Here is a 54478-nt window from a genome sequence, read left to right on the forward strand (position 1 = left end):
TACTTCCCCAAGGGAACCGACCTGTCCGTGCACACCCGCGAACACCTCGACACCGTCGCCGCCGAACTCAACGGCCGACCACGCAAAACGCTCGACTGGGATACCCCAGCCGAGCGTCTGGCTAAGCCAATCGCCGCCTAACACGACAACGAGTGTTGCGACGACCCCTCGAATCCGCCACCTGTTGGTCGGGGCCGTTTTCTCCCAGCAGAAGCAGAAGCCGCGATTCGTGACGCAGGTCCTCGATCGGTGCTCAGAAGCGCCGGATGGCGTAGATGTCGAATTGTTCCAGCGGGGTGTAGCCGACCGGCACACCCCAGTCGTAGGCGTTGAGCACCTGGCCCAAACCGGCGTAGATGCCGACATGGGAGCCGTCACTGTTCAGCACGACGATGTCCCCGGGGGAAAGGGAGGCCCGCGGGACCGGCGTGCCCGCCTTCGCCTGCTGCCAGGTGGTCCGCGGAATGCTCACGCCGACCTGTCGGTACGCCCACTGCACCAAGCCCGAGCAGTCCCAGCTGGAGGGGCCGGTCCCGCCCCATTCGTAGGGCTTGCCGATCTGGGTAGTCGCCGCGGCCAGTGCGCCGAGGCCGAACACACTGGGCACCGGCAGGGCGGCCGAGCCGCTGGCGCTGCCGGAGTCGCCACTGCCCGAGGCCGAACCGGACGACGCGCTGCCCGGCCCGCTGCCGGAAGCGCTGCCCGTATCGGCCCAGGCAGGTCCGACGGGCGAGAGGATTGCGATGATCGATAGCGAGAATCCGAGTGCGATGCGGTGCAACGATTTTCTCGGCACGTACTCGCCCCTTCCATGGGCGCGGTTGACTGGCCACCGATCGGCAGCCTGGCTAATACATGGCATCAGCAGCGGTCACCGATGCGGGACCGCGGCCACCCGCGCCGGACGTGTTTCCGGCGCGGCCGAATTCCAAGTAAGACAACCCAGAAAGAGAGACTGCCGCCCCCAGCGATCATCTGGGCAACTGCAGCGACATCGCAGATTGTGCCCGGGTTTTCGGCGAATTGTCGGGAATCAGCTAATTTCCAGCATGTGATCTATATCACTTGAATGCACGCCGCCGAAGTGCCCGCCACGTGCTTGCACTGTGCGGTCTGATGCCGCACCGTCGACCCGGCTCCTGGGCGGTGCGACTGGACGGCGAACGTTGCGCCATTCCCGGCGCAGCCTGCGCGGATCACCGAAGCCGGTGTCCGGCTGGAACAGTCGCCACGAGGACCGCGCGAAACGAGAGCCGGGGCGCGACCTTTCGGTCCCGCCCCGGCTCTCGGGTATCCGCCGCTCAGGCCTTGGTGATCCGCGCGCGCACGCCACCCACCAGCTCGGCGGCCGCCGGACCCGCGTCGCCGAAACTCAGCGTGGTGGCGAGGATCTCGCCCGCGATCAGGTCACGGTGGGCCTGGGCCCAGGCGGCCCGGTCCGCGGGGACGTCCAGGACCACGGTGATGCGGTCGGAAACGTCCAGCCCGGAGGACTTCCTGGTCTCCTGGAGGTCACGGATGAGGTCGCGCGCCCAGCCCTCGGCTTCCAGTTCCTCGGTGACCACCGAGTTCAGCACCACCAGGCCCGCGTTCGCGGGCAGCGCGGCGGTCGACTCGGGCTCGGCGGCGACCAGGCGCTGGGTGTATTCCTCGGGCAGCAGGGCGATTCCGGCCGCTCGGACGGTGCCGTCCGCGTCCTCGGACCACTCCCCGGCCTTCACCGCCTTGATCACCGTCTGCACGTCCTTGCCGAGGCGCGGACCCGCGGCGCGGGCGTTGACCACCAGCTCGAACCGGCCGTGCGCGTCCACGTCGGTGGTCAGGTCCACCTTCTTGACGTTGACCTCGTCGGCGACGATGTCGGCGAACGGCGCCAGCCGCTCGGCGTCGGCCGCGGCGATGGTGACCTCCGCCAGCGGCAGCCGCACCCGCAGGTTCTGCGCCTTCCGCAGGCTCAGCACCGTCGAGCACACCACGCGCACCTCGTCCATGGCGGCGACCAACTCCGGGTCGTCCGGCAGCTCCCCCTCCTTCGGCCAGTCGGCCAGGTGCACCGACTCGCCGCCGGTCAGCCCGCGCCAGATCACCTCGGTGATCAGCGGCAGCAACGGCGCCGCCAGCCGGGTGACCACCTCGAGCACCGTGTGCAGGGTGTCCACCGCGTCGCGGTCCTCACTCCAGAACCGCGACCGCGACCGCCGCACATACCAGTTGGTCAGCGCGTCGGCGAACGAGCGCAGTTCCTCGCAGGCGCCCGCGATGTCGTAGACCTCCAGCGCCTCGGTGATGACGTCCCTGGTCCGCGCGAGCTTCGCCAGGATGTAGCGGTCGAGCACGTGCGGCGAGTCGGTCCGCCACACACCCGGCTTCGAGGCGTACAGCTGCAGGAAGGTCCACGCGTTCCACAGCGGCCGCAGCGCGTGACTCACACCCTCGCGGATGCCGCGCTCGGTGACGATGAGATTGCCGCCGCGCAGGATCGGCGAACTCATCAGGAACCAGCGCATCGCGTCCGAGCCGTCCCGGTCGAACACTTCGTTGACGTCCGGGTAGTTGCCCTTCGACTTGCTCATCTTCAGGCCGTCGTCGCCGAGCACGATGCCGTGCGCGGCCACGGTCTTGAACGCCGGGGCATCGAACAGCGCCGTCGCCAGCACGTGCAGCGTGTAGAACCAGCCGCGGGTCTGCCCGTTGTACTCGACGATGAAATCGCCCGGGAAATGGCTGTCGAACCACTCCTTGTTCTCGAACGGGTAGTGCACCTGGGCATACGGCATCGAGCCGGACTCGAACCAGCAGTCCAGCACTTCGGGCACCCGGCGCATGGTCGACCCGCCGGTCGGGTCGTCGGGATTCGGCCGGGTCAGCTCATCGATCATCGGGCGGTGCAGATCGGCAGGGCGCACGCCGAAGTCGCGCTCGAGCTCGTCCAGCGAGCCGTACACGTCCACGCGCGGATAGGCCGGATCGTCGGACACCCACACCGGGATCGGGCTGCCCCAATAGCGGTTGCGGCTGATGTTCCAGTCGCGCGCGCCCTCGAGCCACTTGCCGAACTGGCCGTCGCGGATGTGCTCGGGCACCCAGGTGATCTGCTTGTTCAGCTCGACCATCCGCTCGCGGAACTTCGTGACCGCGACGAACCAGGACGGCACGGCCATGTAGATCAGCGGCTGCCCGGAGCGCCAGCTGTGCGGGTACGAGTGCTCGATGGTCTCGTGCCGCAACAACTTTCCCGCGGCCTTGAGGTCCTTGATGATCACCGGGTTGGCGTCGAACACCATCAGACCCTCGTACGGCGGGACCATCGAGGTGAACTTGCCGCCCGCATCCAGCGGCTGCACCAGCTCGATGCCGTGGGCCGTGGCGACCTCCATGTCCTCCTCACCGAAGGCGGGCGCGAGATGCACGATGCCGGTGCCGGAGTCGGTGGTCACATAATCGGCGGTGAGCACGCGGTGGGCGTTGGGGTGGCCCAGGAAGAAGTCGAACGGCGGGGCGTAGGAGACCTCGGCCAGCGCGGCGCCGTCGAACTCGCCGAGCACCTGCGCGTCCTCGCCGAACTCCCGCGCATAGTGCGAGACCCGTTCGGCCGCGAGCACATAGCGCTTGCCGTCGGCCGCGCGCAGGTGCACATAGCGGACGTCGGGGTGAACGGCGATCGCCAGGTTGGACGGCAGTGTCCACGGTGTCGTGGTCCAGATCAGCGCGTTGGCGCCGTCGAGTTCGTGCAGCGGGTGTTCCGCGGGCACGCGCAGCGCCATATCGACGGTGACCGCCGGATCCTGACGCATCTTGTACGCGTCGTCGAGGCGGGTTTCCTGATTCGACAGCGGCGTCTGCTCGTACCAGCTGTAGGGCAGCACCCGGAAACCCTGATAGATCAGCCCTTTGTCGTACAGCGACTTGAACGCCCACATCACCGACTCCATGAAGTCGGTATCCAGCGTCTTGTAGTCGTTGTCGAAGTCGACCCAGCGGGCCTGGCGGGTCACGTAGTCGCGCCATTCCCCGGTGTATCGCAGCACCGATGTTTTGCAGGCCGCGTTGAATTCCGCGAGGCCCATCGCATCGATCTGTGATTTGTCCGTTATACCCAGCTGCTTTTCGGCTTCGATTTCCGCGGGCAACCCGTGGCAGTCCCATCCGAATCGCCGATCGACCCGCTTGCCGCGCATGGTCTGGAAACGCGGAACGAGATCCTTGACGTATCCGGTGAGCAAATGTCCGTAATGCGGCAGACCGTTGGCAAAGGGCGGCCCGTCATAGAAGACGAATTCCGCTGCGCCGGAACGGTTTTCGATGCTGGCGCGGAAGGTGTCGGCGGCCGCCCACGCGTCGAGCACGCGGCGCTCCATCTCGGGGAACGACGCCCCGTTGCCGACGCTCAGGTCGACGCGCGGGTATGCGCTGTTGCTGGAAGTGTGGTCCGCCATGGCGGATGCGTCTCCTCGTGCCGTGTTCGTTGGCACGGGGACGATGACGGCGCCCGGTGCGCCGAAACCGCGGTACCACCCCGCTTGTCCGGCGTGACGAACACCGGACCTCTCATTCACGAGCTGTGACGGGCTCACCCGTTCGGTTCTACTGAGCGGCCGCCCCGCAGGCCGTGCCGCCGTTCTTCCGAAGGCTCCCCGGTGATAGCCGGATCGACGCCGTATTCATGTTTGATTCTAGCCGCAGCGGTCAACTCAGTTTGTAAGGCAGGTCGGCGCCGGGCCGGTGCGGCCGCCTTCATCGTTTGGCATGACGACCAGGAGGCGGCGGGGAATCACCATCCGGACTCCGTATGGACAAGGCACTCACCAGCAAGAGCATCGCACCGACGACACACACCACGATGCAGCCCCACGCCCAGATCACCGAGCCGGTGGTGAGCGCGGCCACGAGCAGGGCGAAGCCGATCGCGGCAAGGACGAGTGTCAAGACGAGCATGGTGACCCCCAAGGCATGCCGGGCGGCTCGACAGTTCCTCTAACGGTATGCGAACTGCTGTGCTGGGGCGCCGCGCGCTACTTGCCGCCCTTGGCGAAAGAGGCCGGCGCGAGGTTGTTGGCCGTGTTGGCGTCCGCGAAGGCTTCGCCACCGTCGACCGGCACCGCCGAGCCACGGTTCTCCAACTCCTCGAGCTGCGACTCCAGGTACGACTTCAACCGCACGCGGTACTCGCGCTCGAAGGTCTTGAGCTGCTCGATCCGGCTCTCCAGGACGCTGCGCTGCTGAGTGATGGTCGCCATGATCTCGGTGTGCTTGCGCTCGGCGTCGGCCTGCAGCGCGTCGGCCTTCTCCTTGGCCTGGCGCAGCTGGTTGTCCGAGCGGGTCTGCGCGTCCGACAGCATCGCGTCCGACTTCTGGCGGGCGTCGGCGATCATGGCCTCCGACCGCGTCCTGGCGTCTCCGACCAGTCGCTCGGAATTCGCCCGGGCATTCGACAGCAAGCTCTCCGCCTCGGCCTTGGCGTCGCTGGTCAGCCGATCCGCCATCTCCTGGGCGAGGCTGAGCACCTTGGCGGCCTGCAGGTTCGCGTCCGCGCCGGGAGCGTCCTTGGCCACCGGAGCGGCGGGCATCGGAGCGGGCGGCGCGGCGGGAACCGGCGGCTTGATCGGTTCCGGCTGGGGCGGCGGGACCTGCTGAATCGGCGCTTTCACGGTGTTCGCCATCGCCGGACCGCGGTTCTTCTTGGCATCGGCCAGTTCCGCGTCGAGTTCGGCGACCCGCTGGCGCAGATCGGCGTTCTCCTCGATCAGACGCGAGAGCTCCTGCTCCACGAGATCCAGGAACGCGTCGACTTCATCCTCGTTGTAGCCGCGCTTCCCGATCGGCGGTTTGCTGAACGCGACGTTGTGCACATCGGCTGGGGTCAGCGGCATGGAAGGATCCCTTCACGCGTCTTTTGGAGATCTAGCAGATCTAGCAAGCTGTCTACACGGCCCATTCTGTCACACCGGAGCTACCGGTTGCCCGAGCCTGCCCACGATCGACATCAGGATGAAGACGATGAAAAGCAGGACCATTATCGACAGATCCAGGCGAATTCCGCCCAGTGACACGGGGGGTATCAACCGCCGCAGCAGTTTCACCGGAGGGTCGGTGATCGTGAAGATCACCTCCAGGACGACGACCACGACACCGGTAGGACGCCAGTCTCGGGCAAAGCTACGGATGAACTCGACGATCACCCGGCTGATCAGCAACAGCCAGAAGATGAACAGTACGAAGTACAGCACCGCGAACAAGGCCACGACTTCACTCTGCCGTAAAAATCGCGTCGCGCAAAATGCCCGCGCCGCACAACCTGCATCCGGTCTGCTCCACCCCCCAGATCACGACCTTATTTCTGGTTGTAGAAGCCGGTTTCCGCGATGCGCCTGCGTTCTTCCGCTGATACGTCGACGTCCGCCGGTGAGAGCAGGAACACTTTCGTCGCCACCTTGTCGAACGACCCGCGCAGCGCGAAGGCCAGGCCCGCGGCGAAGTCGACCAGCCGCTTGGCGTCGGCGTTGCTCAGATCCACCAGGTCCATGATCACCGGATTGCCCTCGCGGAAACGTTCGCCGATGATGCGAGCCTCGCTGTAGTCGCGCGGGCGCAGCGTCGTGATCTTGGACAAGGGGCCTCCGTCCTCGAAGATCCCGGGCCGCCGCACCGGGGCGGGCTCGGGACGCACGCGCTCCTCCAGCCTGCGCTCTTCCGCGTCGGGGTCGACGGCGAGCGCGCCACGGGTGGCGCCACGCAGCGTCGGCGCGCTCCCACCTGCCCGGAACCGACCCGACGGGGCGGAGTCGATCCGGGTGGGACGGCGGGGCGCGTCGTAGCGGTCGTCGCCGTAGGGCTCGTCGGCGTAGTCGTCGCGCCGCGACACCGAGTAACCCGCCTTGTACGGCGACTTGTAGGCAGGCTCGGGGTAGTCGACGTCGTCGAAACGGCCTGCGCCGTACCGGTCTTCGCCGTAGCGATCGACGTAGCCGTCGCGGTCGGAGTAGTCACGGGGCCGGGGCCGGCGAGCACCTCGCTCGTCCACGCCTCGGGGGGCGCGATCGTCGACGTAGTCGTCTTCGTAATCCTCGAGCGGAACCATGCCGAAGTACGCCTTGAACTTGTGCAGCGTGCTCATTGGTCGACCTTCCTTCGGCCCCGGTGGCGGCCGGGTGTTGAAGTCTTGCTCAGCCCTCTTCAGTTCCCAGCATATGTGTCGAATGTGACTGATGAGGTTTCTTTGCTAGCCCGAGGTTATCGGTCGTATACCCATCAAGGCGGTACCGACACGCACAACCGTCGAACCGTGTTCGATCGCGGATTCGAGATCACCCGACATTCCCGCCGAAAGCTCCGTAGCGTCCGGATGATCGGCGAGCAACAGAGTGTGCAACATCGCAAGTCGCGCAAATGCGGCATCAGACTCCGCCCCCAAGGGCGGAATGGCCATCAGACCCGACAAACGTAATCCCGGAGCTTCCGCAATCCGTCCGGCGAGGGCGGGGAGATCGCCCGCCGCAACGCCCCCTCGGGTGGGGTCGTCATCCAGGCTCACCTGCAGCAACACGCGGACCGGTTCGGTACGATCCCCCGCCTCCAACGCGGCTGTCGCACCCGCGTCAAGAGCGGTTGCCAGCCGTTCGCTGTCTACCGAGTGAACGGTGTGCGCCCAGCGGGCGACAGCGCGTGCTTTGTTCCGCTGCAACCGCCCGATCATGTGCCAGCGGATGCCGGAGAGGTCTTCGTCACGCAGGGCCGCCACCTTGGCGGCGGCCTCCTGCTCCCGCGACTCGCCGAACTCGCGCCTGCCGAGCCGATGCAGAATCGCCACATCCGAGGCGGGGAAGAACTTCGTCACCGGCAGCAGCCGCACCGACTCCGGCGACCGGCCCGCCGCGTGACATGCCGCATCGATGCGGGCGAGCAGACCCGCCAGGTTGTCCGACAGCTCGGCGGTCCGCGCCGCGAGCGCCTCGTCCACCGCGGTCTCCGCCTCGGCGCTCATGCCCGCACCCCGCCGGCGCCCGGCATCGCGCGGACGGCGCTTCGCGCGCTCATGCGGAAGCCTCCATCCAGATCACGCTGCCGATCCGGCCGGTCGGCGCGCCGCGACGATGGCTGAACAGGGTCTGATCCTCGATGGTGCAGCGCGGGTCGACCGCGATCGCGGCGACGCCGGCCTCGGTGAGCTGCCGGGAGATGCCCGCTCGCAGGTCCAGGCCAGGGGTGCCGCGGACGGTGGTGGTCGCGCTGCCGGGCAGATGCGCCTCCACGTCGTCGCGCATCGCGGCCGGAACCTCGTACCGGCGACCGGACGCGGCGGGCCCGAGCAAGGCCCCGACCCGCTCCAGGCGTGCGCCGACCGACACCATCGCCTCCAGCACACGCGGCACGATGCCGATGCGTGCGCCGACCCGCCCGGCGTGCACGGCGGCGATCACGCCCGCCGTGTCGTCGGATAGGAGGATGGGCACGCAGTCGGCGCTGAGCGCGACCAGCGCGAGCCCGGGCACGGTGGTGACGAGGGCGTCGGTGACGGGGACCGGCTCGGCGCGCGGGCCGTCGACGATCTCCACGTTGCGGCCGTGGATCTGTTCCATCCAGACCATGCGCTCGGGCGTCAGGCCGATTCCCTCGGCCAGCCGATCGCGGTTGCGCCGCACCGCCGCCGGATCGTCGCCGACGTGGTCGCCGAGATTGAACGAGTCGTAGGGCGGCGCCGAGAAGCCTCCGGACCTGGTCGTGGTGACCCGTCGGACAGTGATGGTCGGCGCGATAGTCATGGCCCCGAGCCTAGTGGCGCTCGGTGAAGGCCGTCGAAATCCCCAGGTAGAGGCCGGATTTTCACCCGGCCGATCGCGCTCGGCCGCTTCGCGCGCCTGCGCTCCCCCGAAATAGCTTGTCGGTCGTCACACTTCGGGACACCGCTCCCCGTGTCCCGCCCGCGCATCCCGGCGCGGGCCGGGATCGCTGTTCCAGCTCGGTCCCGGCCCGCGCCGGAACCGTACTCCTGCGCTCAGCCCCTCCGCATGAACGAGGGCACGTCCACGTCGTCGTCATCGTCGCCGGCGTCCGGCGGCGTGATGTGGGACCGTGAGTTGGTCGTGACCGTCGGCTCGGCCAGCGTGCGTGCTCGTTCGGTGTCGCGGTAGCTCGGAATCGCGCCGCGGCCGGCCGTACCCGCGGTGGACGTGCTCGGCGTGCTGTCGCTGCTACGCGCGGCGATCTCACTGGCGCGGCTCTGCCCGATCTCGCCCGAGCGCGCGGTGCCGATGGTGCTGCGGCCCGAGTTCTCGAAAGTGCGCCGGGCAGGCCCGCCGCCGTCGAAGCCAGCCGCGATCACGGTGACCCGCACCTCGTCCCCGAGCGAGTCATCGATCACGGTGCCGAAGATGATGTTGGCCTCGATGTGCGCGGCTTCCTGCACGAGCGACGCCGCCTCGTTGATCTCGAACAAGCCCAGGTCGGACCCGCCCGCGATCGACAGCAGCACGCCGTGCGCACCGTCCATGGACGCTTCCAGCAGCGGCGAATTGATGGCGGACTCGGCCGCTTTCACCGAGCGGCCCTCGCCGCGCGCCGAACCGATACCCATCAGCGCGCTGCCCGCCCCGGACATCACGCTCTTGACGTCGGCGAAGTCGACGTTGATCAGGCCGGGGGTGGTGATCAGGTCGGTGATGCCCTGCACACCGTTGAGCAGCACCTCGTCGGCGGAACGGAACGCGTCCATCAGGCTCACCGCGGCGTCGCCGAGCTGCAGCAGCCGGTCGTTCGGGATGACGATCAGCGTGTCGCAGGACTCGCGCAGCAGGTTGATGCCGACCTCGGCCTGGTTCCCGCGCCGCTTGCCCTCGAAGGAGAACGGACGGGTGACCACGCCGATGGTGAGCGCGCCGAGCTTGCGCGCGATCTGCGCTACGACGGGGGCGCCACCGGTACCGGTGCCACCGCCCTCACCCGCGGTGACGAAGACCATGTCGGCGCCCTTGAGCACCTCTTCGATCTCGTCCTTGTGGTCCTCGGCGGCCTTGCGCCCGACTTCGGGGTCGGCGCCGGCTCCCAGACCGCGGGTCAGTTCACGGCCGACGTCGAGCTTGACGTCGGCGTCGCTCATCAGCAGCGCCTGGGCGTCGGTGTTGACCGCGATGAACTCGACACCTTTGAGTCCCTGCTCGATCATCCGGTTGACGGCATTCACACCGCCGCCGCCGATACCGACGACCTTGATCACCGCAAGGTAGTTGTGCGGGGGCGTCATGGGCTCTCGCCTTCCTTCGATCTAAAGCCTGTCGTTTTCGGATTCTCGGCACGCCGCTCGGGCCCGTTCCGCGGGTGGGGTCGCTGCGAAGAAGCGAACCGCGGTTCGGCAAACCCTAAAGCTCAACCATAGGGTTAGCGTTATGTCAAGTATCCGACTGGTGCGGAACGCTATTCGCAGCCGACGCGATACGCGCGCAGGCGCGCCGAAACGAGAGCCAGAATCTTGCGTGATCCCGCTCGTCTCGCCGCTCCACACGTCGTATGGTGAACGGTTGCCCCCCGGCCCTCTTCTCGGCGCCGGAACCACTTCCGGGCCGCCGAAAATTCCCTGGACGCAATGGGTGTGGATCACTTTACCGTGACCAGATTGGGACTCGAAACATCGAACACCGTTCCGGGGCGTGTCAACAACGGCAACACGACCGCCGCCTTTCGTTCGGCGTCGTTGGTCCCGCCCCAGAGTACCGTGCGACCGTCCTTGAGATTCAGCGAAATATCCGAAATGGACCGTGCGGCAACCTCCTCCACGAGAACCGCCAGCGCAGCAGGCACGATGGCGAGTATGGAGACCGCCGCCGCGGTCAGCGGATCGGCGCCGCCGGGATGATCGGTGATCAACTTCGGCACGCCGATAGGCGCGGTCTCCACCGCGAATTCCACGCCCTCGGCATCCAGCAGATGCGCGCCTTGCGGGCTGTCGTAGAACAACACCGGAACGCGCTCGACGACCGTCACCCGAACCGTGGACGGAAATACGCGCTGCACCCGTGCGGTGCGCACCTTCGGAATGCCCGCCACCCGCCGGGCGATCGCGCTGGTGTCGATTCGCAGCATCGAGCGCCCGGACGGGATTTCGAGCACATCTCGCACCTGTTGTTCGGGTACTGCCACCGCCCCCTCGATCCGCACGATGCGCACCGAGAGCACCGGGGTGAACCAGGCGAGGGCACAGACCACCGTAAGAACGCACACGCCCAGCAATCCCCACAAGCGAATTCGGCGCCATTCGAGCGCGCCGAACCGATCACTGGCGCGGCGCCCGGCCGCGCGCGCCGACCCGACCCCGCGCACGCCGGGTCACCGTCCGTGCTGGGGACGCGCCCGTAATCCGTCGAGAATCTGGCTGCCCAGCATCGTCACGTCGCCCGCGCCCATGGTGATCACCACGTCGCCCGGCAACGCCAACCCGGCGACCTGGCGCCCGACCCGGGACATATCCGGTTGATAGTGCACCGGTTTCGTCACCGACTGCGCGACCAGCGCGCCGTTCACGCCGGGCAGCGGCTTCTCCCGCGCGCCGTAGACGTCGAGCACGACGACCTCGTCGGCCAGGCTGAGCGCGGCGCCGAAGTCCGCGGCGAAGGTCGCGGTCCGGCTGTAGAGGTGCGGCTGGAAGACCACGATGACCCGTCCCTGCCTGGAGCGGGCGCCGTCGCGGGCCTCCTGCTGAACCAGTTCGGCGGCGGCGCCGAGCACGGCGCGCACCTCCGTCGGGTGGTGGGCGTAATCGTCGAAGACGCGCACGCCGTTCTCCCGTCCGGCGAACTGGAACCGGCGGTGCACACCCCCGAACCCCTCCAGGCCCTGAATGATCTCACCCATGTCGGCGCCGGTGGCGTGGGCGGCCAGCAGCGCTCCGAGCGCGTTCAGCGCCATGTGCCTGCCCGGTACCGACAGGCGCAGCGTGCGCGGCGCGGCCTCGTCGGCGAGCTGGAATTGCACGATCCCGCCGACGTCGCGCGGCTCCCAGCTGTGCAACCGCGCGCCCACCGGGACCGGCGCGTCCGCGAGGTCTCCGGAGCCGTAGCCGAGAACGCGGACCTCGCGCCGCGCCAAACGCTCGCCGACCCGCTCGGCCAGCGCGCGCGAGCCCGGATCGTCCAGGCACACCACCAGCAGGCCCCCCGCGGCGACCCGGTCGGCGAAGTCGTCGAATACCTGCACGTAGGCCTCATCGGATCCGAAGAAATCCAGGTGGTCGGACTCGATATTGGTGACAACGGCGACGTCCGGGTCGTACTGCAGCAGTGAGCCGTCGCTCTCGTCGGCCTCCGCCACGAAGATGTCGCCGGTGCCGTGGTGGGCGTTGGTGCCCGCCTCGTTCAGTTCGCCGCCGACCGCGAACGACGGGTCGAACCCGCAGTGCTGCAACGACACGATGAGCATCGAGGTGGTGGAAGTCTTGCCGTGCGTACCGGAGACCAGCAGCGTCCGATGCCCCCGCATCAGCGACGCCAGCACCGTGGGCCGCAGCAGCACCGGGATGTCGCGACGGTTGGCCTCGACGAGTTCCGGATTGGTCTTCGGGATGGCCGCGTACGTGGTGACCACCGCGGTCGGGCCGCCGGGGAGCAGGTCCAAGGCGGTGGCGTCGTGCCCGATCCGCACCTGCGCGCCCCGAGCCCGCAGGGCGAGCACGCCCCGGCTCTCCTTCGCGTCCGACCCCGACACCGCGCCGCCGCGGGCGAGCAGGATCCGGGCGATGCCGGACATACCGGCCCCGCCGATCCCGACCATGTGCACGCGTTCGAGTTCCGGGGGCAGCCCGCTGCGTTCGGTGTCCGGTCCCGCCTGGTCTGCCGTGGTGTCGCTCATCGGCGCGCCACCGCCGCCGCGATCCGCGCCACCTCGTCGGCGGCGTCACGGTGCCCGGCGCCTGCGGCGGCCCGGCCCATCTCGGTCAGCCGTGCGGAGTCCATGAGCAGCCCAATCACCTCATCGATCACGTATTTCGGCGTCAACTCGGAATCGGGGACAATTCTGCCACCGCCCTGGCGCACCACGGGCCGGGCGTTGAGTTCCTGCTCCCCGTTGCCGTGTGGCAGCGGCACGTAGAAGGCGGGCAGCCCGACCGCGGACACCTCCGCGACGGTCATCGCGCCCGATCGGCAGACCACTGCGTCGGCGGCCGCGTAGGCGAGGTCCATCCGGGACAGGTACGGCACCGCGAGGTAACGAGCGCCGTCCCGGCCGCCCGCGGCGGAGTCGCCCAGGTCGAGGATGTTCTTGGGTCCGTGCGCGTGCAGCACCGAGATCCCGGCGGCGGCGAGCTGGGGTGCGGCTCCCGACACCGCCTCGTTCAGGGTGCGCGCTCCCTGCGACCCGCCGAAGACCAGCAACACCGGCCCTTCGGGTGGGAGGCCGAAGTGCGCCCGCGCCTCGGTGCGCAGTGCGGCGCGGTCCAGTCCGGTGATCGATGCGCGCACCGGAATGCCCACCACCTGCGCGTTCGGCAGGCCCGAGTCCGGGACCGCCGCCAGCACCCGCGCCGCGCGGCGGGCGCCGACCTTGTTCGCGATGCCCGCCTTGGCGTTCGCCTCGTGTACCACCACCGGGACCGGGCGCCTGCGGCGCAGCACGCCCGCCCCCGCGGCGAGATACGCCGGAAGCGCCACGTACCCGCCGAAACCGATGATCACGTCGGCCTCGACCGCATCGATGACGGCGCGGGTGGCGGCCACCGAGGCCCGGACCCGTCCGGGCAGCCGCAGCAGATCCATGGTGGGTTTGCGCGGCAACGGGACCGGAGGGATGAGCTCGAGCGGATAGCCGCGTTCGGGAACCAAGCGGGTCTCCAGCCCGCGCTCGGTGCCCAGCGCCGTCACCCGGATCGAATCGTCGAGCCGCCGCAACGCGTCCGCCACCGCCAGTGCCGGTTCGATGTGGCCCGCCGTGCCGCCGCCCGCGACGATTACCGAGATCACCTAGATCTTCCCCGTTCTCTTGCATGGTTGACCGGATAGCTGGGTTCCCAAGCCCTGGTGGCGCGCGCCGAGCTGGTGCCGCGGCTCTCCGGCGAACGCCGCCGCGGCGGTTCGGCGCCGTAGCGCCCGCGCCTGCCCGGCGGCAGTGCCGACGGTCCACGCTCGCCAGCCCGCGGCGCCCGGCCGCGGCGGCCCGAGCCGGCCCGAGCCGGTGCGTACACCTCTGGTTTGGGCAACCGCAACAGCCTACTGAAACGACCGTCCTGTCCGGCGTGCAGCGCCGCGACCGCCTCCGGCTCGTGTCTGGCCGCGCTGGCGATGATGCCGAACATGAACAGCGTGATGGCCAGTGACGATCCGCCCGCGGAGACCAGCGGCAGCTGCAACCCGGTGACCGGGAGCAGGCCGACCACATAGCCGATGTTGATCAGTGCCTGCGCGGTGATCCAGGTCGTCGCGGTCGCGGTGAGCAACCGCAGGAACGGATCCACCGACCGGGCCGCGATCCGCAGGCCGGTGTAGACGAACAGCGCGAACAGGCCGAGCACCAGCGCGCAGCCGAGATAGCCGAGTTCCTCGCCGATGATCGCGAAGATGAAGTCGTTGTGCGAATTCGGCAGATAGCTCCACTTGGCGCGGCTCTGTCCCAGGCCGCGTCCCCAGATACCGCCGTCGGCCAGCGAGTACAGCGCCTGCCGGGCCTGGTAGTTGATGCCCTGCGGGTCATCGCCGGGGTTGAAGAACGCGCGCATCCGGTCGGAGCGATAACCGGCGGACAGCGCTAGCACGCCCGCGGCGATCACGCCGGACAGTGCGATCGTCACGAACAGGCGCACCGGCAGGCCGCCGAACCACAGCAACGCGCCGAGCACGACACCCAGCGCGATGGTGGTGGACAGGTTCGGTTGCAGCACCACGAGCAAGCACACCAGCAGACCGGCGGGGACCAGCGGAACCAGGATGTCCTTGAGGCTGGCGCGCTCGGCGCGGCGGGAGGCCAGCAGGTGCGCGCCCCACACCACCAGCGTCACCTTCACGACCTCCGACGGCTGCACCGAGACCGGCCCGAGCACCAGCCAGCGGCGCGCGCCCTGCACCTGCGAACCGATGCCGGGTATCAGCACCAGCAGCAGCGCCAGCACCGACAGCGCGAACAGCGGGAAAGACCACTGCCGCAGCCTGCGCAGGGGAATGCGCAGCGCCAGATAGAACAGCACGGTGCCGACGGCGGCGAACATGGCCTGCTGGATGAACAGCGAGTATGCCGATCCGCCGTCGGCGTAGGCCTCCACGCTGGAGGCCGACAGGACCATCACCAACCCCAGCACGGTGAGCAGGGTGGCGATGGTGACCACCAGATGGAACGACGCGAGCGGCCGCGCCAGCCAGGCCCAGAACCGAGGGACCGCCTCGCGCTTGCGCCGCGCCGATTCCGTCATAGCCGCCGTCCGATGTCACCGTCTTCCAGGGCGTGCACCGCCGCGGCGAAGCTGCGGCCCCGGTGCGTGTAATCGGTGAACATGTCCAATGACGCGGCGGCCGGCGCCAGCAGCACGGTGTCGCCGCGGCGGGCGAAGCCCGCGGCGGCGCGCACGGCCCGCGCCATGACGGCGTCGGCCGCGGCGGTCGGAGACGCTGCGTCACCCATCCCTGCATCGTCTCCCGCGACCAGCTCGACGACCGGGACATCGGGCGCGTGTCGCGCCAGCGCGGCCGCGAACACCGGCGCGTCGGCGCCGATCAGCACCGCCGCGACCAGACGGTCGGCGACCTCTTCGATCATGTCCTCGACGTGAGCGCCCTTGAGCTGGCCACCGGCCACCCAGACCACCTGTGGATGCGCCAGGATCGATGACCGCGCGGCATGCGGATTGGTGGCCTTGGAGTCGTCGACGAAGTCGACTCCGGCCAGTTCGCGCACGAACGCGGCGCGGTGCGGGCCGACCTTGTGCTCGACCAAGCCTTCCCGAACGAACTGCGGCGCGACATCGATCGCCCTGGTCAGGGCCGACGCGGCCAGCGCGTCCGCGACGCCGGCGGGGCCGGGCGGGCTGATGTCGCCGACCTCGGCCAGGATCGCGGCCTTGGTGAACGCGCGGTCGAGCAGTTTGCCGTCGACCACGCCGAGTTCGCCGTCGGCGGGCACCCCGACCCGGAAACCCACGGTCCGCCGGGCCTTGGACTTGCGCGCCAGCGAGGCTGCGACCGGATCGTCCAGGCCGACCACGCCGACCCGGCCGACCAGCGCCCTGGCCTTGGCCGCGGCGTAGGCGTCCAGGCCGCCGTGCCAATCCAGGTGATCCTCGGCGACGTTGAGGACGACACCGGCCTCCGGGCGCACCGACGGCGCCCAGTGCAGCTGGAACGACGACAGCTCGACCGCGAGTACCTGCGGGCCGGGGTTACGCCGCAGCGCGTCCAGGATGGGTAGGCCGATGTTGCCGCAGGCGACGCTGGCGATACCGGCGGCGCGCAGGATCGCGTGGGTCATCTGGGTCGTGGTGGTCTTGCCGTTGGTGCCGGTGACGACCAGCCATTTGCGGACCGGTCCGTAGATCCTGGCCTGATCCACCCACCAGGCGAACTCGACATCGCCCCACACCGGCGTGCCCTCGGCCACCGCGGACGCCAGCACCGGCGAGTCCGGCCGCCAGCCCGGGCTGGTGATCACCAGCGCGAACCGGCTCCAGTCGGTGTTCTCCAGCTCCGCGCCGGTGGCCACGTCCAGTCCGAGGCCTGCGGCCTCGGCCAGGGCCGCGGCGCCGCCGTCGGTGACCACCGGACGCGCGCCGATGTCGCGCAGCGGTTCGACCAGCGAGCGTCCCGACACGCCCCAGCCCGCGACCAGGACGTCGCGACCGCGGAGGAATTCCAGCATGGGCCCGGGTGAGCGCAGTGCCCGCGGAGAATGTTCGACCATCTCGTTCACCCGACCGCGGAGAGGTATTCGCTGTAGAACAGCCCGAGTCCGACCGCCGAGGCCATCGCGGCCAGCAGCCAGAACCTGATGATCACCGTCGTCTCGGCCCATTTGCTGAGCTCGAAGTGATGGTGGAACGGCGCCATCTTGAACAACCGGTTGCGCGTCGTGCGGAAGACCGCGACCTGCAACACCACCGACGCCGTCTCGGCGACGAACAGCGCGCCGATGACGATCATCAGCAGCTCGGTCCGGGTGGTGATGGACAGGCCCGCCAGCAGGCCGCCCAGCGCCAGCGAGCCGGTGTCGCCCATGAAGATCTTGGCCGGGGCCGCGTTCCACCACAGGAACCCGACGCACGCCGCCGCGCCCGCGGCGCAGACCAGGGCGAGATCCAGCGGATCGCGCACGTTGTAGCAGCCGGCCTCCGGCTTGGTCTCGCAGGCGTGGTAGTACTGCCAGAACGTGATGATCACGTAGCCGCCCAGCACCAGACTCATCGATCCGGCGGCCAGACCGTCGAGTCCGTCGGTGAGGTTCACCGCGTTGGACCAGGCGACGACCACGAAGCAGACGAACACCAGGAACACGACCACACCCATGGTCACCGTGCTGATGTCGCGCACGTAGGACAGGTGCCTGCTGGCGGGCGTGAGCCCGCTCGCGCCACGGAACTGCAAGGCGAGAATGCCGAAGATCACGGCCGCCGACAGCTGGCCGAGATACTTGCCCGCCGCGGTCAGGCCCAGATTGCGTTGCTTGCGGATCTTGATGAAGTCGTCGACGAAACCCACCGCGCCCAGGGCCGTGGCCAGGCCGAGCACGAGCAACGCCGACGCCGACGGCCCGTCGGCGTGGTAGCCGATGCCGATCAGGTGGGAGCCCAGGTAACCGGCCCACATGCCGACCAGGATCGCGACGCCGCCCATCGTCGGGGTGCCGCGCTTGGCCTGGTGGCTGGCGGGACCGTCGACCCGAATCTCCTGCCCGAAACCCTGCTTGGCGAACAACCGGATCAGCAAGGGGGTGAGCAGGATCGAGACTGTCAGCGCGATCGCCGCGGCGAAGAGAATCTGTCTCATCCTGCTGCCTCCGTGTCCTGTCCCGGCCCGCTGTTCGCCGCGCCGCCGCGTACGGCCACGACTCGCGGGTCGGTCAGATGCTCGGCGACCTCCCATAGGCCGACCGACTTCGATGCCTTGACCAGCACCACGTCGCCAGGGACGACTTCCTTCTCCAGCAGTGCGATCGCCGCCTCGATGTCCGGTACGAGGACCGATTCCTCGCCCCACGACCCTTCCATCACCGCCCCTTGATGCAGCGCGCGGGCCGGTCTTCCCGTACCGACGACCACGACCCGGCTGACGTCCAACCGCACCGCGAGCCGCCCGATGGCGTCGTGTTCGATGACCGATTCCTCGCCGAGTTCGGCCATCTCGCCGAGCACCGCCCAGCTGCGCCGCGGCGCCTCGGCCGCGCGGGCCATGCTGACCAGCGCTTTGAGCGCGGCGCGGACGGAGTCCGGATTGGCGTTGTAGGAGTCGTTGACGACGGTGATCCCGTCCGCGGTGGTCCGCACGTCCATCCGTCGCGCGGACGCGGCGCGCGCACCGGACAGCGCCGCGGTCACGGTCTCGAGGTCGGCGCCGCATTCCAGCGCGACCGCGATCGCCGACAGCGCGTTGCCGACCTGGTGCTCGCCGTGCACGGCCAGTCGCACCGGGGCGCTGCCCGCGGGCGTGTGCACGGTGAACGCGGCCCTGGCCTGGTCGTCGAGCCGGACGTCGGTGGCCCGCACGTCGGCGTTCGCGGCCTGCCCGACCATCACCACCCGCGCCGACGTGCGCGCGGCCATCGCCGCGACCTGGGGATCGTCGGCGTTGAGCACGGCCAGCCCGGTCGGTGGCAGCGCCTCGACCAGCTCGCCCTTGGTTTTCGCGATGGCCTCGCGGCTGCCGAACTCGCCGAGATGCGCGGTGCCGACGTTGAGCACCACACCGATGCTCGGGGGCGCCACCTCGGCCAGCGCGGCGATGTGTCCCGGCCCGCGCGCCGACAGCTCCAGCACCAGGAAGCGGGTCACCGCGTCGGCGCGCAGCGCGGTCCACGGATGACCGAGTTCGTTGTTGAACGAACCCGGCGGGGCCACCACCGCGCCCAGCGGCGCGAGGACGGCGGCCAGCAGGTCCTTGGTGGAGGTCTTGCCGGACGAGCCGGTGACGCCGACGACGGTGAGTCCGCCGTCCGCGGCGAGACGCGACACGCTGGCGCGGGCCAGCGCGGCGAGCGCGGTCAGCACAGCGGCCCCGGAGCCGTCCGTGTCATGGCTCAGGGCAACCGAACTCGACGGCACGGCGCCGCGGCTGGGCGTGACCACGACGGCGGGCACGCCCACCGGCCGCGCCGCGAGCACCGCCGCCGCGCCCGCGGCGATCGCCGCGCCCGCGTAGTCGTGGCCGTCGGAGCGCTCGCCCGGCAGCGCCAGGAACAGATCGTCGGAACCGATTCGGCGCGAGTCGAATTCGACCGCACCGGTCACTCGCACCTCCGGGTCTACGACGTCGTGCAGCGTGCCGCCGACGACCTCCGCGATCTCCCGCAGTGTCATCTCGATCATGAAACCGTCAAGTCCTCCGCGTGGTTACCTTGCGGACTGCGTCTTTCCAATGCGGCCGCGAGTACGTCGCGGTCGTCGAAGGGGTGCTTCACGCCCTGGATCTCCTGCCCTGCCTCATGTCCTTTGCCCGCGATCAGCACCACGTCACCGGGGCGCGCCCACTCCACCGCGGCCGCGATCGCTTCCGCGCGGTCACCGATCTCACGCACCTCGCCGCGTTCGTGCTCCGGCACCTGCGACGCACCGGAGAGCACCGCGGCGCGGATGGCCGCCGGGTCCTCGGTGCGCGGGTTGTCGTCGGTGACGATCAGCAGATCGGCGCCTCGCGCGCCCGCGGCGCCCATCAGCGGCCGCTTCGCCGCGTCCCGGTCACCGCCCGCGCCGACCACCACCGCGAGCCGTCCCGCGGTGTCCGCCGCGAGATGTCCACGCAGCGTGGCGATCACCGACTCCAGCGCCGCGGGCTTGTGCGCGTAGTCGATGATCGCCAGGAAGTCCTGTCCGCGCTCCACGCGCTGCATCCGGCCGGGCACGTCCACGGTCGCCAACGCGGGCGCGGCGACCGAGGGTTCGACGCCCGCCGCCGCGCATACCGCGACCGCGAGCAGTCCGTTGGCGATGTTGTAGTGGCCGGGAAGCCGCAGGCGCACAGGGATTTCCCCGTGCGGCCCGGCCGCGGTGAAGTCTTGTTCGCCGCCGTGCGCCGAGACCGCGCCGGTGACGCTCCATGCGGCGGCCCGGGTGGTCGACACGGTGACGGGGTCCGGGAGACCAGCGGCGAGCCGCCGTCCCCAGTCGTCGTCCACACAGACCACCGCGGTGCGCGCCGCGATCGGCGAATCCGGTTCGAACAGCCTGCGTTTGGCGGCGAAGTAGTCCTCGAAGTCGGCGTGGAAGTCGAGGTGATCCTGGGAGAGGTTGGTGAACGCGCCCACCGCGAAACGAACCCCGTCCACCCGGCCCAGCGCCAGCGCGTGGCTGGAGACCTCCATCACCACCGCGTCCACGCCCTGTTCGACCATCAGCGCGAACATCGCGTGCAACTGCGGCGCCTCGGGCGTGGTCAGGGCGCTCGGCACGCGCCTGCCGCCGATCCTGGTCTCGATGGTGCCGATCAGCGCGGTGGACAGCCCCGCGGCGGCCAGTCCCGCCTCCACCAGATAGGAGGTCGTGGTCTTGCCGGAGGTTCCGGTGATCCCGACGATGCGCAGCCGCTCGGAGGGGTTGCCGTAGATCGTCGCCGACAGCTCCCCGAGCACGGCCCTCGGGTTCTCCCGCACCAGCACCGGCACCTCGAGCGGACCGGCCAGCTCCGCACCCGCCGCGTCGGTCAATACCGCGACCGCGCCTCTGGCGACCGCGTCCCGCGCGAAACGCGCGCCGTGCGAGCGTGCGCCCGGCAGCGCGGCGAACAGATCGCCGGGGAGCACGGCGTGCGAGCGCTGCTCGATGCCGGTGACCGACACGCCGCGCGCAGCCGGTTCAGGGCTCGTCACGGCCCCGATGACGGCGGCCAGCGACGCCAGCGGCGTCGAGGGCGAATGCTCTGGCCGTAATGCGCGCGGTTGACCGGACTGCACAGAAACCAGGCTCCTTTCGGGGGCAGCGATCGACGTGTCAGGTTACCGGCGACCGGTCACGGCGGGACCATGCGCCCCATCGCAAAGCCGGGGAGGTCGCCCACCGCACCCTACGGGTTCGTCCGCCCGGTCCGGAGCGCGCCACGCGGCACCCGGGCACGACCGTGCGAGGCCGGTGCGCGCACGGCCTTCCTCCGCTCGCCGCAGGCCCTCGAATACCGCATTTACCTGCTGTTTCCTCCGGACAGATCCGCTGTCTTCGCTGCCGATCCGCCCCAGTCGTACCGAGCGAGCCGACCGGATCACCCGGCCTGCAGGACGAAGTGCCGGGACGGCTGCGGAGACGGCGGTACGCGGTCGCGCTGCAGCGCCCAGGACGCGATGTTGTGGAACAGCGGAGCCACCGAACCGCCTCCGGAGCCGTCGGAACTGCGAACGGGCGCGTCGAGCATGAGTCCGATCACGTACCGCGGGTTCTCCGCGGGAACCATGCCGGCGAACGTGATCCAGAACGACGACGTGGAGTAGCACCGGCAATTGCGGTCCACCTTCTGCGCGGTGCCGGTCTTGCCCGCCACCTGGTATCCCGTGATGGCCGCGGGCCAGCCGGTGCCGTTCTGGTTGGCGTTCATCGGGTCACGCTGCACCACCGCCTGGAACATCGTCCGCAGCGTGGCGGCGGTCTGCGGGCTCACCACCCGCACGCCGTCCGGCTGGGTCTCCTCGGTGCGGGTGCCGTCCGGCGCGATCTTCGCCCGGACGATGCGTGGCGGAATGCGCACGCCGTCGTTGGCGATGGCCTGGTACATGCCGGCCATTTGCAGCGTGGTCATCGAAAGCCCCTGGCCGATCGGGAGATTGGCGAAGGTGCCGCCGGACCACTGCTCGCGGTCGGGCATCAGGCCCGCGCTCTCTCCCGGCAGACCGATGCCCGTGCGCTGCCCGAGCCCGAACCGGTGCGCCATATCGGCGAAACGGTCTTCGCCCACGCGCTGCGCGAGCATGAGCGTGCCGACATTGGAGGACCTGCCGAAAATGCCCGTGGTCGTATAGGGCTCGACACCGTGCGACCACGCGTCGTGCACGGTGACGCCGGCCATCTGGATCGCGCCGGGCACCTGATGCACCTCGTCCGGATCGGTCAGGCCGTACTCGACGGCCGCGGCGGCCGTGACGATCTTGTTCACCGAGCCGGGCTCGAACACGTCGGTGACCGACGGGTTGCTCAGCTGGGCGTCGGCCCACTTCTGCGGTCCCAGTTCGGGGTTGAACGTGTTGTCGTTGGCCATCGCAAGGACCTGTCCGGTCTTGGCGTCGAGGACGACGGCCGATGCGGCGCCCGCACCCGACAGGTCTTTGGCCTGCTGTACCTGTTGTTGCACGTAGTACTGCAGATCGGAGTCCAGGGTGAGCTCGACGGCGGAGCCGTTGACCGCGGGCTGCTCGTCCCGCCAGCTTCCGGGTATCACCGCGCCGTCGGAGCCGCGATCGTAGGTGTGCGAGCCGTCGGTACCGGCCAGCACGGAGTCCAGCGACGACTCGAGCCCGACCTGCCCGTGGCCGTCCCACCCGACGGCGCCGACGACGTTCGCCGCCAGCGAGCCGCCGGGGTACACCCGCGGGCTCTGGTGATCGGAGCCGACCTGCGGAAACTTCTCGGTGATCTCGCTGGCGATCCTCGGATCCACGTTGCGGGCCAAGTAGACGAACGTCTCGTCACTGCGCAGCTTCGCCAGCAGGTCCGCTTCCGACGGCGCGTCCTTACCCACCTTTTGATGGATGGTGCGCGCGATGTCGCGCAGCCGCTCGTCCGGGTCGGGCGCCTTGTCGTTCTCGGCCTTGGCGTCCGCTAGATCCTGGCGGACCCGGACCGGTTGGAAGGTCAGCGCTTTCGCGGAGACGGTGAAAGCCAGCGACTTGCCGTAACGGTCGGTGATGGGCCCGCGGGTGGCCGGGTCGGGTTGATGGGTGGTGCGCTGGCTGGCCGCCTGCGCGGACAGTCCGGGCGCCGCGACGCTCTGCACCCACAGCAGTTGCAGCGCGACCACGGCGAGCGCCACGAGCATCACCACCCGGCCCACGCCGAGGCGCAACCGGAGCGGACCGTCCGGGACAGCTGCCGCGGCTGGGCGCGGCCTGCCCGTGGGCCGCGCCGCACCAGGGCCGCGGCGCCTGCGCGGCGCGGGCCTGGGATGCGTCACTGCGGCGTCCCGTCGGGGCCCGCCTGCGGTTGCGCCGCTTCCACCTGCGGCGAGGCCGCCTCAGGTGGCTGTGGCACGTCGGCAGGCGGCGCGGACGGTCCCGGCTGCGGCGGGTCGACCGGCGCAGGCGGAGTCGGAACCGGGCTTCCCGGAGCGGGCGTCACGTTGACCTGGGTGTTGTTCTGCGCGCCGGTGTTCGGCTGCCCCGGCGCCGCAGCGCCGGGTGTGGTGGTGACCGGAACCACTCGCTCACCCCAGGGCGACCGCGCCGAAGGTCCGGCGTTCAGCGGCGGCACGGGGGTGCCTTGCGCCGGGGTGGGCTTGCCGATCACCGTGACCGAGCCGTCGGGGCCGACCAGCAGGCGGGCCGGGTCCTTGGCCGGGATCATGCCGAGTTCGCGTGCTCGCGCGGCCAGCTCCGGTGCCGAATCGGCGGCCTCCACCTCACGTTGCAGCGCGGCGCGCTCGTCGGCCAGCCGCCGGTTCGTCGCCCGCGCGTCGCCGAGCTGGTAGCTGTCCTCGGCGGCGCGGGTGGTCAACAGCAAGGTCAGCGCGAGGCCGCAACCGAGCAGGGCGAGGATGGCGGTGACGAACGGGATGCGCGCGGCCATCGCCGAGCGCCGCACGGTGGGCAGAAACACGGTGTCCGAACCGCCCTCCGCACGCGTGCGCCGCCGCGCGTAGGCGCGCTGCGCCGCGCCCGATTTCACCCGCTCGGCCTCTTGGACCCGCCGGGCGACCCGGCTCGGCGCTGCGACGGTCCGCGTCCGCACACTCATCGATTCCCCTCCTCGTTCCTCCCGGGACGCCGGATCGGCACAGCGCGACACTGTCTCATCCGGCCTCCGATATCGCTGCGGGAAATCCGCACCCAGCCGACGCGATGAGGCGTGGCGAACTGCCGGCTCACCCTGCCTCCTGGATCCGCTCGGCGGCGCGCATGCGTACCGGGGCCGCTCGCGGGTTGTCTTCGATCTCCTGCTCGGTCGCCTTCTCCGCGCCGCGGGTCAGCATCCGGAACTCCGGTCCCATGCCGGGCAGCTCCATCGGCAGGTCCACCGGCGTCCTGGACGCGGTGCGCGCGGCGAGCTGCTGCTTGACCACCTTGTCCTCCAGCGACTGGTAGGACATGACGACGATGCGGCCGCCCACACGCAGCGCGGCGAGCGCGGCGGGCAGCGCGGCGCGCAAGGACTCGAGTTCCCCGTTGACCTCCACCCGCAGCGCCTGGAACGTGCGCTTGGCCGGATGCCCGCCGGTGCGGCGCGTGGCCGCGGGAATCGCGGCATAGAGCAACTCCACCAGCTCGGCACTGGTGCGGAACGGTTTGACCTGGCGACGGCGGATCACCTCGGCGGCGATCCGGCTCGCGAAGCGTTCCTCGCCGTAGGTCTTCAGCACCCGGGCCAGGTCACCGTGGCTGTAGGTGTTGAGCACGTCGGCGGCGGTGAGGCCGCCGGTCGGGTCCATCCGCATGTCCAGCGGCGCGTCGACGGAATAGGCGAAGCCACGATCGGCCTCGTCCAGCTGCATCGAGGAGACGCCCAGATCCATCAGGATGGCCGAGACCGACCCGGTGGAAGACAGGCCCGCCTCGGTCAGCGCGTCGGCGATGCCGTCATAGCGAGTGTGCACCAGGGTGATTCGATCCGCGAACGGCTCGAGCCGCTCACGGGCCAGTTTCAACGCGGTGGTGTCCCGGTCGAGCCCGACCAGATGAATGCCCGGATAGGTGCTCAGGAAATGTTCGGCGTGGCCGCCGAGACCGAGGGTGGCGTCGACGTAGACGGCGCCCGGCTCGGCCAAGGCGGGGCCGAGCAGCGCGTCGGCTCGCTCGAGCAGAACCGGAACATGGCGGGGGCCGCGCTGTTCACGGTTCACCTCGACCTCCCGGAGTCCTACCTCGCGTCGTCGCGCACCGCGCACGGGTCGCCTTGATACACAATGCTTTCGATACGGATACGAATGCCCCGTGGTCTCTGACCGAACCTCGGCACCTGGCGTCGGGGAAGTACGTCAGGGTCCGCGTCCGGGCAGAGACCGCGTGGCACTCGTGCGCCCGCGGCTAGAAGATTCCGCCCAGCGACTCGTCTCTGGCTTGCGAGAAGTCCTCCTCGTGCTCGGCGAGGTAGGATTCCCACGCCTGCTTATCCCAAATCTCCAGGAAGTCGACCGAACCGATCACGACGCAATCCCTTTTCAGGTTGGCGTAGCGACGATGGTCGGCGGACAACACGATCCGGCCCTGCGCGTCCGGACGTTGTTCGTCCGTTCCGGCCGCGAGGGCCCGGACGAACGCACGGGCCTGCGGATTGCTTCGAGACGCCGCCGCGGCACGCCGGGCGAGCGCGGTGAACTCTTCTTTCGGGTACACGGCAAGGCTGTGGTCCTGCCCCTTCGTGACCATCAACCCTCCCGCCAGATCGTCTCGAAACTTCGCAGGCAACGTAAGTCGCCCCTTGTCGTCCAAGCGAGGTGTGTAGGTACCGAGAAACAACTCGGATACCTCCCTGGTCGATCACCTCGATGGTCGGCTCTTCAGTACTGCGCGCTCCACATTACCCCACTTTCCCCCACTTTCAATCGAAACAAGCGGTGATCTGGCTCCCGACCCAGACGATTCCGCAGGTCATCCCAGCTATCACCGGCGTGGTGAACTTTCGCGAGTTCTGCCGACACGCGCCACCCCCTCGGACAAACGCCCGAAAACACCCAGCAAACCCCCTGGCGGACCGTGCGCGGGGGCCTGGTGGGGGAAGTTCGTGGGGAGGTGTGGGGAAGTGGGGAGCCTGGTTCGAAGATCATCGTCGCGTCGGCGCCCGCACGCGCGAACCGGCGACGCCGCACCGTTACGGTGCGGCGTCGCCGGTTGTGCTTGAAGTTGTCAGGCTACGGGCGAGTTACTCTTGCTCGAATCGCCTGCGGAAGCGGTCCTCCATACGCTCGGAGAATCCGCCGGACTTGCGCTGACGCCCTCGTCCGCCCGAGGCGCCGGAGGGGGTCTCGCCGCCTGGCCGATCGGTCTTGGCGATGTTCTTGGAGGTGCCCAGCAGCAAGAGCACGCCGGCGCCGAACATCACGATGAACCCGATCAGGCTGATGATCGGGAAGCCGCCGGGCTTCACGGGCGCTGCGATGCCTGCGACGAGGAGAAAAAGGCCGAGGACGAACAACGCCGCGGCCTGGAGTCTGCGACGACTCGAGGTCGAACGAAGCCGTCCGCCGCGGACGGACGAGGCGAACTTGGGATCCTCAGCATAGAGAGCGCTCTCGATCTGTTCGAGCATGCGCTGCTCGTGCTCGGAGAGTGGCACGGTACCTCCCCCGGCACTAGGACGTGGCTGTCGCCTCCGGGTAGGCGACAGATAGCCGACCTTGGCGGCTATCTGTCACCAATGATACGAGTTCGATCAGGGCCAGACCACCTAATGGGCGCAGTCCGACTCAGTCTGTCTTCAGCCGCGCGGGGACGAAGCGAATTACGCCGACTAAGCGGTCATTCCCCCGCTCAATCCCGGAGCAGGTCGCAACCTGGCCGACGCCGCGAGGAGATCTTCCACGTCATGGAGGAATGCCGCCACCCGCGAGGAGAACTCGTCGGCCTCGTGTTCGTCGACATTGCGGTCCAGCCCGGCCTCGAGCGCGGCGCGGATCTCCGAGCGGGCGCTGAAGTAGTCCGCCCACATCACGAACTCGGGCGCGGCGCGTTGCATCAGTACCCACGCGTTGCGCGAGCGCGCCCGGGGGGCGGCATCGGCGCCGGTGAGCGCGATCACCGCGCCCGCGCCGCGCAGGGCCGCCAGGTAGGCGGTGCGGAACCGCTCCCGTGGATCGCGCTCCCCCGCCGCCTGCATGAGCAACCCGTCTGCGCGCTCCAGCAACTTGCCGGCCCGGCCGGGCCGGCCCGGATGTTCCACTCGACCAGACATCGACATCGCCGTCCCTCCACCATCGCGTACCTTGGCCCGTATCCCGTGCTGGAGGCGGGGTCCCCCACCACTTTCCGGCACCACCCGGACCGAACAGGTATTCGAACGTTTGAATTGAGCTTCAATATAGAGACGCCCACCGACAAACTTCCGCGTCCGCGCGACCGACGAGAGCCATGACCGCCGTCAAGCCCAATCACATCCCCGCACCCGCCGTCATCGATCTGTCGGTGGCGGCCCTGCGCTCCCGGCTGCACGACGCGCTGGCGGTCTACGTGGCCGCCATGGACTATCCGCGTGGCACGGAGAACCATCGCGCTCCGATGTGGACCGAACACACCACCCGGCCCGGCTGGCAAGCGGTCGCCGCGGTGCTGCCCGACGACTCCGGCCGGATCGATCTGCGCCGCGCTCCGATCGTGGCGATCGCCTACGGCTATCGCGGCGGCGCGCACCAGTGGTGGCACCAGCAGGTGCACAGCGGGATGCGGCGCTCGGGCTGGCCGGAACACTCCGCGCGTGAACTGCTCTCGGACTACTTCGAACTCACCGAACTGCATGTGCATCCCACCGCGCAGGGCCGCGGCATCGGCGCCACGCTGCTGGAACGCCTGCTGCGCGACCGCACCGAGCGCGCGGTGCTGCTGTCGACGCCCGAGGTCACCGGTGAGGACAACCGCGCCTGGCGGCTGTACCGCAGGCAGGGATTCACCGACGTGATCCGGAATTTCGTGTTCGCGGGCGACAACCGCCCCTTCGCGATCCTCGGCAGGCGGCTGCCGCTGTGAGGGTCACGTGACGGTAGTCGTCGTCGGCTCGGGCCACAACGCCTTGGTCGCCGCGTGCTATCTCGCCCGCGCCGGACACGAGGTCGAGGTACTCGAACGCGACGACGTCCTCGGCGGCGCGGTGTCGACGGTGGAACGGTTCCCCGGCCATCAGGTCGATCGCGGCTCGTCGGCGCATATCATGATCCGCCACACCGGCATCATCGAGGAACTCGAACTCGATCGCTTCGGGCTGCGGTACATCGACTGCGACCCGTGGGGTTTCACGCCCGCCCACGCCGGGCGCCCCGCCCTCGTGTTCCACCGTGACCTGGAATCGACCTGCGCGTCGATCGCCGAGGCTTGCGGCCGCGGGGACGCGGCGGCCTATCGCCGGTTCGTCCAGGTGTGGGGACCGCGCAGCGCCCGCGTGATGCGCGCCTTCGGCGGCGGACCCACGCCGGGGAGGCTGGTCCGGTCGTTCTGGGGACTGGACGCCCGAGACGGCGGCAGCGCCCTCTCGCGGGAGTTCCTCCAGTCCGGAGACGCGCTGCTGGACACCTTCTTCGAGGACGAACGGTTGAAGGCGTCGCTGGCCTGGTTCGGCGCGCAGTCCGGACCGCCGATGTCGGAGCCGGGCACGGCGCCGATGGTGGGCTTCGCCGCGCTCATGCACACGCTCCCGCCGGGGCGCGCGGTCGGCGGCAGCGGCGCGCTGACCACCGCACTGGTGGCTCGGCTGCGATCCGACGGCGGGGTAGTGACTGCGGGTGACGCGGTGACCGCCCTGCGCCGCGACGGCGATCGCTGGCGGGTGCGCACCGCGTCGGGCCGAGAGCGGCGCGCCGACATCGTGATCGCGGGCAGCCATGTGCTGACCACGCTGGAGCTGCTGCACGACGGCGGTTTCGACGGCGCGGTGCTCGACGACTGGCACAGGCGCATCCGCGTCGGCCCCGGGATCGGAATGGTCGTGCGGGCCGCCACCTCGGCGCTGCCCCACTACCCCGGCAGCCCGGCCGAGCACTCCGCCCGCGGCCTGCAATTGCTGGTGTCCGATCGCGCGCAGCTGCGTCGCGCGCACGGCGCGGCGCTGGCGGGGGACCTGCCGCCGCGACCGGTCGTGCTGGCGATGAGCTTCAGCGCCCTCGACCCGACCATCGCCCCGGCCGGTGAGCATCAGTTGTCACTGTGGGCGCAGTGGCACCCGTACCGGCTGGCCTCCGGCGCCGACTGGGCCGATCTCGCACAGCGGGAAGCCGACCGCATCATCGCCGAAGTCGATTCCTACGCCCCCGGTTTCGCCGAGACGGTGTCGCGCACCCACGTGCAGACGCCGGTGGACCTGGAGCGCGAACTCGGGCTCGTCGGCGGGAACGTCATGCACGTGGAGATGTCGCTGGACCAGATGATGCTGTGGCGGCCGCTCCCGGAACTGGCCGGGCAGCGGGTGCCCGGCGCGCCGGGGCTGTATCTGACGGGCGCGTCCACCCATCCCGGTGGCGGCGTCTCCGGGGCAAGTGGCCGCACGGCCGCCACCCTCGCCCTGCGCGAGATGAACCGGCGCCGGATTTCGCGGTGGCTGCGACGATGACCGACGCTGGCGACCTATCCCTGACGACGCAACGGAATGTCTCCGTGCGGGAGCACCCCCGGGATCCGGGGTACCGCTCGGCGGGCTCTCTCGTGCCCCTCGTCTTCGTCGCGCTGACCATCGTCGCGCAGATCGGTTATCCGTTGACCACCGGCGGCGCACGCGACCGGATCACTGTCGCGATCGTGCTGCTGTGCGCCGGAGCCGCCGTGGCACACGCGACGGTGACCAGGGGATTCCGCTATGCCGTCGGCTTCCTGGTCATCGTGTCCGGCATCGGGCTCGCGGCCGAGGTGATCGGCACCGCGACGGGAATGCCGTTCGGCTGCTACTCGTACGCGACCGACCGGCTCGGTCCCGCCCTGTTCGACGTTCCGTTGATCATCCCGCTGGCGTGGACCGGCGGAATGTACCCGGTATGGGCGGTGGCCGGGATGTTGTCCCGGCACACGGGCGCGCGAATCATGTGGACAGCGGCCGGCGCGGTGGGCTGGGATCTGTTCCTCGATCCGCAGATGGTGGCCGACGGGCAGTGGACCTGGTGTGACACCAGCTCCGGACTGCCCGGACTGGACTGGATTCCGGTGACCAACTACCTGGGATGGTTCGCCGTCGCGCTCGTGATGGGCGCGTTGCTCGCGATCTGGGAGCGCGCGGCGCCGGATCCCCCACGGGCAGGCGGGCAGGCGGTCGCGCTCACCGTCCCGGTGGCCTTGTTCCTGTGGACCTGGCTCGGGTCGGCGCTGGCCCACGCGGTGTTCCTCGACCTGCTGCCGTCCGCCGGTTACGGCTTCGCGGGCCTGGCTGTGCTGGGCGTTCCCCTGCTGGTGGCCGCGGCCCGCGCGCGCCGCCGCCCCGGCGCGCCACGCCCGGTGCGGTAGGCCGACGCGCGCGGAGACCGGCGCGTTTCATTCCGGGCGGATGGACTGGCACGATGTCACCCGTGCAGCCGAGTCCCGTCACCACGAAGCCCGATGCTCCGCAGCCGCCGCAGCGGCGGGGTTCACGCCGCGGCGTGCGCGTTGCGGCGGCCGTTCTGCTCGCGGCGATGCTGGCGCCGATGCTCGCGGGCTGCCTGCGGGTTCAGGTATCGATGGGTGTCTCGTCCAACGACCGGGTGTCCGGACGGATCGTCGCCGCCGTGGTGCCCGCCGACCCCGGTGACAAGGGCCCGCAACTGAAGGCGCCCGAGACGCTGGCCGCGAAGGTGCGGGTGGAGCCCTACGCCCAGGACGGGTACTCCGGCAGCCAGGTCTTCTTCGAGGATCTGTCCTTCGGTGAGGTGCAACAGCTCGGCCAGCTGTCCGAGCAGACCCAGGGCATGTTCCAGTTGCAGTTCCAGCGCACCGGCGACCTGGTCGGCCTGACGGGGCGGGTGGATCTGAAATCCGTCCCGCCGCACGGCTCCGACGTGCAGTTCACTATCGCTTTCCCGGCTCGCGTCGCCAAGACCAACGGCAGCCGCGAGGGCGACAACGTGGTCTCCTGGAAGCTCCCGCCCGGCGATGTCTCCACACTGCGCGCCGAGGTCAGCTACGCCGACCCGAACACCCGCTCGTTCGCGGGCTGGGCAGGCATCGTCGGCGGCATCACGCTCGCGGTGGCCGCCATCATCGCCGCGATGGCGTACATGGACCGCAACCCCGCCCCGCCCGGCGCTCCGGAAGTCGGCTTCTCCCTGAGCCGCTGGTGGCGCACGGTGACGCAGAATCGCTGAGCGGCAGGTCGGTGCGGCGGGATAGCGTGGCGCGCATGGTGAGTGCCGACCTGCCGAAGACGTTGCGCGCGAACTCGATCCTGCCCGCCGGCGCTACCGCCGTAGCGGCGCTCGGCGCGGGCATCGCGCTATACAACCGGATCACCGTGCAGCGGCTGGCGAATACCCCTGCGACGGTGATCGAACCGGTCACCGTCTGCGTCCCGGCGCGCAACGAGGCCGGGCGGCTACCCGATCTGATCGGCGACCTGCGCGCCCAGGTCGGCCTACCGCGCATGGCGGTGCGCATCCTCGACGACGCGTCCACCGACGACACCGGCGCCGCGGCCCGCGCGGCGATCGGCGACGACCCTCGTTTCACCCTGCTGCGCACCGAGTCCGACCCGCCGCCCGGCTGGACCGGGAAGGCCGCCGCCTGCGCGCGGCTGGCCGAGGAGGTGTCCACGCCGGTGCTGATCTTCCTGGACGCCGACGTGCGGCTGGCCCCCGCGGCGCTCGCGGCGGCGGTCGGCGCGCTGCGCAGACGAGGAGCGGCGCTGGTCTCGCCTTGGCCGCTGCAAGAAGCGGATTCGATGGCGGAGGCCCTCGTGCAGCCCCTGCTGTGCTGGTCGTGGGCCTCGACGCTGCCGATCGCCGCGGCCGACCGGAGCCTGCGGCCGTCCACGGCGGTGGCCTGCGGCCAGTTCCTGGTGTTCGACAACGCCGTGTACCGCGCTGCGGGTGGCCACGCGGCAGTGGCCGGGAGCATCACCGAAGACCTCGACATCGCCCGTACGCTGCGACGGGGCGGGCACTCGACCGTTCTGGCGGCCGCGGGACCGCTGGCTCGAACCAGGATGTATCACGGCGCCGCCGAACTGGACGCCGGCTACACCCGGTGGCTCTGGTCGGCCTACGACGGCACGATCACGGGCGGAGCGGCGGTGGGACTGCTTGCCGCCCTTGCCTATTGGGTGCCGCCCGCGGCGGCCGTGCTGGGCCGGGGCTCGGCCCGGCGGACAGGTGTGATCGGCTGGCTCGCCGCCGTCACCGGGCGGCTGCTGGCCCGCTCGACCGAAACCGGCGGTCCGCTGCGAGGCTCCGATGTGCTGGCCGCCGCGGCGCATCCGGCATCAGTGGCGGCGTATCTGCTGTTGTGGGCGCGTTCGCATCGGGCCCGCCGCCGCGGCACGGCGCGCTGGAAAGGTCGCTCGCTCGCTTGAGCCGACCGTGCCGCGGCGGCCGCGACCTCACGGCACCGCGGTGATTCCGACCGTCGGCAGGAAGAAACAGGACTTGGCGCCGTTCTGAACCGTGCCGAACACCGCGGCCAGCACGGTGCCCTTGCCGGTGTCCACCGGAATCGCACGCACCCCGCCCATCGGGAGGGCCGCGACGAGGAAGTCCCGGATGGCCTGCTCGGCGCCCGGCCGCAGGTCCGCTGGGACGGCCGCAGGAATCATCGCGCGGGCGATCTCCGACAGCGGCCCCATGGCGGCCGTGCCGCTGCGGCCGGTACTCAGGTTCAGCCAGGCGACCTGCATGCCCGCGGTGTTCGGGCCGTCCGGTCCGAGGCCGTAGGGCACGAAGGTGAACATGGCCTGCCCGGATTTGACCGCACTGAGGTCCAGGCCGGGGATCTGCACGGTGTTCTTCGGCCACGGCCCCGGAATGGCGCCCGCGACAGCGGGCGCCAGACCGGCCGTGGTGTTGTCGAGGCAGAACGCGGACGCGGTCGGGTAGGCGAACGGCTGGATGCCGAGCGCACGCAGCGCGTCGACCGCGGCGTGATAGGCGCCGAGCAGGTCACCGGGGGCGGCGATCGGCACGACTTGGTCGGAGAACGCGGGAATGGTCGCAACCGGGGCCGCGAGCGCGGCGCCGGGCCCGGCGAGCACGAGGGCGATCGAACTGGTCGCGACAGCGGACAACTGGGTCAGACGGCGCAATATGGTCACGAAACCTCCTCATCGGCGGAACGATCGAGGGGCACAGTACTCCGGCAAACGCGCCCAGCAGCCGGGATTGCGCACAGCAATTTTGCGGTGAGTCTCGTTTGCCCGGAACGGGAGACTTGCGGGGCCGACCTGTGTCCCGGCCCCTCGGCGAGAACCGTATGCTGCATCGAGCCGCCGACTTTCGGCTGGACGCCCTCGGTGATCACGCGACCGGCGCGCACCCGCGCTCGACAGAGCAGCGCATGCCTGGTTACTACAAAGACCCGATGAGACCGCGTGGGACAAGATCTACGCTCACGGTGATTAGTTTCCTTGTTCCAGCCTTCGCTTGCTGGGCATCATGATTCGGCTCGACCCTGACACCCGCTGACGGGAGGGTTGACGCCAACCATCCAGAGCGACTGAGAGACCTGGCTCGTCGACGTCGCAGCAACCCCCCGGTCACCGGGTGCGGGTGCTTCCGCCGGGACCGATGGAGGAACCGAAGTGCTCGAACCGCGCCGCCGCATTCCCAGCCGACCGTTGCCGACCGGCGTCGCGGACACCGAGTCGTACCAGGGCGAGCTACTCGCCCGCACCGAAGTATCTGGAGTTGCCTCGTGATCCCAACCCGTCACCGAATCGCCGCGCTGGCCTGTGCGCTCGCCGCGGCCGCCACCGTGGCCGCCTGCGGCAGTGATTCGGCCGCGCCAGGCGCCGACGCGGGACCACCGCAGCCGGGCGGCACCTTGCGCTACGGCCTGTCCCAGGCGCCGACCTGCTCGGATCCGGCGCAGGCCGGTACCAACCAGACGCTGTACGTCGCCCGGCAGATCGTGGATTCGCTGACCGACCAGGAACCGGCGACCGGCGAGCTGAAACCGTGGCTGGCACAACGCTGGGAAGTGAGCCCCGACGCGAAGGTGTTCACCTTCCACCTGGCCGACGGCGTCACCTTCAGCGACGGCACGCCGCTCACCGCGGACTCGGTGCGCAACACCTTCGACTCGATCGTGCGGCTCGGCTCGGGCAAGGCGCCGCTGGGCAGCAGCTATCTCACCAACTACGTCGGCACGACCGCGGTAGACCGGCGCACCGTCCGGGTGGAGTTCAGCAAGCCCAACGCGCAATTCCTCCAGGCGTCCTCGACCACCCAGCTCGGCATCCTGGCCGACGCGACCACGAGCAAGCCCGCCGAGCAGCGCTGCCTCGGCGACAACGTCGGCAGCGGGCCGTTCACCTACGCCGCCTACCGCCAGGACGCGGCGGTGACGCTGGCCAAGCGCACCGGCTACCACTGGGGCTCGGCGGTGTTCGCCCATCGCGGCGAGGCCTACCTGGACAAGATCGAGTTCACCGTCGTGCCCGAATCCGGGGTGCGCACCGGCAGTCTCGCCTCCGGGCAGCTGGACGCGATCAGCGACGCGCTGCCGCAGGACGCCCCGCAGATCGAAGCGGCGGGCGGACGCGTGCTCAGCACCGCCAACCCGGGAATTCCGTTCGGATTGCAACCCAACGTCACCCGCGGTCCGCTGCGCGATCCGGCGGTGCGGCACGCGCTCTTGCCCGCGATCGATCGCAAGCAACTGGTGGACACCGTGCTCGGCCCGCAGTTCGAACCCGCCACCAGCGCGCTGGCCGGCACCACCCCTGGCTACACCGACCTCTCGGCGCACCTGGCCTACGACCCGGCGAAGGCGCGCACTATCCTCGACCAGGCCGGGTGGGCGCCCGGCGCGGACGGCATCCGGACGAAGAACGATGAGCGGTTGAGCTTCTCGGTGCTCTTCAGCCAGGTGTTCGCGGGCAACCAGGCGATCCTCGAACTGGTCCAGCAGCAGCTGCGGCAGGTCGGCGTCGAGCTGAAACTGGACCTGGTGTCGGTGGCGGAGACCACCGCGCGGCAGAACAGCAAGGATTTCGACACCGCCTACTTCAACACCACCCGCGCCGACGGCGACATCCTGCGCACCTCCTTCGGACTCGACGGGCGCAATCTCAATGTCCGCGGCCCGATCTCGTCGCTGGACGACGCGTTGAACGGCCAGCTCGACACGGTGGACCCCACGGCACGAAACGGGTTCATCCGCACCGCGCAACAGCAGGTCCTCGAGGCGGGGTTGTTCATCCCGACCGTCGAGCTGTCCCAGGCCATCGGAGCGGGCCCGAACACGCGGGATCTGAAGTTCGAAGCGTCGGCGCGCTTGCAGTTCTTCGACACCTGGCTGAGCGGACGATAGTCATGGCGCGCTACTCGGCGCTGCGGGTGCTGCAGGCGATCTGGGTGCTGTGGGCGGCGTTCACGCTGTCGTTCGTGGTGCTGTACCTGCTCCCGGCCGATCCGGTCTCGATCGCGGCCGACGGCGGCGGAGCGGGCACACCGGTGGACAAGGCCGCCATCGCCGAATTGCAGGCCCGTTACGGGCTGGATCGGCCGCTGTGGGAACAGTACTGGACCGCACTCGGGCACGCCGTTCGCGGTGATCTCGGGCATTCCATCGCGACCGGGCAACCGGTCACCGGCGCGATCGGCGACGCGCTGCCCGCCACGCTCGAATTGACCGGCGCCGCCCTGCTCTTCGCGGTCGTCGGTGGCGTCTCGCTGGCGTTCGCGGCGACCCATACCCGTCGACCGTGGCTGCGCAGCGCCCTGGCGGCGTTGCCGTCGCTGGGCGTCTCGGTGCCGACGTTCTGGACCGGACTGCTTCTGCTGCAGGTGTTCTCGTTCCAGTTGCGCCTGGCGCCCGCGTTCGGCGGGCACGGTTTCGCGGGCACGGTGCTGCCCGCGCTCACCCTGGCCCTGCCGATCGGGGCGGTCATCGCGCAAGTGCTCACCGCCGGGCTCGAAACCACCTGGCGCCAGCCGTTCGTCGACGTGGCGCTGGCCAAGGGCGGGTCGCGCTGGTGGGTGCAGCGCACGCACGTACTGCGCCCGGCCAGTGTGCCCGCGTTCACCATCGCGGGCGTCCTGGTCGGCAACATGCTCGCCGGATCGGTGGTGGTGGAGACGGTCTTCGCCCGCCAGGGCGTCGGCCGGCTGACCCAGACCGCGGTGCTGGCGCAGGACATCCCGGTGGTCCAGGGCATCGTGCTGCTCACCTCGGCGGTTTTCGTCAGCGTGAATCTCGCGGTGGACCTGCTGTACCCGCTGCTCGACCCGCGCATCGCGGCTCGCTCCCGCGGTGCGAGCGGCGAGTCCGCGCAGACCGCCGTCGACGCCGCCGAGGAGGCGATCATTCGTGCCTGACATGGCTCCCGCTCCCAGGACCCCCGCACGCCCGCTCGGCGCGCCGCTGCCAGAGGGGGTGAGATCTCGTGGTTGACGTGACCGAGGAACGGCGCGCAGCGGTACTGTCCGGCATCCGGCGACCGACCGTGAGCTGGAAGACGCTGCGCCGCAATGCCGGACTGCTGGTCGCGGGGGCGGTCGCGCTGCTGGCGGTGGGATGGGCGCTGGCGCCGTCGGTATTCGCCGGTGGCGACCCGCTGACCGGCGTGCCCGCGCAGAAGTTCCAGGCCCCCAGCGCCGAGCATTGGTTCGGCACCGACAATCTCGGACGCGATCTCTACACCCGGATGGTGCACGGCGCCGGTCTTTCGCTGACCGCCACCTTGTCCGCGGTGGGCATCGCGCTCGTCGCCGGGTCGCTGCTGGGACTGCTGGCGGGTTCGATCGGCGGCGTGATCGACGCCGTCCTCATGCGGCTGGTCGATGTGCTGCTGTCGGTCCCCGCGTTGCTGCTGTCGCTGGCGCTGGTGACCGCTCTCGGTTTCGGCACCCGCAACGTGGCCGTCGCGGTGGGCGTTTCGCTGGTGGCCAACTTCGCGCGCGTGATGCGTTCGGAGGTGCTGCGGGTCCGCCAGGCGGTGTACGTGGAGGCGGCCCACGCCGCGGGCGTGCGCTGGTACACGGTGCTGGCCAGGCACGTGCTGCCCAACTCCTATCAGCCCGTGCTCGCCTTGGCCGCGGTCGAATTCGGCATGGCGGTGCTGGCCGTGTCGGCGCTGAGCTTCCTCGGCTACGGCGCGAAGCCGCCCACCCCGGAATGGGGGACGCTGATCTCCGAGGGCCGCAACTACCTCGCGACCGCGTGGTGGATGACCACCCTGCCTGGTTCGGTCATCATCGCCGTCGTACTCGCCGCCCAGCGCCTCGGACGCGCGATCGGGAAGGGAGAACGCGCGTGAGCGCCCCGGCATCTCCACTGCTGCACGTCGAGGACCTGCGGGTGCGTTATCGGTCCGACTCCGGCCCTGTGGCCGCGCTGGACGGTGTGTCGCTCACCGTGGCCCGCGGCGAGGTGGTGGCGCTGGTCGGCGAGTCCGGCTCCGGCAAGTCCACGCTCGCCCACGCCGTGATCGGTCTGCTCGGGGCGAACGCCGAGATCGTGGGCGGAAGCGTGACCTTCGACGGCGAGGTGGTCGACACCGGATCCGAACGCGCCCTGCGGCGGCTGCGCGGAGCACGCATCGGCTTCGTCCCGCAGGACCCCGGGCTGTCGCTGAACCCCGTCCGGCGCGTCGGCGATCAAGTGGCCGAGGCGCTACTGGTGCACGGGCTGGCCGGCCGCGCGGCGGCGCGGGCACGGGCGCTGGAACTGCTGGCCGACGCCGGGCTGGACCGGCCGCGACTGCGGGCGACGCAATACCCGCACCAGTTGTCCGGCGGGCAGCGCCAGCGGGTGCTCATCGCCGCGGCGCTGGCTTGCGCACCGGATCTGGTCATCGCGGACGAACCGACCAGCGCGCTGGACGCGACCGTAGCGCGCCGGGTGCTGGACCGGCTCGCCGAGCAGATCGCGGCGCGCGGTACGGCGGTGCTGCTGATCACCCATGATCTGGCGGTCGCGGCCGAGCGCGCGGACCGGCTGATCGTGCTGAGCGGCGGCGAGGTGGTCGAAAGCGGCGCCACCGCGCAGCTGCTGGCCGCACCGCGTCACCCATACACCAAGCGGTTGCTGGCCGCTTCACCCGGTCTCGCTCCGGCCGACGGCGACCGCGAGCCCAGGAGCCGCGACGGCGCGCCACTGCTGGTCCTGCGCGAGGTGCACAAGACCTTCCGGGCGCACGGCGGCGACACCGTGACGGCGGTGGCCGGGGTGAGCTTCGAACTCGGCCGCGGCGAGACCCTCTCGCTGGTCGGCGAATCCGGATCGGGCAAGTCGACCACCGCGCGGATCGCGTTGCGGCTCACCGAACCCGACCGCGGGGAGGTCGTCTTCGACGGGCAACCCCTGTCGGCGGCTCGCGGCTCGCGACTGCGCGCGCTGCGCAAGCGCTTCCAGGTGGTGTACCAGAATCCGTACGCCTCACTGGATCCGCGCTGGCGGGTGGGCTCGATCATCGAAGAACCGTTGCGCGCGTTCCGGGTCGGCGATCGCGCGCGACGGCGCGACCGGGTGGCGGAGTTGCTCACACAGGTGGCGTTGCCGGCCGGGTTCGCGCAGCGCAGGCCCGCCGAACTGTCCGGAGGACAGCGCCAGCGCGTCGCCATCGCGCGGGCGCTGGCACTGCATCCCGAGCTGTTGGTACTCGACGAACCGGTCTCCGCGTTGGACGCCTCCGTGCAGGCGCAGATCCTCGAGCTGCTGGACCGCCTCCAGACGGAGTTGTCGCTGAGCTACCTGTTCATCTCGCACGATCTGGCGGTGGTGCGCCGCATCAGCGACCACGTCGCGGTGCTGCGGCACGGCCGCATCGTCGAGTCCGGCCGCACCGCCGAGATCTTCGGCAACCCTCGGCACGAGTACACCCGAGAGCTGTTGTCGGCCATACCCGGCGCCGCCGTCACGAATGGCGTTCTCTGATGCCGAAGCCGACCTACCGCCACAGCCGGGTGCTGAACCGGCAGCAGCACTGGGCGCCGTGCCGCAGCCGCCTCGAACCCGCCGTCCCGTCCTCTGCGACCAATCGCCCCCACTCACCGGAGCCCACCACCGGCCACAAGCCGAACACGTGGTGGCACCGACCGAAAAGGATCGCCCTGATGGTGTACTCCGCCTTCAACCGGAAACCGGCCGACACCGACGCCGAACCCCCCGCACCGGACCTCGCGGCCGAGCCCGCCGCCCCCGAAGCCGGTCCGGCCCGCTGGTGGCGCACCCGTCTGCGCGCCCCGCGTGCGGCCGACACCTCCGGTAACGCGCGGGTACACGCGGTCGCACCCGTCCGCGCCGAGCGGGACCGCCGCCTCATCCGGTCCTCGCGTGGCATGCACGCCGCGCTGTGGCAGCAGGCTCTGCTCCTGGCACCCGATGCCGCCGCAGCGGTGACGCATCCGGCGCTGCGGCGGCAGATCGACACCGAAGGCCCGGCCTGATGGCGCGGCCCGACTTCTTCCGCCCCCAGAACACCGAAGCCACCTCGCGCGACCACCTCGGCCCGCGCCCTCCCCATCGCATCACCGCCCACGAAGGAGCCGAAGCGTCATGACCACCAGCATCACCAGCGTTTTCGAGACCGAGTGGGCACATTGGCACCACGCGCGCGAGGACCAGTTGCGCGACCCGCTCGGCTTCCTCAGCCTGACCGGCCTGCACTGGCTCACCGACCGCCCTGAACGGCTGCCGGGCCTGCCGGGTACCTGGTGGGTCACCGACGACAAAGTGTTCATCACCGCCCAGCCCGCCGACCGCCTGGAATACGACGGGCTGGGCATCGCGGGCGTGCAGATCGTCACCCCCGCGGAAGGCGCGCCCGGACTGACCGTGCGGCAGGAGAAACGGGTCCTCGAGGTGATCCGCCGCACCGGCCGCTACGCCGTCCGGGTGCACGACCCGGCCGCGCCGGGCCTGCTGAGCTTCGACGGCATCCCGGCCTACCGGCCCGACCCGCGCTGGGTGGTGCCGGGGCGGTTCACACAGTTCGAGCAACAGCGGACCGTGACCACCGGCGCTGTGGTCGAGGGTCTCGAGCACCACCACAGCGCCGCGGGCATCATCGAATTCCGCATCGGCGAGGTGACCGAACGGGTCGTCGCGTTCGGCGACCGGGACGATCTGCGGGTGCTGTTCACCGACGCGACGAGCGGGGTGACGACCTACCCGGCGGCGCGTTCGCTGTCGGTCGGCCGTCCCGACGCGGACGGCACGGTGGTGCTGGACTTCAACCGGGCCGCGAATCTGCCGTGCGCGTTCACCGACTTCGCGACCTGCCCGGTGGCACCCGCGCAGAACCGGCTGCGCGTGGCCATCGAAGCGGGCGAACAGGATCCGCGGCAGGGACGCGCGGCATGAGCGGTCGAGCCGTACCCCTCTCGATCCTGGACCTGTCGCCGATCAGCGCGGGCTCGACCGCGCAGCAGGCGCTGCGCAACACCGTCGATCTGGCCCGGCACGCCGAACGATGGGGCTACCACCGGTACTGGCTGGCCGAACACCACTTCGTCTCGGTGGCCAGCTCCTCCTCGATCACCCTGATCGGGCTGGTGGCGGCGGCCACCGAGCGCATCCGGGTGGGTTCGGCGGCGGTGCAGGTGGGTCATCACACCTCGGCCTCGATCGTGGAGGCGTTCGGCACGATCGACGCGCTGTACCCGGGCCGCCTGGACCTGGGACTGGGACGGTCGGGGCATCGGCGCGGGCAGTTCGGGGCCGAAGCCGCGCGGCCCAAGGGCGGGAAGCCGGTGGTCGACTCGGTGACCGGGCGCACCGAGATCCGTGACGGCGTGGTGGTTCCGCCGCCGTTCGACCCGGGCCGCGTCGTGGACCGGTCGAAGTTCATCGCCTCGGTGGGCGCGTTGCAGCAGCGCGGGGCGCAGCCGCTGGACTTCGCCGAGCAGGTCGACGAGGTGCGCGCCCTGCTGGCGGGTACCTTCGTCAGCCCCGAAGGCGTCGCGCTGCACGCTGTTCCCGGAGAGGGCGCACAGGTGCGGTTGTGGCTGTTCGGCAGCTCGGCGGGCGAGAGCGCGGCGCTGGCGGGACGCCTGGGGCTGCCGTTCGCCGCGGCCTACCACGTGTCGCCGGGAACCGCGCTGGAGGCCATCGAGGCGTATCGCGCGGCATTCCGCCCGTCCACCGAGCTGGCCGAGCCCTATGTGGTGATCTCCGCGGACGTGGTGGTCGCCCAGGACGACGCGACCGCCCGGCGGTTGGCCGCGGGCTATGGACACTGGGTCTACAGCATTCGCAGCGGCGCGGGCGCGGCCGACTATCCCGATCCGGCGACCGTCTCGCCGCTCACCGCGCAGCAGCGGCGCCTGGTGGACGATCGATTGGCCACCCAGTTCGTGGGTGCGCCGGGCACCGTCGTGGAGCGGCTCACCGCGCTGCGACGGGTCGCGGGCGCGGACGAACTGCTGGTCACCACGATCACCCATCGGCACGCCGACCGCCTGGAATCGCACCGGCTGCTCGCGGAGGCGTGGGGACTGCGGGCGGCGAGGGCGGCCTGATCCTGTTCCGGCCGGTACGCCCGCGAGCGCACCGGCCGGAGCCGCGCGGCAGGTACGAAGCCGGAGTCAGACGCTGACCGGCGCGGCCGTGACGCCGTAACCGAGGTTGGTCAGCACCTCGCTGGTCGCCTTGGCGAAATTGAGCGTGATGAAGTGCAGGCAGGGCGCGCCCTCGTCGATCAGCCGCTGCGCGATCTCGGTGGCGATCTCGATGCCGACCGCGCGCACCGCCGCGGCGTTCTCCTCGCCGCCTTCGCCCGCCGCCTCGCGCAGCCGGCCCATGACCGAGGCGGGCAGCGGCCTGCCGCACAGTTCCTCGGCGCGCTGCACCGTACGCAGCGAGGTGATCGGCATCAGCTCCGGGATGATCGGCTTGGCGCCTTCGATCGGGTCGAGTTTCACCAGACGATCCCGCAGCCGCAGGTAGTGCTCGACGTCGAAGAACATCTGCGTGATCGAATACTCCGCGCCCGCACGCAGTTTCGCGGCCAGGAACGCGGTGTCGGTCGCCAGGTCGGGCGAACGGTGGTGGCCCTGCGGGAACGAGGCGACGCCGACGTGGAAATCACCGAGGTCGCGCACGATGCGCACCAGCTCCTCGGCATAGGAGACGCCGTCGGGATGCTTGTGCCACTCGCCGAGCGGGTCACCGGGCGGGTCTCCGCGCAAGACCAGGATGTTGCGGATCCCGCAGTCGGCGTACGCGCCGACCAGCGAGCGCAGCTCGGCGACGCTGTGCTCCACCGCGGTCAGGTGCGCGACAGGCAGCAGTGTGGTCTCCTGCGCGAGCTGCCCGGTCACGCGGACGGTGCGGTCGCGGGTGGAGCCGCCCGCGCCGTAGGTCATCGACACGAACGCGGGATGCATGCGCTCGAACTGCCGCACGGCGCGCCACAGCCGCGCCTCGGCGGCGGCGTCACGGGGCGGATTGAACTCCACGGAGAACGGCACCGCGCGCTCCCCGTGAGCCCGCAGACTCTGTACGACCGAGGGTGTTCCAGAGACGTTCGGGTGCGTCCGGGACGGCCGGCCAGGGGTCGAGCTGCCCCGCACGTTGTCGAAAGTCACCGGTTCAGTGTAGAGGTGGCCGATGGCGGCCCCGTCGGGTCGCTCGGACGCCCCGCGTATTCTTCGCATCGGGCGGCAAATTCGCCACGCCGAGCGACACGCGCGACCGTTACCGCCCGGCCCCGAATCACCCGCAGCGCCCGGGCACCCTCCGCGACCCCGTGCGTCCACCATCCGCACGACCTTGGAGGCTCCTCTGTCCGCCGCAACAGGGACTCAGACGCCGCGGCCCGCGGTGCCGCAGCCGGGCACGCCCGCCTTCGTCACCGCCGTGGAAGACGTGCTGGCCAGTTTCTTCGCCACCCGACGCCCGACGACCGAACGACTCGGCCCGGTCTTCGTCGAGGCCACCGATACGCTCGAGCAGTTCGTGTTACGCGGCGGGAAACGCACCAGGCCCGCCTTCGCGTGGACCGGATGGCTCGGCGCGGGTGGCGACCCGCACGCCCCCGAGGCCGCCGCGGTGCTCACCACCTGCTCGGCGCTCGAGCTCGTGCAGGCCTGCGCGCTGATCCACGACGACATCATCGATTCCTCCCGCACCCGCCGCCGCTTCCCCACCGTTCACGTCGACTTCGAGCAGCGCCACCGCGACCGCGGGTGGGCGGGCGACTCGGCGCACTTCGGAACCAGCGTCGCCATCCTGGTCGGGGATCTGGCGCTGTCCTGGGCCGACGACATGGTGCACGCCTCCGGCCTCGAGCCCGCGGCCGTCGCCCGGTTCGCGCCGGTGTGGGCCGACATGCGCACCGAGGTGCTCGGCGGCCAGCTGCTCGACGTCAACGGCGAGGCGGGCGGCGACGAATCGGTCGAGGCCGCGCTGCGGATCAACCGCTACAAGACCGCCGCCTACACCGTCGAACGCCCGCTGCACCTCGGCGCGGCGATCGCCGCCGCCGACCAAGGACTGATCGACGCCTACCGCACGTTCGGCACCGCCATCGGCATCGCCTTCCAGTTGCGCGACGACCTGCTGGGCGTGTTCGGCGACCCGGCGGTGACCGGCAAGCCCTCCGGTGACGACCTGCGCGAAGGCAAGCGCACCGTGCTGCTGGCCGACGCGCTGCGCCGCGCCGACGAGTCCGACACCGGCGCGGCCGCGTTGCTGCGCTCGAGCATCGGCACCGACCTGAGCGCCGAACAGGTGCAGCGACTACGCGCGCTGCTCGTCGAGCTCGGCGCGGTCGAGGAGGTGGAACGCCGGATCGCCGAACTGACCGACAGCGGTCTGGCGGCCATCGAGTCCAGCTCGGCGACGTCCGCGGCGAAGGAACAGCTGCGCGCGATGGCGCTGGCCGCTACCAAACGCGCCGCGTGAGCACGTCCGATCGCGCGACGGCAAGGAGACGAACCGAATGAGAACCGTTGCGGGACCTACCGAGCGAGTCGTGGTGGTCGGCGCGGGACTGGCCGGCCTCTCGGCCGCCCTGCATCTCACCGGTGCGGCTCGCACGGTCACGCTGCTCGAGCGAGCCGACCACCCCGGCGGACGGGTCGGACGCTACCGGGGCGGTGACTACGACATCGATTCCGGCGCCACCGTGCTCACCCTGCCCGAGCTGATCACCGACGCGCTCGCCGCCGTCGGCCGGTCCCCGGAGAACTGCGTGCCGCCATTGCGCATCCACCGGCTGGCGCCGGGCTATCACGCACGGTTCGCCGACGGCGCCGAGATCAGGGTGTTCGCCGAGGCCGACGCCATGGCCGCGGAGGTCGAGCGGACTTGCGGCCCGGCCGAGGCTCGGGGATACCGGCGGCTGCGCACCTGGCTGGCCCGGGTGTACGCGGCCGAGTTCACGGAGTTCATGGACACGAACTTCGACTCGCCGCTGGATATGGTGCGAATTCCCGAAAAGCGCCGCGCGCTGGTCGAATTGGCGCGACTCGGCGGCTTCGGCAGGCTCGGCCCGCAGGTCCGCCGGTTCCTGCGTGATCCGCGCCTGGCACGGCTGTTCACCTTCCAGGCCCTGTACGCGGGTCTGCCGCCCGCCCGGGCGCTGGCCCTCTACGGCGCTATTCCGCACATGGACACCTCCCTGGGCGTCTACTTCCCCGAAGGCGGTATGCGGGCGATCGCCGTGGCGCTGGCGCAAGCGTTCACCGAAGCCGGCGGCACGCTGGAACTCGGCGCCGAAGTGGTGGGCATCGACTACGCGGGCCGGCGGGCCCGCCGCGCCCGCACCGCCGACGGCCGCTCGTTCGACTGCGACGCGCTCGTGCTCACCGCCGACCTCGGCTCGCTCGACCGTTTCGGTGTGCGGCCCCGGCGCGGGCTGCGCGCCTCGCCGTCGGCGGTCGTCGCGCACGGCACCGTGCCCGCCGCGGTCGCGGCAGGCTGGCCGGTGCAGGCGCACCACACCATCGAGTTCGGGCAGGCCTGGGACAGCACGTTCGCCGAGATCGCCGCCCGCGGTGGACGCGGCAGGCTGATGAAGGATCCCTCGCTGCTGCTGACCCGGCCCGCCCTGACCGATCCGAGCCTGTTCATCGAACGCGGCGACGGACGGTACGAGCCGTTCTCGTTGCTCGCGCCGTGCCCGAACCTGTCGGCCGCGCCGCTGGACTGGCCGCGGCTCGGGCCCGCCTACCTCCGGGAGCTGCTCACCGTGCTGGAAGCACGCGGCTACCGGGGCATCGCCGAGCACTTCGCCGTCGACCGGCTCGACACGCCTCGCACGTGGTTCGATCACGGAATGCTCGCGGGCACACCGTTCTCCGCGGCCCATCTTTTTCGGCAAACCGGTCCGTTTCGGCCGAGTAATTTCCCCCGTTACCGCGACAACGTGGTCCTTGCCGGTTGTGGCACCACTCCAGGCGTGGGCGTACCGACCGCTCTGCTCTCGGGAAAACTGGCGGCAAACCGCATCGCCCGCGAGATCGGGCGCACTTCGCGTGGAACGCCGCGCACCAGCCGGATAGTGTTCGAGGCGACGCCGTAAACTAAGCGCCGACCTATTCGCTCGCGGTTGCGACCGCCGACCACTCGGGGGGACCGACACCAGATGGCATCCCCCGAAACGCGCACCGCAGAGGCCGCCTCCACCGGTGGCACCCGCCCCTCGCCCGCCTCGGCACGTCGCGAATCGGCCGCCCCCCGTGGTTTCCTGTGGTCGATGCGCGCCTCCGCCGACTTCGCCAGAAGCCCGGAGGGCCATGCCGCCCTGCTCGGGTTCTTCGGCGCGATCATGATCACCTTCGGCGGGTTCGGGGCGGGCAGCGTCCGCAAGCGGGATCCGCTGCTGGAGGCCATGCACCTGTCCTGGCTGCGGTTCGGGCACGGCTACGCGCTGTCGACCATCTGCATCTGGGTCGGCGTGCTGCTCATGGTCACCGCCTGGGTACGGCTCGGGCGCGCCACGATCGGCACGGGCGACCGGACCGGCGCCGGGGTGACGCTCAACGAACTGCGCGCCATCGTCGGCATCTGGATCGCGCCGCTGCTGTTCGCCGTGCCGATGTTCAGCCGCGACGCCTACTCCTACCTCGCCCAGGGCGCGCTGCTGCGCGACGGCTTCGACCCCTATCAGGTAGGACCGGTCGCGAATCCCGGCGTGCTGCTGGACAACGTCAGTCCCGTATGGACCACGACCACCGCGCCCTACGGCCCGGTCTTCCTGCTGCTCGGACGCGCGATCACCGCCGTGACCGGCGACAACGTGGTGGCAGGCACCATCGCGATGCGGCTGGTCATGCTGCCCGGCTTGGCGCTGATGATGTGGGCGGTGCCGTATCTGACCAAGCACCTCGGCGGCAAGCCGACCGTGGCGTTGTGGCTGGCGGTACTCAACCCCCTGGTGCTGATCCACCTGATCGGCGGCGTGCACAACGAGATGCTGATGGTCGGCCTGATGTGCGCGGGCATCGCGCTGGTGCTGGAACGCCACCACGTGGCGGGCATCGTGGTCGTCGCCATCGGCGTGGCCATCAAGGCGACCGCGGGCGTGGCGCTGCCGTTCCTGGTCTGGATCTGGATGCTGCACGAACGCGAACGCCGCGCGGCGCAGCGGGTCGGGCGCGATCCCGAGCACCTGCCCGCGAGCGAGCAACCCGGCGACGCCGCGGAGCCCACCGAGGACATGCCGCATCCGGCGCTGATGTTCGCCAAGATCGCTGGGCTGGGCCTGAGCGTGTTCGCGGTGGTGTTCGTCGCCGCCTCGGCCATCGCCGGCGTCGGTATCGGCTGGCTGACCGCGCTGTCCGGGTCGAAGAAGATCATCAACTGGCTGTCGCTGCCGACCGTGATGGCGCACGCGATCACCTGGATCACGCCGCTGCGGCTGGAGTCGGTACTCGAAGTCACCCGCGCGATGTGCGCGCTGGCCTTGGTCGCCGTGCTGGCCTGGACCTGGTGGCGGTTCCGGCACAGCGAGCGAGAGGCCGTGCTGGGCATCCTGATCGCGTTCGTCGCGATCGTCATCCTCTCCCCCGCCGCGCTGCCCTGGTACTACTCGTGGCCGCTTGCACTGGCCGCCGGGTTCGCGCTGTCCACGACGACGCTGATGACGCTGGTCGGCGTGTGCACCTGGCTCATGCTGGTCTTCCAGCCGGACGGTTCGATCGGCCTGTACAACTTCTGGCACGTCGTCGCCGCCACCTTCGCCGCGGGTGTGGCGGCAATGTCGCTGCGCACAGTGGACCCGCTGCGGCTGCGCGCCGCGCCGCCGGGCAACGTCACGGCCACGCCCGGCGAAGCCACCGCTTCGGCCGCCACCCCATGACCGAAGGCCGCCTACCGGGTTCCGTCCTGCTCCCGCTCGCCTACCGCGAGTGCAGGCAGATCGCCGCCACCCACGGGCGCACCTACTTCCTGGCCACCCGGCTGCTGTCGGCCGAGCGGCGGCCCGCCGTGCACGCGCTGTACGCGTTCGCGCGCATGGTCGACGACGTCGTCGACCGCGCGGGCAGGCCTGCCGTGGCGCCCGAGCGCTCGCCCGCCGCGGAGATCGATCTCATCGAGCGGGATCTGCGAGCGGCGCTCGAGGCGGGCACCGACGAAACGGGCAGCGTCGGCGGTGCGCCGCTGTCTTCTGCCGAGCACTGGTGGACATGGGAAGCCGACCAACGGCCGCGCACGCTCATCCTGGCCGCCGTCATCCACACCATCCACCGGTACGGCATCGCCGCCCAGCACTTCTGGACGTTCCTGGATTCCATGCGGATGGACACGCCGGGGTCCCCGACCTTCCGCAACCGCTACGCCAGCCTGGGCGAGCTGCGCGAATACATGCGCGGCTCGGCGGCCGCGATCGGTTTGCAACTACTGCCCGTGCTCGGCACGGTCGTCCCGGTGCCGGAGGCCGAGCCGGCCGCCGCCGCGCTGGGCGAAGCGTTCCAGCTGACGAACTTCCTGCGCGATGTCGCAGAGGATCTCGACCGCGACCGGGTCTATCTGCCCGCCGACGCCCTCGCCGCGTTCGGCGTTCACGACGACCTGCTGCGCGAGTGCCGTCGCACCGGGCTGACCGACCCGCGCGTCCGCCGCGCTCTCGCCCACCTCGTCGCGGTCAACCGGGATCTCTACCGCCGCGCCGAACCCGGCATCGACTTGCTCGAACCACGCGTCCGCCCCGCCATCCGCACCGCGGCCACCCTCTACGCCGACATTTTGCACCACATCGAACGCAGCGACTACGCCGTCTTCGACCACCGTGCCGTAGTCCCCCGCCACCACCGCCTCCGCGTCGCCGCCGCCGAATTCACCACAGCCGCCTTGCGCGGCAGATTCGAGCGCTGACCGCTCGGTTCCAGCGCATCCCGCCTATCCGGCGACGACTGCGCGAATCGCCTCCACCACCGTGCTGGACTCACTGCCCGGGATTCCACCAGAGCCTCTCGAACCGCCCCGAAAACTCGGCTGACCACCGACCAGGAACCTGGTCGCACGGTCACACGCCGCAACGACCACGTCCAGTTCGAATCACGCCAGACCGCTCATTGGCGCGCCGCCCGGCTCGCTTCCGAGCAACCGCGCGCGGGCGACGGGGGGACACGGCTGCGCCGCCAGGGCGCGGTCGGCGGCCGGGCTGGTTCGACCGCGAATAAGGAAGCGGTCGCGTCCGGCGCCACCTGCTGCGACTGATTCCGCCGCGTTCGGCCCGGCCGCACTGTCGCGTGCGGTCCGGTCTCACCCGACGCCGAGGCACCGCTCGGCCGGCTTCGCCACCGCCCGAAAACGTTCAACCCGGATCCCATGATCACTGCCCACGCAACCACACCAGCGCAAGCACAGGTTTTCGAGCGAAGAGGACCGAGCATTGCCCGTTCGCGGCCCGGCTCCATGGGGGCCGGGAACACGCCGCGCCCGCGCGGCCGAGAATTCAGATCGGTTCGGCGGCCGCCCGGCGCAGGACTTCGCGGGCCAGTGGGCCGTGCAGGGCATCGATCGGCTTACCGGGGAGGGTGTCGTCTTCGGTGAAGATCCACTCCAGGATCTCCTCGTCGGTGTACTTGGCGTCGCGCATCACGGTGATCAGTCCGGGGAGGGGCTTCACGACCGCGCCGGTGTCGTCGAAGAACCGTTCCGGCACGCCCGCCACGCCGTCTCTGCGGACGGCGATCAGTTGGTGGTCGCGCAGCATCTGGTGCACCCGGGTCACCACCAGCCCGAGTCGGTCGGCCACCTCCGGCAGCGACACCAAGGTCACCGACTGCGGAAGGACGTCGTCACTGCAGGGAAATGCACTCACCCGGACAACGGTAGACGGTCCCCCGCCGCACGTCGTGAGACACCCGGGGTGGTGGGAGTCGATACCATCGTGGGGGCCGCACGGAGCGGCTGATCGCTTTGTGAAAGCCGGAGGACTTCTCTTGATCGGCCAGATGCTGGAAGGGCGCTATCGGATCGATGCGCCGATCGCCCGCGGCGGAATGTCGATGGTCTTCCGCGGGGTCGACACCCGCCTGGACCGGCCGGTCGCCATCAAGGTGATGGATCCGAAGTTCGCCGGCGACCCGCAGTTCCTGTCCCGGTTCGAGTTCGAGGCGCGCGCGGTCGCCAAGCTCAAGCATCCGTCGCTGGTCGCGGTGTACGACCAGGGCGTCGACGGCGACCATCCCTTCTTGATCATGGAGCTCGTCGAGGGCGGCACACTGCGCGAACTGCTGCGCGAACGCGGCCCGATGCCGCCACACGCGGTGCGCGCCGTCGCCGAGCCGGTGCTCGCGGCGATCGGCGTCGCGCATTCGGCGGGGCTGGTGCACCGCGACATCAAGCCGGAGAACGTGCTGATCTCCGACGCGGGCGAGGTGAAGATCGCCGATTTCGGCTTGGTGCGCGCGGTGGCCGCTGCGAACACCACGTCGGCGAGCGTAATCCTCGGCACCGCGGCCTATCTGTCTCCCGAGCAGGTCACCAGCGGCTCCGCCGATTCCCGCAGCGACGTCTACTCCTTCGGCGTGCTGATCTTCGAGATGCTCACCGGACGGGTCCCGTTCACCGGTGACACGTCGATCTCGGTGGCCTACCAGCGCATCGAGAACGACGTGCCGAGCCCGAGCGGATTCATCTCCGGGGTGCCGCCGGAATTCGACGAGCTGGTGGCCAAGGCCACGGCGCGGGAGCCCGCGCACCGGTTCGCGGACGCGAACGAGATGGCGGCCGCGCTGCGGCGGATCGGCGCCGCGCTGCGATTGCCCGCCTATCGGGTGCCCGCGCCGCAGGAGTCCGCCGAACATCTCAGCGCCACCTATCGAGCCGTGTCACCGGATCGCGACGACCAGCCGGGTTTCGCCGGAGCGTCGCCACAGGAGCCCCATGCGCCGCAGCCGGTGCAGCACACCAGAGTGGTGACCGCTCAGCGTCCGCGCCTCGACTACAGCCCGCCCGACGACTACGACCGGCCGCAGCCTGTGCGGCAAGCCCAACCCGCACCGCCGTATTCGCCCTACGCCGGCGACCTCAGCCGATCCCGGCGCACGGTGTGGCTGTGGGTGGCCATCGTCGCGATTCTCACGCTGGTGGTCGGTATCGGCGGCTGGTGGCTGGGTTTCGGCCGCTATTCACCGGTTCCGCCGATCGCCGGACTGGAAACCGACAAGGCGGTCGCGACGCTCCAGAACGCGGGGTTCGAGACCGAGATCCGGCAGCGGGCGTCGGACACCATCCCGGTCGGCGGTGTGGTCGGCAGCGACCCGTCGGCCGGATCCAAGATCACCAAAGGGTCCACGGTCGCGGTCCTGATCTCCAATGGCAAGCCCAAGGTGCCGGACGTCAAGCCGGGCGACCAGGCGTCGAAGGTCAACCAGTTGATCCGGGACAACGGGCTGCAACCGGTCGATGCCGGGGAGGAGTCCAGCACCGCACCCAAAGGGTCGGTCTCCAGGGTGGAGCCGAGACCGGGAACCGTGCTGCCGCTCGGCGCGCAGGTGAAGGTCTACCGCAGCAAGGGGTCTCAGCCGGTGAAGGTCCCCGACGTGCGCGGCAAACCGGCCGCCGAGGCCACCAAGATCCTCACCGACGCCGGGATCACCGTCCGGGAGACCCAGATCCAGTTCGACCGCGGCGTCGATGCGGACAAGGCCATCGGCACCCAGCCGGGGGCGGGCGCCACCATCCAATCCGGCGACGGCGTGGTGCTGCTGGTGTCCAATGCGTTGAAGATGCCCGATGTGCGCGGGTGGACCGTCGCCAACGCCCGCGCCAAGCTGGAAAGCCTCGGGTTACAGGTCGAGGTGAAGCAATTGGCGCGGGCCGACAGCTCGCTGGTGGTCTCGCAGACCCCGGCCATCGGAGTCAACATCGAGGCGGGCGACACCGTCACGATCGTGGCGCTGCCCTAGCCGGAAGGCTGCCGCGGTGGTTCAGCGCAGCATCTCGGCGACGAGGAACGCCAGCTCCAGCGACTGCTGGGTGTTCAGCCGGGGGTCGCAGGCGGTCTCGTAGCGACCGGACAGATCGAGGTCGGAGATGTCCTGGGCGCCGCCGAGGCATTCGGTGACGTCCTCTCCGGTGAGCTCGATGTGCATGCCGCCGGGGTGCGTGCCGAGCGCGTGGTGCACCTCGAAGAAGCCCTGCACCTCGTCGACGATGCGGTCGAAGTGGCGGGTCTTGAAGCCGGTGGACGCCTCGTGGGTGTTGCCGTGCATCGGGTCGCACTGCCAGATCACCTGGTGGCCCGTGGCCTGCACCTTCTCGATGATGGGCGGCAGCACGTCGCGGACCTTGCTGTGGCCCATGCGGGACACGATGGTCAGCCTTCCCGGCTCGTTGTTCGGATCCAGCCGCTGCACGTATTCCACTGCCTGCTCGGGGGTGGTCGACGGGCCGATCTTCAGGCCGATCGGGTTGGCGACCAGTTCCGCGAACGCGATGTGCGCGCCGTCGAGCTGGCGGGTGCGCTCGCCGATCCACAGGAAGTGCGCGGACAGGTCGTAGAGCACTGGTTCGCCGATCGCGTTCTCGCTCAGGCGCAGCATGGCGCGCTCGTAGTCCAGCACGAGCGCCTCGTGGCTGGCGTAGATGCGGGCCGCCTTCAAGCTCGGGTCGTTGACCCGGCACGCGGTCATGAAGGCCAGGCCGCGGTCGATCTCCTCGGCCAGCGCCTCGTAGCGCGCGCCTGCGGGCGACTTGGCCACGAAATCGCGGTTCCAATCGTGCACCTTGTGCAGGTCGGCCATCCCCGCCCCGGTGAGCGCGCGCACGAGGTTCATCGCGGCGCTGGCGTTGGCGTAGGCCCGGACCAGGCGCGAGGGGTCGTGCTGGCGCAGCGCCTCGTCGGCGATCAGCGAGTTCACCATGTCGCCGCGGTAGGACTTGAGGCCGAGCGCGTCGGTATCCGACGATCGCGGTTTGGCGTACTGGCCCGCGATCCGCGCCACCTTCACCACCGGCAGGCTCGCGCCATAGGTGAGCACGACCGCCATCTGCAGGAGGGTGCGGATGTTGCCGCGAATGTGCGGCTCGGTGTTGTCCGCGAAGGTCTCCGCGCAGTCGCCGCCCTGCATGAGGAACGCCTCGCCCCGGGCGACCTCGGCCAGCTGCCCGCGCAGCTCCTCCACTTCGGCGGGCACGCAGATAGGCGGCACGCTCTCCAGTACGGTGCGCATTTTGGCCGCCTGCTCCGGATCCCAGGACGGCTGCTGCAGCGCAGGTCGCGCCAGCGCGTCGTCCAACCGCCTGCGCAGCTCGACGGGCAGCGGCGGCAGTTCCGGCAGGCGATCGATGGGTACGTCGACGGTCCAGTTCACCAGTCCAGAATACGGACCATCGGCCCTGTGGGGATACCCGGTGGTGGTGGTGGAGTGCCGCACCAAGGTGGCGAAGTTCTCCACCTCATGGGCCCTTGCGGGCGTGGCGGCGCACGTCACCATAGGGTTGCCGGGAACCCGTCACCTGCCGCAACGGCACCGAAAGCCGAGGAGAGACCGATTTCGCTGCGATATTTCTACGACTGCGAATTCATCGAGGACGGAGTGACCATCGATTTGGTCTCCATCGGCGTCGTCTGCGAGGACGGCCGGGAGTTCTACGCGGTGTCCACCGAATTCGATGCCGGACGTGCGGGGCCGTGGGTGCGCAAATTCGTGCTGCCCCGATTGCCTTCGCCGTCTTCTCCGCTCTGGCGCAGCCGGGCCCGGATCCGCGACGAGCTGTACGCGTTCCTGGTGCCACGGCCGACCGTGCAGCCCGAGCTGTGGGCTTGGGTTTCCGCGTACGACCATGTCGCCTTGTGCCAGCTGTGGGGCTCCATGGTCGATCTGCCCAACACGCTTCCGCGCTACACCAACGAGTTGCGCCAGCATTGGGAGGCGTACGGCCGCCCCGAGCTGCCGCCGATCCCGTCGGACGCGCATGACGCGCTGGCCGACGCCCGGCACAATCTGGCCAAGTTCGAAGCCATCGAGGCCGCACGCCGCGCGACGCCACGCCTGTGACACCCGCGGCATGACGCACCACGGCCCCGAGTCGCTTCGACTCGGGGCCGTGGTGCGGGGCGGGCGTCAGTGGCCGTGCTTGCCGTTCGCCGCCTCTTGAGCCCGCTGCAGCACCTTCAGCTGCTTGTGCTCTTCTTCGTGATCGATCTCGAAGTGCCGGTCGCTCTCCTCGCGCGGATCCGCCCGCAGGAAGCTGCCCGTGCCCGGCCGGCCGGCCGAGCCGAGCTGGTTCATCTTCTTCGGTACCGGCGCGCCCTGGTACTCCAGCGGGATCGGGTGACCGTGCTCGTCCACCGGGCCGAGCGGCTGGTGCACCTCGATGTACTCGCCGTGCGGCAAGCGCTTGATCACGCCGGTCTCGATGCCGTGCTCGAGCACCGCGCGGTCGCTGCGCTGCAAGCCGAGGCAGAACCGGTAAGCGATGTAGTACGCCGCAGGCGGGGCGACGAGCAGACCGATTCGACCGATCCAGGTGGTCGCGTTCAGCGAGATGTCGAACTTCAGCGCGATGATGTCGTTGACGCACGACAAGGTCAGGACCACATAGAACGCGATCGCCATCGAACCGATCGCGGTCCGGACGGGCACGTCACGCGGACGCTGCAACAGGTTGTGATGCGCGCCGCTGTCGCCGGTGAGCCGCTTCTCGATCCACGGGTAGGCGATCAGGACGGCGAACACCAAGCCCATGATCAACGCGACCCAGAACACCGCGGGCACGGTGTAGTTGCCGATGTACAGCTCCCACGGCGGCATCAACCGGGCCATGCCGTCGGTCCACATCATGTAGAAGTCCGGCTGCGAACCCGCCGACACCTGCGAGGGGTTGTAGGGGCCCAGGTTCCAGATCGGGTTGATCTGGAACACCCCGCCCATGATGCCCACGATGCCGAGGGTGAAGGCGAAGAACGCGCCCTGGTCGGCGGCGAACACCGGCACGATCCGCGCGCCCACCACGTTGT

General features: G+C 70.1%; 46 protein-coding genes, 1 pseudogene and 1 riboswitch. Of the genes and pseudogenes, 19 read left to right on the forward strand and 28 right to left on the reverse strand.

The window, feature by feature from the left end; genetic code table 11:
• Window positions 1–141, forward strand: a pseudogene (locus tag M8859_RS33870) (IS30 family transposase); the annotation flags it as partial.
• Between the two features lie 112 nt (window positions 142–253).
• Here M8859_RS33870 and M8859_RS33875 read toward each other — a convergent pair.
• The 23 genes from M8859_RS33875 to M8859_RS33985 form a co-directional block, all read right to left on the reverse strand.
• On the reverse strand, window positions 254–796 hold the full coding sequence (locus M8859_RS33875) for an NlpC/P60 family protein (protein ID WP_223517202.1): 543 nt from the start codon (window positions 794–796) through the stop codon (window positions 254–256).
• Between the two features lie 505 nt (window positions 797–1301).
• Window positions 1302–4436 carry an isoleucine--tRNA ligase gene (gene ileS / locus M8859_RS33880; RefSeq protein WP_195072218.1) on the reverse strand — a complete coding sequence of 1045 codons (3135 nt, stop codon included), beginning with the start codon at window positions 4434–4436 and terminating at the stop codon, window positions 1302–1304.
• 298 nt (window positions 4437–4734) lie between these two features.
• Window positions 4735–4935, reverse strand: a complete 201-nt coding sequence (locus M8859_RS33885) for a hypothetical protein (RefSeq protein ID WP_159929791.1) — start codon at window positions 4933–4935, stop codon at window positions 4735–4737.
• 77 nt (window positions 4936–5012) lie between these two features.
• Window positions 5013–5870 carry a DivIVA-like cell division protein Wag31 gene (gene wag31, locus M8859_RS33890; RefSeq protein ID WP_195072217.1) on the reverse strand — a complete coding sequence of 286 codons (858 nt, stop codon included), beginning with the start codon at window positions 5868–5870 and terminating at the stop codon, window positions 5013–5015.
• A gap of 69 nt (window positions 5871–5939) precedes the next feature.
• Entirely contained in the window at window positions 5940–6242 is a 303-nt protein-coding gene (locus tag M8859_RS33895) for a YggT family protein (protein ID WP_039797136.1), read from the reverse strand.
• An 89-nt stretch (window positions 6243–6331) separates the two neighbouring features.
• Window positions 6332–7114, reverse strand: coding sequence for a cell division protein SepF (locus M8859_RS33900; protein WP_159929787.1), 783 nt, complete (start codon window positions 7112–7114; stop codon window positions 6332–6334).
• Window positions 7115–7219: 105 nt separating this feature from the next.
• On the reverse strand, window positions 7220–7981 hold the full coding sequence (locus tag M8859_RS33905) for a YggS family pyridoxal phosphate-dependent enzyme (protein ID WP_195072216.1): 762 nt from the start codon (window positions 7979–7981) through the stop codon (window positions 7220–7222).
• A gap of 49 nt (window positions 7982–8030) precedes the next feature.
• Window positions 8031–8759, reverse strand: coding sequence for a peptidoglycan editing factor PgeF (pgeF, locus tag M8859_RS33910; RefSeq protein ID WP_159929783.1), 729 nt, complete (start codon window positions 8757–8759; stop codon window positions 8031–8033).
• 233 nt (window positions 8760–8992) lie between these two features.
• Window positions 8993–10237, reverse strand: a complete 1245-nt coding sequence (ftsZ, locus tag M8859_RS33915; protein ID WP_159929781.1) for a cell division protein FtsZ — start codon at window positions 10235–10237, stop codon at window positions 8993–8995.
• Between the two features lie 350 nt (window positions 10238–10587).
• Window positions 10588–11310 (reverse strand): cell division protein FtsQ/DivIB, encoded by a 723-nt coding sequence (locus M8859_RS33920; protein ID WP_321210312.1) that lies wholly within the window; start codon window positions 11308–11310, stop codon window positions 10588–10590.
• 6 nt (window positions 11311–11316) lie between these two features.
• Entirely contained in the window at window positions 11317–12834 is a 1518-nt protein-coding gene (gene murC / locus M8859_RS33925) for a UDP-N-acetylmuramate--L-alanine ligase (protein WP_159929779.1), read from the reverse strand.
• Window positions 12831–13943 carry an undecaprenyldiphospho-muramoylpentapeptide beta-N-acetylglucosaminyltransferase gene (murG, locus tag M8859_RS33930; protein ID WP_159929777.1) on the reverse strand — a complete coding sequence of 371 codons (1113 nt, stop codon included), beginning with the start codon at window positions 13941–13943 and terminating at the stop codon, window positions 12831–12833. Before murG ends, murC begins: the two co-directional genes overlap by 4 nt.
• The gene (gene ftsW, locus M8859_RS33935; protein WP_159929775.1) at window positions 13940–15382 is read right to left on the reverse strand and encodes a putative lipid II flippase FtsW; all 1443 of its coding nucleotides are present in this window, start codon (window positions 15380–15382) and stop codon (window positions 13940–13942) included. Before ftsW ends, murG begins: the two co-directional genes overlap by 4 nt.
• Window positions 15379–16821: a UDP-N-acetylmuramoyl-L-alanine--D-glutamate ligase gene (gene murD, locus M8859_RS33940; RefSeq protein ID WP_223522129.1), complete on the reverse strand. Its 1443-nt coding sequence runs from the start codon at window positions 16819–16821 to the stop codon at window positions 15379–15381. Before murD ends, ftsW begins: the two co-directional genes overlap by 4 nt.
• A 47-nt stretch (window positions 16822–16868) precedes the next feature.
• Window positions 16869–17945, reverse strand: a complete 1077-nt coding sequence (gene mraY, locus M8859_RS33945) for a phospho-N-acetylmuramoyl-pentapeptide-transferase (RefSeq protein ID WP_159929773.1) — start codon at window positions 17943–17945, stop codon at window positions 16869–16871.
• Window positions 17942–19480, reverse strand: coding sequence for a UDP-N-acetylmuramoyl-tripeptide--D-alanyl-D-alanine ligase (locus M8859_RS33950; RefSeq protein ID WP_249645485.1), 1539 nt, complete (start codon window positions 19478–19480; stop codon window positions 17942–17944). Before M8859_RS33950 ends, mraY begins: the two co-directional genes overlap by 4 nt.
• Window positions 19477–21060: a UDP-N-acetylmuramoyl-L-alanyl-D-glutamate--2,6-diaminopimelate ligase gene (locus M8859_RS33955; protein ID WP_195141222.1), complete on the reverse strand. Its 1584-nt coding sequence runs from the start codon at window positions 21058–21060 to the stop codon at window positions 19477–19479. The genes M8859_RS33950 and M8859_RS33955 overlap by 4 nt, the downstream gene beginning before the upstream one ends.
• A gap of 302 nt (window positions 21061–21362) precedes the next feature.
• On the reverse strand, window positions 21363–23261 hold the full coding sequence (locus M8859_RS33960) for a peptidoglycan D,D-transpeptidase FtsI family protein (RefSeq protein ID WP_321210314.1): 1899 nt from the start codon (window positions 23259–23261) through the stop codon (window positions 21363–21365).
• Window positions 23258–24040 (reverse strand): cell division protein FtsL, encoded by a 783-nt coding sequence (gene ftsL, locus M8859_RS33965; protein WP_159929769.1) that lies wholly within the window; start codon window positions 24038–24040, stop codon window positions 23258–23260. Before ftsL ends, M8859_RS33960 begins: the two co-directional genes overlap by 4 nt.
• A 127-nt stretch (window positions 24041–24167) precedes the next feature.
• Entirely contained in the window at window positions 24168–25142 is a 975-nt protein-coding gene (rsmH, locus tag M8859_RS33970; protein ID WP_159929767.1) for a 16S rRNA (cytosine(1402)-N(4))-methyltransferase RsmH, read from the reverse strand.
• Between the two features lie 184 nt (window positions 25143–25326).
• Window positions 25327–25758: a division/cell wall cluster transcriptional repressor MraZ gene (gene mraZ / locus M8859_RS33975; protein WP_040776870.1), complete on the reverse strand. Its 432-nt coding sequence runs from the start codon at window positions 25756–25758 to the stop codon at window positions 25327–25329.
• Window positions 25759–26161: 403 nt separating this feature from the next.
• Window positions 26162–26575, reverse strand: coding sequence for an SCO2097 family morphological protein (locus M8859_RS33980; protein WP_159929765.1), 414 nt, complete (start codon window positions 26573–26575; stop codon window positions 26162–26164).
• Window positions 26576–26749: 174 nt separating this feature from the next.
• Complete coding sequence (locus tag M8859_RS33985; protein ID WP_195141232.1) at window positions 26750–27190, reverse strand: SAV_6107 family HEPN domain-containing protein; 441 nt, start codon at window positions 27188–27190, stop codon at window positions 26750–26752.
• A 176-nt stretch (window positions 27191–27366) separates the two neighbouring features.
• On the opposite strand from M8859_RS33985, the gene M8859_RS33990 reads away from it, so the two are divergent.
• The 5 genes from M8859_RS33990 to M8859_RS34010 are packed head-to-tail and all read left to right on the forward strand — an operon-like array spanning window position 27367 to window position 32470.
• Window positions 27367–27978 (forward strand): GNAT family N-acetyltransferase, encoded by a 612-nt coding sequence (locus M8859_RS33990; protein ID WP_159929763.1) that lies wholly within the window; start codon window positions 27367–27369, stop codon window positions 27976–27978.
• A 7-nt stretch (window positions 27979–27985) separates the two neighbouring features.
• A complete protein-coding gene (locus tag M8859_RS33995) occupies window positions 27986–29551 on the forward strand; it encodes a phytoene desaturase family protein (protein ID WP_195072211.1) in 1566 nt (521 codons plus the stop codon).
• Complete coding sequence (locus M8859_RS34000) at window positions 29548–30432, forward strand: carotenoid biosynthesis protein (RefSeq protein WP_195072210.1); 885 nt, start codon at window positions 29548–29550, stop codon at window positions 30430–30432. The genes M8859_RS33995 and M8859_RS34000 overlap by 4 nt, the downstream gene beginning before the upstream one ends.
• Window positions 30433–30485: 53 nt before the next feature.
• A complete protein-coding gene (locus M8859_RS34005) occupies window positions 30486–31268 on the forward strand; it encodes an LppM family (lipo)protein (protein WP_370523831.1) in 783 nt (260 codons plus the stop codon).
• Between the two features lie 35 nt (window positions 31269–31303).
• Window positions 31304–32470 carry a glycosyltransferase family 2 protein gene (locus M8859_RS34010; protein ID WP_195141223.1) on the forward strand — a complete coding sequence of 389 codons (1167 nt, stop codon included), beginning with the start codon at window positions 31304–31306 and terminating at the stop codon, window positions 32468–32470.
• A gap of 27 nt (window positions 32471–32497) precedes the next feature.
• Here the strand turns inward: M8859_RS34010 and M8859_RS34015 are convergent, their stop codons facing one another.
• Window positions 32498–33205: a hypothetical protein gene (locus tag M8859_RS34015; protein ID WP_195072207.1), complete on the reverse strand. Its 708-nt coding sequence runs from the start codon at window positions 33203–33205 to the stop codon at window positions 32498–32500.
• Between the two features lie 385 nt (window positions 33206–33590).
• Window positions 33591–33684: riboswitch (SAM riboswitch) on the forward strand.
• Window positions 33685–33804: 120 nt separating this feature from the next.
• Here M8859_RS34015 and M8859_RS34020 point away from each other — a divergent pair.
• The 7 genes from M8859_RS34020 (at window position 33805) to M8859_RS34050 (ending at window position 41576) form a co-directional block, all read left to right on the forward strand.
• Window positions 33805–35424 carry an ABC transporter substrate-binding protein gene (locus M8859_RS34020; RefSeq protein ID WP_249645486.1) on the forward strand — a complete coding sequence of 540 codons (1620 nt, stop codon included), beginning with the start codon at window positions 33805–33807 and terminating at the stop codon, window positions 35422–35424.
• Between the two features lie 2 nt (window positions 35425–35426).
• Entirely contained in the window at window positions 35427–36431 is a 1005-nt protein-coding gene (locus M8859_RS34025; protein WP_195072205.1) for an ABC transporter permease, read from the forward strand.
• Window positions 36432–36574: 143 nt separating this feature from the next.
• Window positions 36575–37372 (forward strand): ABC transporter permease, encoded by a 798-nt coding sequence (locus M8859_RS34030; protein ID WP_159929833.1) that lies wholly within the window; start codon window positions 36575–36577, stop codon window positions 37370–37372.
• Window positions 37369–38991, forward strand: a complete 1623-nt coding sequence (locus M8859_RS34035) for a dipeptide ABC transporter ATP-binding protein (RefSeq protein ID WP_249645487.1) — start codon at window positions 37369–37371, stop codon at window positions 38989–38991. The genes M8859_RS34030 and M8859_RS34035 overlap by 4 nt, the downstream gene beginning before the upstream one ends.
• A gap of 179 nt (window positions 38992–39170) precedes the next feature.
• Window positions 39171–39503 carry a hypothetical protein gene (locus M8859_RS34040; protein WP_195072203.1) on the forward strand — a complete coding sequence of 111 codons (333 nt, stop codon included), beginning with the start codon at window positions 39171–39173 and terminating at the stop codon, window positions 39501–39503.
• Window positions 39504–39612: 109 nt separating this feature from the next.
• Window positions 39613–40419 (forward strand): DUF1684 domain-containing protein, encoded by an 807-nt coding sequence (locus tag M8859_RS34045; protein WP_195072202.1) that lies wholly within the window; start codon window positions 39613–39615, stop codon window positions 40417–40419.
• On the forward strand, window positions 40416–41576 hold the full coding sequence (locus M8859_RS34050) for an LLM class flavin-dependent oxidoreductase (RefSeq protein ID WP_159929743.1): 1161 nt from the start codon (window positions 40416–40418) through the stop codon (window positions 41574–41576). The genes M8859_RS34045 and M8859_RS34050 overlap by 4 nt, the downstream gene beginning before the upstream one ends.
• 66 nt (window positions 41577–41642) lie before the next feature.
• Here the strand turns inward: M8859_RS34050 and M8859_RS34055 are convergent, their stop codons facing one another.
• The gene (locus M8859_RS34055) at window positions 41643–42644 is read right to left on the reverse strand and encodes a methylenetetrahydrofolate reductase (protein ID WP_159929741.1); all 1002 of its coding nucleotides are present in this window, start codon (window positions 42642–42644) and stop codon (window positions 41643–41645) included.
• A gap of 184 nt (window positions 42645–42828) precedes the next feature.
• Between M8859_RS34055 and M8859_RS34060 the strand changes: the two genes are divergently transcribed.
• The 4 genes from M8859_RS34060 (at window position 42829) to M8859_RS34075 (ending at window position 48378) form a co-directional block, all read left to right on the forward strand.
• Entirely contained in the window at window positions 42829–43962 is a 1134-nt protein-coding gene (locus M8859_RS34060; protein ID WP_159929739.1) for a polyprenyl synthetase family protein, read from the forward strand.
• Window positions 43963–43999: 37 nt separating this feature from the next.
• Window positions 44000–45583, forward strand: coding sequence for a phytoene desaturase family protein (gene crtI / locus M8859_RS34065; protein ID WP_249645488.1), 1584 nt, complete (start codon window positions 44000–44002; stop codon window positions 45581–45583).
• A 174-nt stretch (window positions 45584–45757) separates the two neighbouring features.
• Entirely contained in the window at window positions 45758–47362 is a 1605-nt protein-coding gene (locus M8859_RS34070; RefSeq protein WP_159929831.1) for an alpha-(1->6)-mannopyranosyltransferase A, read from the forward strand.
• Window positions 47359–48378 (forward strand): phytoene/squalene synthase family protein, encoded by a 1020-nt coding sequence (locus M8859_RS34075; RefSeq protein ID WP_249645489.1) that lies wholly within the window; start codon window positions 47359–47361, stop codon window positions 48376–48378. The genes M8859_RS34070 and M8859_RS34075 overlap by 4 nt, the downstream gene beginning before the upstream one ends.
• Window positions 48379–48961: 583 nt before the next feature.
• Here the strand turns inward: M8859_RS34075 and M8859_RS34080 are convergent.
• Window positions 48962–49330 (reverse strand): Rv2175c family DNA-binding protein, encoded by a 369-nt coding sequence (locus tag M8859_RS34080; protein WP_159929732.1) that lies wholly within the window; start codon window positions 49328–49330, stop codon window positions 48962–48964.
• A gap of 133 nt (window positions 49331–49463) precedes the next feature.
• On the opposite strand from M8859_RS34080, the gene pknB reads away from it, so the two are divergent.
• Window positions 49464–51422 carry a Stk1 family PASTA domain-containing Ser/Thr kinase gene (gene pknB, locus M8859_RS34085; protein WP_195072224.1) on the forward strand — a complete coding sequence of 653 codons (1959 nt, stop codon included), beginning with the start codon at window positions 49464–49466 and terminating at the stop codon, window positions 51420–51422.
• Window positions 51423–51443: 21 nt separating this feature from the next.
• Here pknB and M8859_RS34090 read toward each other — a convergent pair whose 3' ends face one another.
• Window positions 51444–52829, reverse strand: coding sequence for a class II 3-deoxy-7-phosphoheptulonate synthase (locus M8859_RS34090; RefSeq protein ID WP_195072196.1), 1386 nt, complete (start codon window positions 52827–52829; stop codon window positions 51444–51446).
• A 186-nt stretch (window positions 52830–53015) separates the two neighbouring features.
• Here M8859_RS34090 and M8859_RS34095 point away from each other — a divergent pair, with 186 nt between their 5' ends.
• Complete coding sequence (locus M8859_RS34095; RefSeq protein WP_159929827.1) at window positions 53016–53516, forward strand: polyadenylate-specific 3'-exoribonuclease AS; 501 nt, start codon at window positions 53016–53018, stop codon at window positions 53514–53516.
• A 66-nt stretch (window positions 53517–53582) separates the two neighbouring features.
• Here M8859_RS34095 and M8859_RS34100 read toward each other — a convergent pair.
• The coding region (locus M8859_RS34100; RefSeq protein WP_504928427.1) for a cytochrome b family protein at window positions 53583–54478 on the reverse strand (896 nt) is incomplete at its 5' end.

It is taken from the genome of Nocardia sputi, from assembly GCF_023501985.1.

Excerpts from the sequence above, each read along its gene's own strand:
- M8859_RS34050 (WP_159929743.1), top strand. The coding sequence starts at position 40,416 with ATGAGCGGTCGAGCCGTACCCCTCTCGATCCTGGACCTGTCGCCGATC.
- wag31 (WP_195072217.1), bottom strand. The coding sequence starts at position 5,870 with ATGCCGCTGACCCCAGCCGATGTGCACAACGTCGCGTTCAGCAAACCG.
- ileS (WP_195072218.1), bottom strand. The coding sequence starts at position 4,436 with ATGGCGGACCACACTTCCAGCAACAGCGCATACCCGCGCGTCGACCTG.
- M8859_RS34000 (WP_195072210.1), top strand. The coding sequence starts at position 29,548 with ATGACCGACGCTGGCGACCTATCCCTGACGACGCAACGGAATGTCTCC.
- ftsL (WP_159929769.1), bottom strand. The coding sequence starts at position 24,040 with ATGAGTGTGCGGACGCGGACCGTCGCAGCGCCGAGCCGGGTCGCCCGG.
- M8859_RS33885 (WP_159929791.1), bottom strand. The coding sequence starts at position 4,935 with ATGCTCGTCTTGACACTCGTCCTTGCCGCGATCGGCTTCGCCCTGCTC.
- M8859_RS34045 (WP_195072202.1), top strand. The coding sequence starts at position 39,613 with ATGACCACCAGCATCACCAGCGTTTTCGAGACCGAGTGGGCACATTGG.
- M8859_RS34075 (WP_249645489.1), top strand. The coding sequence starts at position 47,359 with ATGACCGAAGGCCGCCTACCGGGTTCCGTCCTGCTCCCGCTCGCCTAC.
- M8859_RS34010 (WP_195141223.1), top strand. The coding sequence starts at position 31,304 with ATGGTGAGTGCCGACCTGCCGAAGACGTTGCGCGCGAACTCGATCCTG.
- M8859_RS33985 (WP_195141232.1), bottom strand. The coding sequence starts at position 27,190 with ATGTCTGGTCGAGTGGAACATCCGGGCCGGCCCGGCCGGGCCGGCAAG.
- M8859_RS33905 (WP_195072216.1), bottom strand. The coding sequence starts at position 7,981 with ATGAGCGCCGAGGCGGAGACCGCGGTGGACGAGGCGCTCGCGGCGCGG.
- M8859_RS34070 (WP_159929831.1), top strand. The coding sequence starts at position 45,758 with ATGCGCGCCTCCGCCGACTTCGCCAGAAGCCCGGAGGGCCATGCCGCC.
- pgeF (WP_159929783.1), bottom strand. The coding sequence starts at position 8,759 with ATGACTATCGCGCCGACCATCACTGTCCGACGGGTCACCACGACCAGG.
- ftsW (WP_159929775.1), bottom strand. The coding sequence starts at position 15,382 with ATGACGGAATCGGCGCGGCGCAAGCGCGAGGCGGTCCCTCGGTTCTGG.
- M8859_RS34025 (WP_195072205.1), top strand. The coding sequence starts at position 35,427 with ATGGCGCGCTACTCGGCGCTGCGGGTGCTGCAGGCGATCTGGGTGCTG.
- M8859_RS34005 (WP_370523831.1), top strand. The coding sequence starts at position 30,486 with ATGTCACCCGTGCAGCCGAGTCCCGTCACCACGAAGCCCGATGCTCCG.
- M8859_RS33990 (WP_159929763.1), top strand. The coding sequence starts at position 27,367 with ATGACCGCCGTCAAGCCCAATCACATCCCCGCACCCGCCGTCATCGAT.
- mraY (WP_159929773.1), bottom strand. The coding sequence starts at position 17,945 with ATGAGACAGATTCTCTTCGCCGCGGCGATCGCGCTGACAGTCTCGATC.
- M8859_RS34040 (WP_195072203.1), top strand. The coding sequence starts at position 39,171 with ATGGTGTACTCCGCCTTCAACCGGAAACCGGCCGACACCGACGCCGAA.
- murD (WP_223522129.1), bottom strand. The coding sequence starts at position 16,821 with ATGCTGGAATTCCTCCGCGGTCGCGACGTCCTGGTCGCGGGCTGGGGC.
- crtI (WP_249645488.1), top strand. The coding sequence starts at position 44,000 with ATGAGAACCGTTGCGGGACCTACCGAGCGAGTCGTGGTGGTCGGCGCG.
- ftsZ (WP_159929781.1), bottom strand. The coding sequence starts at position 10,237 with ATGACGCCCCCGCACAACTACCTTGCGGTGATCAAGGTCGTCGGTATC.
- murC (WP_159929779.1), bottom strand. The coding sequence starts at position 12,834 with ATGAGCGACACCACGGCAGACCAGGCGGGACCGGACACCGAACGCAGC.
- M8859_RS33900 (WP_159929787.1), bottom strand. The coding sequence starts at position 7,114 with ATGAGCACGCTGCACAAGTTCAAGGCGTACTTCGGCATGGTTCCGCTC.
- M8859_RS33950 (WP_249645485.1), bottom strand. The coding sequence starts at position 19,480 with ATGATCGAGATGACACTGCGGGAGATCGCGGAGGTCGTCGGCGGCACG.
- pknB (WP_195072224.1), top strand. The coding sequence starts at position 49,464 with ATGCTGGAAGGGCGCTATCGGATCGATGCGCCGATCGCCCGCGGCGGA.